Source organism: Flavobacterium sp. DSP2-3-1 (assembly GCF_049896865.1).
GTDB lineage: Bacteria > Bacteroidota > Bacteroidia > Flavobacteriales > Flavobacteriaceae > Flavobacterium.
This window is the reverse complement of sequence record NZ_JAFCVD010000001.1, coordinates 57,672-115,342: the sequence shown is the minus strand read 5'-3', so window position 1 is coordinate 115,342 and position 57,671 is coordinate 57,672. Positions and strand designations below refer to the sequence as shown.

Genomic DNA, 57,671 nt, shown 5'->3' with positions numbered 1-57,671 from the left:
TTCAAAATATGGAGATTACCAATCTGGAAGATCTAATTGCTAAAAATCCACAGGATGAGTTCAATTATATTAGTTTAATATTTTTGTATTCCAAAAACAATGAAGAAACAAAAGCTTTTGAAACCGTCAAAAAACTGGAAAAAGCAATTCCAGATTCGGAATGGGCGCAAGTGAGTTTATTCAAGAATTATTTGGATGCCAATGACGCACCAAAAGCGATAAAAGCGATGAATGTCGTTTTGGCCAGTTCCAAAATAGATTCGAAAATTAAACATAGAATTCTGAATGAGTTTCTGATTTTCACCGATAAGAATCCGCAATATTCGCCTGATTTAGAGAAAGCTGTGAACTATTTTGACAATGATTCTTCGGTAGATGTAGCCAAAGAAATAGGGAAGTTTTTCCACACTAAAAAACAATGGGAAAAAGCTATTATTTATTATGAAAAATCGACAAGCAAGGGAATAGGAGATGCTGTAGAAACGAATTTACTTTTGCTTCAAGCGCATACAGAGATGAAACAATTTGATGCAGTAGCCAAAAAATCGTTGGCGCTAGTAGAGACTTTTCCAACACAACCGCAATTTTATTATTATGCCGGTTTGGCTAACAATCAGCTCCAACAATTTAAAAAAGCGAAAGATTTATTAGAAATGGGCATGGATTATGTAGTGGAGAATAAGGAATTGGAAATAAATTTCAATATCCAGCTTGGAGAAGCGTACAATGGTTTGGGAGATTTCAAGAAAAAAGACTTGTTTTTCTCTAAAGCCAATCAATTATTAAAAGAAAAAAAATAATGAAAAAAATTTCAATACTAGTACTACTTACTGTTTTTATGGTATCGTGCAAATCGAAAGCTATTGCCGTCGCAGCAAGTAATGAGCCTGTCATGGGGGCAGGATACATGACGGCCAAAAAAATAATAGAAAATCACTACAACAATAAAAATGAATTTTCTACATTATACATTAAGTCAAACGCCCGTTATTCTGATGACAAACAAACGCAAAATGTTACCGCTGAAATCAAAATAAAGAAAGACGAACAGATTTTGGTAAGCATCCGTTTCTTGGGAATTACAATGGCAAAAGCATTAATTACTCCCACTACAGTAAGCTATTACGAAAAGATAAACGGGAAATATTTTGATGGTGATTTCAGTACTTTAAGCCAATGGCTAGGAACGGATTTAGATTATAATAAAATCCAGAACATGTTATTAGGCCAGGCAATTGATGATTTGACAAAAGGAAAATATTTAGAGTCATTATTGGAACAAACGTATCGATTGGATGATACATCAAATAAAAATACCAAAAAATCATTCTTTTTGGATGCCGATAAATTCTTGGTTCAAAAACAGGAAATCACGCAAACTGCTGAAGAGCGAATGATCAAAGTAGCATATGCTGACAACAAAGTATACAATCAGGCTACATTGCCAACAAGCGTTTTAATAAATACATTTCAGAAGAAAGGAAATACCGAAATTAATCTCGAATACAACTCAGTAACTTTCAATGAAGAACTTTCTTTTCCTTATAGTGTTCCAAATGGGTACAAAAGAATTATAATTAAGTAAATTAGCAAAAATATTTTTTCGATATGCCAAAATTTCTCCTAAGCCTAATTTTTATCTGTATGACTTCATTACTGTGGAGTCAGGAATCTCAACAAGAAAAATTAGAAGAACGTAAAGCTCAAATTCAAAAAGAAATTCGAGAAAATGAAAAGTTATTACAATCTGTAAAGAAAAAAGAAAAATCTGTTGTTAACGTAATTGTCATTCAAAGCACCAAAATAAAGCTGAAGGAAAAATTAATAAACACTACTGAAAAGCAAACCAAATTGCTGAATAATGACATGTATATTAATCAGGTTCAAATCAATAAATTGAAAAAAGAATTAGCTGAACTTAAGGAAGATTATGCTAAGATGATTGTGAAATCATATAAAAGCCGTTCATCAGAAAGCAGAGCGATGTTCTTGTTATCGTCTGAAAACTTTTTGCAGGCATATAAAAGAGCGCAGTATATGAAACAATATACCAGCTACAGAAAAATGCAGGGAGAAGAAATAAAAACAAAAACAAATAAGCTTACAGATTTTAATCAAAAACTAGATGTACAAAAAACAGCAAAACAAAAACTGATTGCTGAAAACCAAAAAGAACGTTTGTCTTTAGAAAAGGAAAAACAAGAGCAATTGAAGTTAGTAAGCGTTATCAAAAAAGATAAAAATAAGATTGCTAAAGAAATCAAGAAAAAACAACAGGAATACAGAACGATTGACAGACAAATCAATAAACTAATACGCGAAGCTATTGCTGCAGCCAACAGGAAAGCGGCTCTAGAAAAAGCGAAAGCTAATCCGAGTGCTCCAGTTTCTAAAGCTGCGGTATCATCATCTAAAATTGAACTGACCCCTGAATCTAAAATAATAGCGGATAATTTTAGAGCTAACAGAGGAAGATTGCCTTATCCGGTTGAAAAAGGATACGTGTCATTAGGATACGGAAACCAAACACATCCTTTATTCAATACGATAACCGTGCACAATAGCGGTGTAGAAATCACTACAGACAAAGGCGCAAATGCAAGAGCCGTTTTTGGAGGAGAAGTTACCAGCGTTATTGTATTGTCACCTGTAAACAAAGCGGTAATGATACAACACGGGGATTACTTCACGGTTTATCAAAATTTAAGTTCCGTGAATGTTAGCAAAGGAGATAAAGTAAGTATAAAGCAAAGCCTTGGAAAAGTAAGAACCAACGGTGAAACAGGTAAAACGATAATTAAATTCTTAATCCTTCAAAACACAACGTACAACAATCCTGAAGGTTGGTTGTCACCAAGATAAAGACAGTTATTTTAAATAAAAAAAGCACTATTATATTCCTTGGAATACTATAGTGCTTTTTTTATGACCGATATTTTAGTTAAGAAACTCTTTAAAACTAAAGCAAAAAAAGTTGTGCAACGAATCTTTTCAACGGTTATATTGTTAATTTATAAGTCGTACAGTTGCTTTAATTTCCAAAAACAAATGCAAATTTAGAATCGGTTTAAAATGCTATTCAGCTTTAGTAAACGAAGAATTTATAGCCTTCATTGTTCCTTCAATAGACCAAGTTCCCGAAACTATAATACGTCTGATAGTGTACAATGGATCAACAGGATCTCTTTTGGTAGCTAAAATATAAGCCATTTTATAACCACTCTTTTTTATTTCAGGGATCGCCTCGGTATTCCATAACCCAAACGGATAGGCAAAATCGGGTACTGGTTTCCCTACGATTTCCTCCAGTTTTGCTTTTGGTTTAACCAATTGGGTATTCCAGTCGTCTCCGGTATATTTTGTTACCATGTGATGATCCCAAGTATGTGCGCCTACCACATGCCCGTCGTCAGACAAGCTTTTGATTTGCTCTTTGCTCATATATCCGGGACGGTTAATAGAAACTGTCATAATAAAAAACACCCCTTTGAAACCGTATTTTTTCATCTCGGCTGCGCCAATACTGAATTGTTCTTCTCTGGTATCATCAAAGGTAATCATGATTGGTTTTTCAGGTAATGGGCCATCAAAAACTAAATAATTATACAATTGTACCGGCAAGATGGTGTGGTAGCCTGCATCAGCTAACGTTTTCATTTGTTCTGCAAAAGCAGGAGGTTTTACGGTATATACCTTCACGTTTCCACTCGCACTGGCGCTAAAATCCCTTATGTTATGATAACATAAAATGGGTACTTCTTTTTTCGAAAGAATGGTCGCGGCATCTGCAGCTACTTTTTTTGGAGTAACAATTTTTGCAGGAGCAGCGACAAGAGGGACTTCAGGAACTATTTTACGCGTTTCTGATTGACATCCCACCAATAAAAATAATCCAATGAAAACGGAATAAAGAATATTTTTCATAAGTTGAATCGTAATTATTGGTACTGAATGTAAATTGGTTTTGGAGTGAATTTTACTAATTCTTCAGGACTATACATTTTCCAATCATTTTTATTGTCATTTTTATAAAACAATTTAAAACCGGCAAATTGTACAGGTTCTCTATAAATATAACTTACGTAAGAATCTTTTTTTAATACCTTGCTTCCAAAACCATCCATATCCATTACGATTTGTACTTCGGGTACGGTTTTGATTTCTTTGTAGTTTTTCACCATACCTTGTGTAAATCGGTGTATTACCAATACTTTTGGAGTCAGTTTATTTTTACGCACAATGTCTGCCAAAATATCAATGGCGTCATTAATGTCTGAGGCAGTAAAATGCCCGATTTTAGAACCTGGACGTTCTCCGTTTTTCATCGAAAATTCAGGATCAATTCCAAGATGAACATTGGGCATGGCAAGATATTTTTCCAGTTCCGCTACTTCTGATTTAACAGTGCTGTGACCTACCTGAATATCTAAAAACACTAATGCATTAATAGGTTTTGCCCAACTGATAACAGTGTCAATTTGTTTAAAAGGCATTCGCAAGCGGTGCATGTTGTTTTTTCCCGGAGCGCCTTGAGCCGTAACAGCAATGTAGTGCAATGCGGGAATTGTTTTTACACTAGAATCAGCTGCCTGCCATTTAGCGACTTCGCCTTGTAATTTTGCCAACATTTCTTTACGAGGAAGTTCACCTAAGATACCCATTCTCGTGGAATATAAATTTCCGTAATAAGCAATAATTCTATTGTATGGTAATAACGCGCCGGGTAAAGGATAAGGCGCTTTTACAGGCCATCTTCCGGTAGTGTCATTGTTGCTTAAAGCGACCATTCTTTTGTTGAAATCAAGTGTGTCAATGGTAAGAACTTTCTTTTTTTCAATTGAATCCGCTTTTTTAGTCTCTGTTGTCGTTTCTCCGTTCACAGTATCGGCCGCTTTGCCACGATCGCAGGATAAAGTACTTAACAACAATAAAGGAAGTGTGATACATGCAAGTGCTAATTTTTTCATAAGTAAATAATGTTGTTTTTTTATTTAAAAGAAATATCGAAGTTTAAAGGTAATTTAATTCTTGTTTCAACGACAAAGGTATGATTTTTAAAGAACGTCTTTTTATGTAAAGTAGTGTCATAAAGCGGTATTTTTTATATAATTTACGGTTTAACTAAGGCTTTATGTAATTTCACAATTTAATGTCATCAAATATAAAAACAGAATATAATTTCGCTTACATGCAATCGAGAATTTTCTTTAATCGATTCTTGTTTAAAAATGATTTTTAGAAATAAAAATAAATAGCTAACTTTATCAACGTTTTTATTCATTCAAATACTCAAGCAATTGTTCAAAAATTCCTTTTTTTTCCTCCTTTTTTTATGTAGTGCGACTGCTGTTTTTGGACAAATAAAAAAAGATACGATTGCCCTTTCAGAAATTACATTGAAGGGTTCGCCAATCAAAAATGTACTTCAAAATACGGCTTCTTCCGTTTCAGTAATTACTACTGCCGACATCAATAAAAGTGATGGAATTATTCTGACTCCGGTCTTAAACAAAATCCCTGGCGTTACGATGCAGCAAGGTGCTATTAATACCAACAGGATTACGATTCGTGGTATTGGCGCCCGATCTCAATACGGTACCAATAAAATAAAAGCCTATTTTGATGGGATTCCATTGACTTCCGGTGAAGGCGAAACTACGATTGATGATATTGATTTAGCATCGATCGAAAAAATTGAAATTATAAAAGGGCCAAATGCCACTAGTTTTGGTTCCGGTTTGGGCGGTGTAATCCAATTGTTTTCACGAGAAACGCCTTTGTTGGAATCATTCGGGAAATCAACGATTACTTTTGGAAGTTTTGGGTTGTTGCAGCAGCGACTTTCGGCAGGATACAGCGATTCCCAAACAAATGTATTTACAAGCTTTACGGATTTACAAAGTGACGGATTCAGAGCAAACAGCTCTTACAACAGAAAATCATTGAACCTGCATGGTAAACAAAAAATTGGTTCCGCCGGCACTTTGTCATTTGTAGGAACGTTCACCCGACTGAAAGCTTTTATTCCAAGTTCTATCAATGAGACGGATTTAAAAAATAATCCTGAGAAAGCAGCCGCTACTTGGGCAGCCGCTCAAGGTTTTGAGTCGTATGACAAATTTATGTTCGGGTTAGGATATGATCATCAATTTTCTGAGAAATGGTCTATACAAACCAGTGTTTTTTCTAATTTTAAAGATGCGTACGAACCCAGACCTTTTGATATTTTAGATGAAAAAACAAACGCCGCGGGTTTTCGTTCCAATGTAAATTATAAAGACCAATTGTTTTCCTTGCCATTTGAACTGAGTTTTGGCACCGAATTATTAACTGAAAAGTACGAGTATTCTCTTTTTAAAAATTTGTACCAATCGCAACCGGGTCAAGGCAGTATTAAAGGCGACGAATTTAGTGCCATCAAACAAAACCGGAATTACACAAACTACTTTTTACAAATGGAACTTTGGATTTCAGAAAAACTGCATCTGGAAACCGGAGTAGCATTTAACACAACCAAATATTCGTTAGAGGATGTTTTCGAAAATAATTCTGGAGGTCAAAAGATGCCTTTCACTTTTGGAAATGTTTGGTCGCCAAGAGTTGGTTTTTCGTATAAAGTAAGCAAAGAGAAAAACATATTTACGTCGGTTAGCAAAGGATTTTCGGTGCCTTCTGTTGCTGAAACATTGACTCCGGAAGGTCAAATAAACACCGATTTAAAACCAGAAATAGGTTGGAATTACGAACTGGGTTTCAAAGGAAATTGGCTTAAAAATAAAGTGTATACAGAAGTAACGTTTTACACCACACAAATTGAAAATTTATTGGTGGCACGACGCACCGCCAATGATCAATTTGTAGGAATTAATGCGGGCAGCAGTTCCCATACTGGAGTAGAATTCTTAGTAAATTATAAACTTTTAGAGCTGACACAATTTCAAATTACACCTTATTTTTTAGGAGCGGTAAATACTTTTAAATTTAAAGAATTTTTGGATGGCAATGCGAATTATTCGGGAAACCAACTTACAGGAGTTCCCGAAAAACAATTCAATTTTGGAGTGGATCTAAATACAAAAAACGGATTTAGTGTCAACACTTCGTTCCGAACGATAGGTAAAATTCCTTTAAACGATGCCAATACAAAATACAGTGAGCGGTATTCGTTGCTTGACATCAAAACGACGTATGTTTTTACGATTCTTAAAATCTTAAGAACAGAGATGAACGCTGGAGTTAATAATGCATTGGACACTAAATACGCAGCAAACATTCTACCGAATGCTGTAGGTTTTGGGACTGCCTCCCCACGCTATTTTTATCCGGGAAATCCTGCCAATTTTTATGGAGGTTTTTCGGTGTCTTATGTTTTTTAGAGACCAATCCTAAGTCCGAATTTTATTTTTTAATGGCTGCGACTTCTTTCTCGGTAACGATTTTGGTTTGTTTATTACTCCAAGAAGTCATGATGTAATTCATCACATCGGCAACTTCCTGATCCGTAAGTCCCATGGCAGGCATGCTGCCATTATACGTTATTTTATTGACGACAATTTTGCCACTTTGTCCAAATTTTACGGCAGCGATACTTTGATTTCTCTTGGTTTTTAACCAATCAGAACCGGCAAGAGGAGGGAAGTTTTTACCATCTCCTTTGCCATTTGCACCATGGCATTGCATGCAAAAATCAGCATAAATTTCTTTTCCCGGTGACTGAAATTTTGAAACGACTGCGGTTTCAGTATTCAAGTCAATGTAGTTGTTTTGAGAAAATGGGTTTTCTAAAGAAAAGCTTCCCAATACAAATAGTCCAAATCCCAAAAATAATTTCGTTGTAAACATAGTCTAATTAGGTATGATTTTAATAATTCCTTTTCCTTCTACGCCCATATAAATATAGCCATCTGGACCTTGTGCCACATTACGTACACGGCCAATGTCGGTTGCGATTTTTTGTCTGCCGATAACTTCATTGCCTTTCAACTTTAGCAATTCAAGATATTGAAATTTTAAAGAACCAACCAACAAATGCCCTTTCCAGTCCGGATATTTGTCGCTGGTAACAAAAGTCATTCCGCTAGGAGCGATAGACGGCAACCAATAATAAATAGGCTTTTCAATGCCTGGTTTTTCGTTTTCTTTGCTGATGGTTGTTCCGTCATAATCGATGCCGTAAGTAACAACTGGCCATCCGTAATTGACTCCCTTTTTTATGATATTGATTTCATCGCCACCTTGAGGACCGTGTTCATGTGCCCAAATTGCTCCTGTTACAGGGTTTTTTGCCATTCCTTGCGGGTTGCGATTCCCATAAGTGTAAATTGCTTCTTTAGCTCCGGTCTGGCCTACAAAAGGATTGTCTTTAGGAATACTTCCGTCATCGTTTAATCGGTATATTTTTCCGCCATCGCGTTTGATGTCTTGTGGATTTACGAAATGCTCGCCTCGTTCTCCTACAGAGAAATACAAATATCCGTCGTTATCAAATACAATTCGGGAACCAAAATGCTGTCCTTTTGTGGTATTTGGAGTGGCTTTATAAAGCGATTCGATTTGTGTCAGACTTCCGTCAAATAATTTTGCTCGAATGAGTTTTGTGTGACCGCCAGTTCCTTCCCCTTCATCGGAAGCATACGTCATGTAAATCCAGCCATTTTTAGCATAATTAGGATGCAGCACGATATCTAGTAATCCGCCTTGTCCGCGAGTATATACTTTGGGAACATTTTTAATTTCCGTTTTCACACCGTTTTTGACGTGATATAATATACCGCTTTTTTCCGTAACTAACATGCTCCCGTCAGGCAGCCAAGTCATTCCCCACGGAATTGCAATATCAGAAGCTACAGTCTGGAGTGTATAGTTTTTTACTTCGTCTTTAATAGGAATATCATTGGATTTTACTTGCGCATCGCAACTGAAAGAAAGGAATGAAAGAATCGCGAGAGAAACTATTGCTGTTTTTTTCATGAGTATAATTTTTAATCTTTTAAAAAAGAAATCTTTTAAAGGTAGTAAAAGCTGATTTAAAAAGATAAATAAGTTTTTAATTTTGCTTAGAATTAACAAATCTTAATTTTTAAAACCCTGTTTTGCTGTCAGAATTCAATTAGCTTTTTATAGTCTTCCAAATCTGAATATTAAATTCTTTTTTAGGACACATCGAAAATAAGTATATTATTAATTTTGGAACAAGAAGTCGAAACAGAATTAATATTGCTCTTCAAGGCTTAAATTTTACTGCCGATTTAAATTATTTGTTTAGCTTTGCGGCAGAATTATTAAACAAAACAGTTTTTAAATGTCCGTTTTGAAATTTGTAAATATACTTTTGCTTTCAAAAGAATAGTTGTAGATACAGAAAAGTGTTGCATGAATAAACATTTTAAACTGATTTTAAAACTAATAAATGAAACGTTACTCATTAATTACTTGTAATTAATTGGGAAATATAAATTAAAAATAGATGAAAAATAAAAAACCAGATAATGTTGTATACTCTGTTGAAAAAGGTTTTAATGCCAGTGTACTGCCTTACGGCACAAATGTTGGAGCCCCGGTAATCAGGGTTGATGATGTGGTTTCTTGGAAAAGTAGAGGGATTGACAATGTAAATAAAGAGCTTGGAAATAAGTTTAACGAACTCAAACTGCAATATCAAAAGTTGATGCAAGAATACGAGTGGAATGAATTGGTGTATAGTGCTAAATTTTCATTTGAACCCGTTATTGGTGAAATTTATCATTTGTACAGAGATGCCGCAGGCGTAAATTTTCTATCATTGATAGGACCTGATGAATGGAACAAGGAACATATTGGCACCTTTAAACTCAACAGTGATAAAAAATGGATTCTGCTGAACGCACAAGATCCGCATCTCTATTAAATTAAAATAACCGAGATTATTTGAGGTTAAAGCGTTTATTAGTATTTCTAAGAGCAGAATTGATTTACAAAAATTATAGTAAACTAATCGTGTTGCCTTGTTTGCGTTTTCCTTCCGAGTTTTAATTTTTATTTAAGATTAGGAATAGATTTAAACGGTTCTTTTTTTAATCGTATTTTTATCCGGGTTTTAATATAAGAAACTATGGAAGAAATTTTACGAAAACAAATTGAGAAAATTGTACTACTAGAGGATGATGAATTTCAATTCGTACTGTCTTATTTTTTGGTTGGTAACTATAAAAAACATCAATACATTGTGCAGCAGGGGAATCCTGTTCCATACGTTCATTTTGTTGTAAAAGGGCTCATGAAATCTTTTTATATCGACAAATCGGGCAAGAGCCATATCCTTCAATTTGCTAAGGAAGACTGGTGGATTACTGATAATGAAGGTTTTTATAATGAACAGAATGCCACACTCAATATAGATTGCTTAGAAGACGCACAAACCTATTATATCACGCTTGAAAACAGAGAAAAATTGTGTGCCGAATTACCGAAAATGGAATTCTTCTTTTTGCAAAAAATGACTGCCGGAAATATTGCGCTTCAAAACCGAATTCTGTCTTTGATGAGCAAAAACTCAGAGGAACGATACATGCAGTTTATCCAATTATACCCGGATTTGATACACCGCATTCCTAAAACTTTAATAGCATCCTATCTGGGAATTTCAAGAGAAACTTTGAGCCGTTTGTCGCATTAACGTGATATAGGTCACAAATTATCTGTGACGTATGTCCTTTGTAACTTATGGAATATTTTCGAATTTTGTAATTCATAAAATTTTAAAACAGAAACATGGAAAATATAGCGTTAGTAGTTGGGGCGACCGGAATAACGGGTAGCAATCTCGCAGGAAAACTTATTGCTAAAGGCTGGACTACTTTTGGTTTAGCCAGAAACCCGCGAAAAGACATAGAAAACCTTCAGCCTGTTGCTGCAGATCTTTTAGATTTGCAAAATTTAAAAGCAGCGTTAAAAAACATTTCTCCCACGCACATTTACATTACAACTTGGATGCGTCAGGATTCTGAAGCCGAAAACATTCGGGTAAATAGTTTGATGATCAGGAACCTTCTCGAGGCATTATCTCCTAAAAAATCAGTACAACATGTGGCGCTAGTTACAGGACTGAAACATTATCTTGGGCCATTTGAGGCCTACGCCAAAGAAGGATTTCTGCCGGAAACGCCACTGAGGGAAGAGCAACCGCGTCTCAATTTGGATAATTTTTATTACGCACAAGAAGATGAGGTTTATGTTGCTGCAGCGCGAGATGGTTTTACATGGAGCATCCACCGTCCGCATACGATTATAGGAAAAGCGGTAGGAAACTTAATGAATCTTGGCACTACGCTCGCGGTGTTCGCCAGTATTTGCAGAGAAACAGGCAAACCGTTTCAGTGGCCGGGTTCAGAAGCACAATGGAATGGACTGTCAGATGTTACCGATGCCAGAGTTTTGGCGGAACATTTAATATGGGCTTCGACTACTGAATCGGCTCGTAACGAAGCATTCAATGTGGTAAATGGTGATTTTTTTCGCTGGAAATGGCTTTGGAAAAAACTAGCGGAATCGTTTGGAATTGAAGCAGTAGGTTTTGATGGTACAATTCATACTCTTGAAGAACAAATGAAACATGAAGCTCCAGTTTGGAAAAAAATCGCCACACAATATGCTCTTGAAGAGTCTGATTTAACTAAATTGGCTTCTCCGTGGCACACTGATCTTGACTTGGGACGCCCCATAGAAGTAATGACGGATATGTCTAAAAGTCGCAAACTCGGCTTTACCGTTTTTCAACGTACCGAAGATTCCTTTTACGATTTGTTTGCACAGCTTCGTACTGACCGACTGATTCCATAGTTATCGTAAAATAGCATGCATAAAAATAGGGGTCGCAAGATATATTTCTTGAAACCCCTGTTTTATTTGTATTTTTCTTTGAATTGGCCGTAGCCACTTTTTCAATATTTACACATCTATTGCATCATAAACCAAGACCTTTTTCCATAAATGAGAACAATTCTTTACGAAGTCTTGATGAATGGGATGATCCTGGTATATTTTTTGCCCGGCTTCATCATCAAAAAACATAAGTTCTGAAACATCCCAAGAGGTGTCTACAACTTCCCGTTTCTCAGTTGAAGCTAAAACCCCAACATGAATTTGACGAATCGCTGGAATTCCCGATAAGGTTTTCAAACCAGAAATTAATTGCTGTTTATCAGCTTCGGATTGTGGGTTCTTTAACCAAAAAAACACATGGTGCAACAATGATTTTTTCTTTGGACGTATTGCAAAGCCCATAATACCAGCAACTCCAAGTAAAGTTGCGAAACCAATAAATCTTCTACGTATCATCAATTTATTTTTTTAAAAGGTAAATATCGAACTTTAAAAAAGAAAAATAACACTTTTTATCTGTTTGAATAGAGTAGTATTATTTTATAGGAGGCATTCTACCTTGGTCGTTTTGATCTACTTTAAGATCATTAATTTTAATCTTTTTCTTTTTAACGACATTGAAGATCTTAAAATCAAAATTGTAATTGTATGTAACTCCAAAGTATTAATTGGAGATTTTAATCTAATGTTTTGGCGGCAGCCTGTGTACTTGCATTCTATTCAAATTTTAAAATTTTATAAATGACGATGTCAAGTTAATCTCCAATGGTGCCTTTGTGTTCTAAAATTGTTTTTTGATTTTAAAGAATACTAAATTAAAAACGGGACCAGCGCCTTACGGTATTTTTTAGAAGAATTTAGAAACACAAAAACTTCCTAATACGTTTTATTTTTTAATTCAAGTATAGTGGTGACAACGCAGAATATTATTTTTATAAGCCACTTATGAATTGGTTTAAGTTGTGTAATTCAACTGGATTTAAAGTTTGCGATTAAGTTCCATTTTCAAAACAAATTTACTGAATTAAAAAACTCATCAGTAATCTCGGAAAATTATTTAATAAAAAGCCAATAGAAAAAGAGGTTATCAGTAGGGAATTTAGTTATTTTGGAAGCAATCATTGAGATGATGTCAAAAACACTACAAATGAAAATAATTGATAAGCTCGCTTGGATTGAAATTAAAAACAATAAAATTCTATCTACAAAATCTTTTGGCAAAGATAAATATTATATTCCTGGAGGTAAAAGAGAAAATTTTGAGAGTGACGAACAGGCGTTATGTCGTGAAATAAAAGAAGAATTAAGCGTAGTGTTAATCCCAGATACCCTAAAATTTATTGGAGTATTTCAAGCACACGCTCACGGGCATTCTGAAGACACGATTGTCAAAATGACTTGTTATGCTGCAAGTTATAATGGTTTGCTAAAAGTGGATTCGGAAATCGAAGAAATGATATGGTTAACTTATTCTGATAAAGGTAAAATATCAGAAGTTGATAAGTTAATTTTTGATTTTTTGAAAGAAATCAATATGTTAAAATAAACAATTATGTAGAAAATAAATAGGAGTTCGAATATGAAAGCAAACTCTTTAAAACAAAAAAGACCTTACATCACTGTAAAGTCTTTTTAAAAAGCTCCCTCTCTTGGGCTCGAACCAAGGACCCTCTGATTAACAGTCAGATGCTCTAACCAACTGAGCTAAGAAGGAAACTGTATGTTTTTATTCTGATGCGAATGAACGTTTTTAATTGCTTTATTGTGATGTGTGTTTCACTTGTAAAGCGGTGCAAAGATAGGCTATCATTTGGTTTGTGCAAATAAAAATCAAACTTTTTTTATTTTTTTTTACTTCCCTACAATTGCCTTGTATATATCATTTCCGTTAGCAAATAATAACAGTGTTATAAGTAATACGAAACCAACCATTTGCGCATTCTCTAGGAATTTGTCGCTTGGTTTTTTACCGCTGATAATTTCATATAATAAAAACATAACGTGTCCACCATCAAGTGCCGGGATAGGCAATAAGTTCATTACACCAAGCATTATCGATAATAAAGCAGTGATATTCCAGAAAACTTGCCAGCTCCATGTATTAGGAAAAATGTCAAATATTGCTTTAAAACCACCTACTTGTTTGTAAGCACCTGTACTTGGACTGAAAATCATTTTTAATTGTTTTCCGTAACCTACTAATTGATCTTTTCCTCTGGTAATTCCTACCGGGATAGATTCGACTAGGCTAAATTCTTGTTTACTTACTTTGTAATACCCTAATTTCTCTAATGATTCCATACCTAAACGACCCACATTAATTCCTAATTTTCCATCATAAGAAACAATAACTGGGACTTTAATTTCTTTCTCATCTCTTAAAATAGTTGCAGGTATCGTTTTGTTTTTGTTGTTCTCCAAAACTATTTTAGCTTGGTCAAAATATTTTGTGGATTGTCCGTTAAGCGCAACTACAATATCCTTTGGCAGTAATGCGGTATTTTTTGATTCGGCTGTAACTGCTCCCACTACAAATGGCATTCGGATATCCAACAACACACTTTTTTCTTGTTTTGACAATTGGTCTACAAAATCATTTGGCATTTTAATCGCTTGTTCCGCTCCATTTCGTACTATAAGAACCTCTTTTGCCATGATAACTTTCATAGTAAGGTCATTGTCAAATTTGACGATTTTTTCACCATCAACAGAAACAATATGATCTCCAGTCTTAAAACCCACGTTTTGCATGGTTTTGTTTTCTACTAATAAACCATCTTTCAAATCTTCATTAGCAATAAAAGTATCGCCATAAGCGAATGCCATTCCGATATATATGATGAAAGCCAATATAAAATTCACGGTAACTCCTCCCAACATAATAATCAGACGTTGCCAAGCCGGTTTAGAACGAAATTCCCATGGTTGCGGTGGCAAAGCCATTTGTTCCTTGTCCATACTTTCGTCAATCATTCCAGATATTTTGACGTAACCGCCAAGAGGCAACCATCCGATACCGTATTCAGTTTCGCCAATTTTCTTTTTGATAAGGGAATATTTAACATCAAAAAACAAATAAAATTTTTCGACTCTGGTTTTAAACAATTTAGCAGGAATGAAATGTCCTAATTCGTGAAGTATAATCAGTAATGATAAGCTCAATAAAAATTGAGAAAGCTTGATAACTATGTCCATTTTTTAATTTTAGTTCTTTTATAACTCACAAAAGTAAGGTTTTCTATTTGTTTATTTTACAATAATTGTTCCATACCATTTTAAATATTTGTTAATTAATGTAAATTGAATTCTAAGTTTGATTTGGGAATCTTAACTTTACTTTTTTGAAATGAGTATTTCTTGTTTCTTTCACTTTTAAAATAAATTTATGTCGTCAAAATTATTTTCTCCTCTTCAAATAAAAAGCATCACTCTAAAAAACAGAATTACAATTTCACCGATGTGCCAATATTCTGCTGAAGATGGTTTTGCCAATGATTGGCATCTCGTACATCTTGGAAGTCGTGCCATTGGCGGTGCGGGATTAATCATTCAGGAAGCGACTTCTGTTTCTGCTGAAGGCCGAATTTCTCCTGAGGATTTGGGACTTTGGAAAGACGAGCAAATCGAAAAAATGCAGCAAATTAATCAATTTATAATCAGTCATAAATCGGTTCCCGGAATCCAATTGGCGCATGCCGGAAGAAAAGCAAGTGCCGCTTCACCCTGGAACGGAGGCCGAAAACTAGACGCAACACAAGGCGGTTGGGATACCGTGGCACCAAGTGCAGTTGCGTATCATCATACTGAAAAACCGCCTCTTATATTAGATGAAGCAGGAATTCAAAAAGTAGTTTCCGACTTCAAATCAGCCACTAAAAGAGCACTTCAAGCAGGTTTCCAGGTGATGGAAATTCATGCGGCGCACGGGTATTTGTTGCATCAGTTTCTTTCGCCATTATCTAATTTTAGAACCGATGCATATGGCGGAACTTTCGAAAACCGAATCCGTTTGACTCTCGAAGTAGTCGAATCCGTTCAATCCGAATGGCCGGAAAACTTACCTTTATTCGTTAGAATTTCCGCGACAGACTGGGCGGAAGGCGGCTGGAATTTAGAGGAATCAGTACAGCTTTCGAAAATATTAAAAGAAAAAGGAGTCGATTTAATCGATGTTTCCTCAGGAGGATTAGTCTCGCACCAACAAATTCCGTTGGGTCCAAATTACCAAGTTTCTTTTGCGGAAAGCATTAAAAAGGAAACCGAAATCCTAACTGCAGCCGTAGGTTTAATCACTGATGCTGTTCAAGCGGAGGAAATTGTCGCTTCAGGGAAGGCAGATTTAGTGTTATTTGCCAGAGAGTCTCTTAGGAATCCGAATCTGGGATTGACATTCGCCCATGATTTAAAAGCGGATGTCAAATGGCCAGAACAATACGAAAGAGCTAAAATTTAATGAAATCCAATCACGAATTTCACGAATTGCCACTAATTATTGGGAGTGAATTTCAAAGGTAGAATTTCAGAGTTAGCCATTTCACCTAATTCTTAGATGAACCCATATGATTTATTTGTTTAAAAACGCACACCCTCCTAATCTGAAAAATACGATATGCAAAAAATAAAAACAGCATTGCTCTCCTATGGCATGTCCGGAAAAGTATTTCATGCTCCTTTTTTAAATTTTCACGCGGGATTTGAACTTCTTGGTTCTTGGGAACGAAGTAAAAAATTAATCCACCAGGATTTTCCTGCGGTAAAAAGCTACGCGTCAATGGAGGAAGTATTGCAAGATGATGTTGATTTAGTGGTTGTAAATACTCCTGTAGAAACACATTATGAATATGCAAAACAAGTCCTTTTGGCTGGAAAGCATGCCATAGTCGAAAAAGCATTTACCACAACTGTTGCCCAAGCGCAGGAATTAGCGGCTATCGCCAAAGAAAAAGGATTAAAATTGGCCGTTTTCCAAAACAGAAGATGGGACAGCGATTTCAAAACCATACAGAAAATTATTTCAGAAAAAGTATTGGGTGACATTGTGGAAGCCGAATTCCATTTTGACCGTTATAATCCGGTTTTAAGTCCAAAGCAACACAAAGAATCCGCCAATTCTGGCGCAGGCATTTTAAAGGATTTAGGGCCTCATTTAATTGATCAGGCGTTGTGTTTATTTGGTTTACCACAATCGGTTTTTGCCGATATTCGCATCACGAGGGAACATTCGTTAGTAGATGATTACATTGATATTTTACTGTATTATTCCAATTTTCGTGTCCGACTCAAAGCAGGATTTTTTATTCGCGAAGCCATTCCGGCGTATGTTATTCATGGAAAAAAAGGTTCGTTCTTAAAACCGCGTGGTGATGTACAGGAAGACGAATTGAAAGCAGGAAATAAGCCAAATTTAGAAACGTGGGGAACGGAATCCATTGAAAAACGGGGACTTTTGCACACTGAAATTAATGGAGAAATTATTCAGGAAATTATACCCACACTTCAAGGGAATTATTATGATTTTTTTGACGGAATTTATCATTCGATTGTAAATGACTTAACCGAACCTGTGACGGCTCAAGATGGTCTATATGTAATGCAAATTATTGAAGCTGCAATCCAAAGCAGTGCGCAGAAAAAAGTAATTGATCTATAAAATCTGCCGGGAATTCGCTAAATTTTTACAAGGTTAAAAAAATTAGTAAATTCCCGGTAATTACTTTTTATAAACAATAACGTTGTATTTTTCTTCAAATGTGTTGTTTTTACACAATTAATGATTGCTTTTTGTAATTTTGACCCAATAAATGCTAAAATAAATCACTTTGATAGATTTAAACTTTTTAGGAAGGTCAAAAACGAAAGCCAAACTCAAGAAAACATATACAGAAGCGAAGGTTTCTTATTTGAACCGAATTCGTTGGGCGGTTTCCATGTTTTATTTTGGCATGGGTTTGTGTTTTGCCACTTGGGCCAGCCGAATTCCGGATATTAAGACCGATTTACACCTCAGCGAAGGGGATTTAGGAAGTATTTTATTTGCTTTGCCATTAGGTCAATTAGTGATTATGCCTTTTTCGGGAAAATTAGTTACTCGTTTTGGCAGCCACAGAATCTTAATATTTGCTCTTTTATTGTATGTTTTTAGCATGACAAATTTAGGTTTGGCCGCTGCGGCTTGGCAATTGTCATTGGGATTATTCGTATTTGGAATCTTTGGAAATCTATCAAATATTGCAGTAAACACTCAAGGTGTTTATACCGAAGTGTTGTTCAAAAAAACCATTATGTCGTCTTTTCATGGAATGTGGAGTTTTGCAGGATTCACAGGAGCTTTGATAGGTTTAGGAATGCTCGCTTTTAAATTAACACCTTATATTCACTTTGTCATTGTTGCCGGAATCGTGTTTTTGATGATGGTGTTCAACTATAAATTTTTAATAAAAGCCAAAGAAACTATTAAAGCCGAAAAGAAAAAACTTTTTTCAAAACCGGATAGCGCGCTAATTTGGTTGGGAATAATCGGATTTTGTTGTATGGCGAGCGAAGGCGTAATGTTCGACTGGAGCGGTGTTTATTTCAAAGATGTCATCAAAGCGCCCGGACCATTAGTCATTTTGGGATATACTTCTTTTATGATTATGATGGCTGGCGGACGTTTCTTAGGAGATGGTTTAATACGCAAATTTGGACGAAAAACGGTCTTACAAATAAGCGGAATCATGATATCAGCAGGGCTTTTTACAGCCGTATTCTTCCCGTTTGTAATTCCCGCAACCATTGCGTTTATGTTTGTCGGATTAGGAGTTTCCACTATAGTACCCACAGTTTATAGCGTTGCAGGTAAAAATCCAAACGTGTCTCCCAGTGTGGCGTTGACTACAGTTTCAAGCGTCAGTTTCCTAGGTTTTCTTATGGGTCCGCCAATTATCGGGTACATTGCGGAGCTATCAAGCCTGCGATTTTCATTCGCATTCATCGGTATTTTTGGAATTCTTATCTCCTTGATGGTGTCCCGAATCAAAGCAATCGAATAAATAGAAGTATTTAGGAGCACTACATTTCGTTTTTATAAAAACACATCCTCCCGCTGTTCGCAGTATCCACGCGAAAAACCGTGGGATACTTGCTGCCATCGGGGCTATTAAATTCGTTTATATTTTTTAAGAACTTTTCCAAAAAACAGTTTCAAAAACAAATTCACAAAAATAATTACATTGAAAATCAATATGTTAGTATTTTTTTTATACATTTAACATTATAATTCTTTCATAGATTATTTTGATTTGATACTGCCAGCAAAATACCACTTAGTGGGCAGTATCGTATTTAAGGTTTATACCACTTTTTCCAAAATTCAATTTTAATTATTGAACATCATCCCATTTCGGATAATGTTTTCATGTTTGTAGTTCAACCGTTACATGTGATTGTAACGATTGAACTACTTATTGGATTTTCAGCTTTTAAAAAATATAAACCATCATCCGTTGCATCTATGAACAAATTTTACGTTGCATTTTTCTTTATCGTTCATATTGGATGTAGTGTTGCACAAAACAACACAGGATTTTTTGGAAAAGTCGTGGATTCAAAAACCCAAAATCCATTGGGTTTTGTGGTAGTCAGTATTCAAAATACTACTTTAATGCAACTCACTAAAGACGATGGTAATTTCAGTTTTGATTCTGTTTCCGCAGGAAATATTTTGGTTCTGGTGCACAGTCAGGGATTCAAAGATGGCTTGTATCCGGTTGAAATTACCGAAGAACAAATGTTGGATTTAGGAACCATAACTTTAGAAGAAGACCAATCCACGGAACAACAAAACAGCATTATAACCCTTATCGAAAGTGATTTTGGTGAGGATAACAGTAGTTCCGAAAGTACTTCCGGACTTTTACAATCATCCCGCGATGCTTTTTTGCAGGCCGCCGCTTTCAACTGGGGACAAGCTCGTTTTAGAGTGCGCGGATTAGACAGCGAGCATTCCACGATGATGATTAATGGCGTTTCAATGAATAAAATTTATGATGGAAGACCACAATGGGGCGAGTGGGGCGGGCTGAATGACGCGCTCCGCAATCAGGAATTTACGCTTGGAACAGCACCATCGGATTATACGTTTGGCGGAATTTTAGGAACGCAGGAAATCAATACGCGAGCGTCCATTTACAGACCCGGTTCCCGAATTTCTTTTTCATCAGCAAACATTAATTATCGTTGGCGTACGATGGCAACGCATGCTTCCGGAATGAATTCCCGTGGTTGGGCTTTTGTGGTTTCGGCAGGAAAGCGCTGGGCGCAGGAAGGCTATTTTGAAGGAACAAATTATGATGCAAATTCCTTTTTTATCAGTCTCGAAAAAAAGTTAAACGAAAAGCATTCGTTGAATCTGACGGCAATGTACACGCCAAATTCCAGAGCCAAAAATTCTCCAAACACAGCTGAAGTTACGCAATTGACAAGCGTAAAATACAGTTCCTATTGGGGTTTTCAAGACGGTAAAAAGAGAAACGCCCGTATTAAAACCATTGAAGAACCCACGATAATGCTGAATCATTATTTTAAAATCAACGATAAAACAAACCTGAATTCGAGCGTGATGTATCAATTTGGGAAAATTGCCAACAGCAAAATCGATTATCAAAATGCGAATAGCCCTGATCCCACGTATTACAGAAAAATGCCCAGTTATTACAGCTCGCTATATGCACCGGATAACGGAGAATTTTCGGGAGCATTTACTCCAGATTATGAAAATGCGGAGAAAAGTAAAACGGGATTTTTAGCCCATTCGCAAATCGATTGGACGGCTTTGTACCAAGCCAATCAAAATTCAGTTTTGGATACTAATGGAACAATTACGGGATATGAACCTACAAAAAGTAAATATGTATTATACGAAGATCAAGTAGAAGATCAAACAGCGGTGGCGACAACAAATTTGAGTGCCCAACTATCCGAGAATATTTTTTTGAATGCCGGAGCATCTTTCAAAAAACTAAAATCGCATAATTCACAAAAATTGTTGGACTTACTTGGCGGTTCTTATTTTGAAGATATTGATGCTTTTTATAGCGGGAATCAATCCCAGTCTGATTTAAATAATCCAGACCGGCAAGTGGTCGTTGGAGATACGTATGGATACAATTATAATTATTTTGCCAATATTTTAGAAGCGTTTACGCAATTTAAATTCACCTACAGTAAAGTGGATTTTTATCTGGCGCAAAATTTTTCAAGGGCAGATTATCAACGGGAAGGTTTGTACAAAAACGGAATCTATGAAACCAATTCCTTCGGGAAAAGCGAAAAAACAGCGTTTGAAAACTTTGGCTTCAAAGCCGGATTTAATTTGAAAATTTCTGGCAAACAAATGGTGACTTTTAACGCGGCACATTTGACCAAAGCACCCTCATTGAGAAATACTTTTGCTAATTCCCGATTGAACAATGCGATTGTAGACGGAATTGAAAGCGAGAACATCACCAGTTTGGACGCCAGTTATGTTTACCGTTCCCCAAAACTCAAAGCCCGACTAACAGCGTATTATTCTCTAATAAAGAACGCAACTCAAATTTCCTTTTTTTATGCCAAGGGAATTTTTGATGACGGCGCAGGTTATTTAAACACCGATGCTTTTGTGAGCCAAACATTAACGCAACTAAACAAGAAGAATGTGGGTGCCGAATTTAGTTTGGAATACCAATTGACACAAACGTTCAAAACCACTTTTTCAGCGGCTTTTGGGGAATATATTTATGACAGCAATCCAAGAGTGACTTTGACAAACGATGCCGAAGCAACTCCAGAAAATACCAGTCCGATTTTTGATTTTGGAACGGCTTCCCTCAAAAATTACAAGCAAGCGGGGATGCCGCAACGAGCGTATTCCATGGGAATTGAATATCGAGATCCAAAATATTGGTGGATTAGCGCGAATGTAAATTACCTCACCAACAGTTATATTGATATTTCACCCATTTCCAGAACTGAGATATTTTATAAAAATCCCGCAAGTGCTTTTAATTTTCCGGAAGCTACGGAAGAGCGTGCAGCAGAACTATTAAAACAAGAAAAATTTGATCCAACGATGTTGTTCAATCTTGTGGGTGGAAAATCATGGCGCATTTATGGTAAAAATGTTGGAGTTTTTGCCAGCATCAATAATGTGCTTGATGTAACGTATAAAACAGGCGGTTACGAACAAGCCCGAAATGCAAATTTCAGACAAATTAATCAGGATGTTTCCAGCGGAACACCTTCTTTTGGGCCAAAATATTTCTACGGATACGGCAGAACGTATTTTGTAAATTTTTATATCAATTTATAAATTATGGCATATGAAATCAACATTTTATAAATCGTTTTTACTGTTGGCAATAACTTTCAGCAGTTGTGTAACAGATGAGGTTGCGGCTCCAAAACTCATTTGTACGCAACCGGATTTAGTAACTAATACAACCGTTGGCGAAGTTCGCGCTACTGCGAATGCGATTGTAACGCAATATAAATACGATGATATCATTGAGGCGTATGTGGTTTCAAGCGATGAATCGGGGAACTTTTTTAAGTCTATTTCCTTTCAGACTTTGGCAACAGCCACCACGCCAGCCATAGGATTTAGCGTTCCTGTGGATGCTACAAATTTGTATATTGATTATAGATTGGGCAATAAAGTATACATAAAGTTGAAAAACCAATACACGGATATTTCGTTCGGTGGCATGCGCATCGGAAGCATTTTTGTGAATTCCTATAATGAAGGCGGAGTAGGACGGCTTTCGCAAAATGAATATAAAAAAGTGCTGAATGCATCTTGTACAAACGTAAAGGAAGAGGTTCTTGTTCGGTCATTAATCATGTCGGAATTGCTGAACGATGCTAACTTAAATACGTTGGTCGAATTGTCTGACGTTCAATTTTCGCCCGAAGCTGTAGGTCGACACTATTTTGAGGAAGTCAATAACGTGGGCGGCGCGACGAATTGGGGTTTAATAGATAAATTAGGCAATAAAGTGTATTTTAGAACCAGTAGTTTCTCTGATTTTGCGAGTAAAATAGTTCCGCAAGGTAGCGGAAAAGTAAGGGGCATTTTAACGAAATATGGAACGGATTACCAATTAATACCCCGTTCCGAAAAAGATGTTGTGATGACCGAGACTCGACTGGTTCCTTTCTTCATTGAAAATTTTGAAACCGTGGTTGATAAATCAAAATTAAGTCTTCCGGGATGGTCCAATTTGGTGCAGAAAGGAACACTTTTCTGGAAAGGCACCGTTTATTCTGGAAATGGATACGCCGAATTTAATATTTCTGGAACTAAAGTTATTTCAAATGTAGCTTGGCTGATTTCGCCGAAAATAGATATGGAGGTTCACACGAAAGAAGTTTTATCTTTTAGATCGGCTCAACATCATTTAGACGTTGATTCCCAATTAAATTCTTTGGAAGTATATGTTTCCGGTAATTTTGATGGGTTGAATTTTGCTACAGCAACTTGGGTTCCGTTAGCCGTTAATTTGCCCAAGCAAGCCACACCTTGGTATCAATTTGTAGGAAGTGGCGCAGTAGATTTATCTTCGTACAAAGGTAAAATCAACATTGCTTTTAAATATACCGGTTCTGGGAAAAATCTAGCTTTGGATGGTGCTTTTCAAGTAGATGACGTTCAGGTTTTTGGTATTAAATGATTTTTATAAAAGGCTTTGCTTGAATTACTATATTTGCAGCCTTAACATTTAAATTAAATTATGAAATCTACTTTATTAGCATTAGTTTCTTTATTATTTGTTTCTTGTTTATCGGATAATGAAGCATCTAAACCTGTTGATTACACCGTTCAAAATGAAAAAGAAATCGTGGATTATATTGCCAAAAATAAATTGACTGCCACAAAAACCGATTCAGGTTTGTATTATGTGGTTAATGAAGCGGGAACTGGTGTTCAACCAACAGCTTCATCTAACGTAACGGTAGCGTACAAAGGGTATTTTACTAATGGAAATGTTTTTGATGAGAGTAAAGCCGAAGGTATTTCTTTCGGATTAAATCAAGTTATAAAAGGCTGGACAGAAGGCATTCCCTTTTTTAAAGAAGGTGGAAACGGAGTTCTATTAATTCCTTCTCATCTGGGTTATGGAAGCAACGGTAGCGGACCCATTCCAGGAGGTTCTGTTCTTGTTTTCAATGTTAAACTGATTAAAGTAAATTAGTTCAAGAGAAAGATAAAACTAAAAAAGGCTGTCTAGATTTTCTAGGCAGCCTTTTCTGTTTTATGAATTTATGTGGTAGAATGAATTACTATACACGGATTATTATTATGAACTCGTTGGGTGTAATTAATAAAAATTTCAATTAATCTTTAATAAAAAATTTGAACCGCATAGAAACATAGAAAAAAAGAGTAAGATAGCCTAATTCTTGGGTTCACATAGCTATGGTTTTCTCTAAAAAAGTGAAACGCCATACGGAACTTTAAAATCTATATTTCTAGCAGGTTAAAAAATTAAACAAATTGAATTACACCCAACGGGTTATTATTATTTGATTTCAACGATGCTTATCGCATAACCTCCACCTGGTGCACTTAACTGCGATAGTTTTGATTTGTTGGTTACGGTCATTTTACGAATCGTATACGCTTGCGGATTGGTTTTGTAATGAGCATCTTTTGCATCAGCATAAATCGTAGCCGTATATTTTTTTCCTTTTTCCAAGAAATCAAATTTGATGGTTGAGGTTCGAGACGTATCGCCATTTACATTACCAATGAACCAATTGTTAGTCACTTTTGCTTTACGAGCCACAGTAACGTATTGTCCTGGTTCTGCTTCAAGGTATTTGCTGTCCGTCCAATCTACTGCTACATCTTTGATAAACTGAAAAGCATCAGGAAAGCGATCATAATTTTCCGGTGTATCGGCTGCCATTTGCAACGGGCTGTACATCGTTACATACAATGCCAATTGATTTGCAATCGTACTGTTGACATGAGAATTATTATCCGGATTCAATTTGCTTAAATCCATTTCAAAAATTCCCGGCGTATAATCCATCGGTCCTCCCACTAAACGGGTAAAAGGCAATACCGTTACGTGATTTGGTTTAGATCCGCCAAAAGATTGATATTCTGTTCCTCTTGCGGCTTCGTTACCAATTAAATTGGGATACGTTCTGGAAATACCAGTTGGACGAACCGCCTCGTGCGCATTCACCATAATTTTATAATCGGCTGCTTTTTCTATTGCGTATTGATAGTGGTTGTTCATAAATTGGTTATAATGATTTCCACCGTTCTCAATGATAGAACCAACATAACCACTTTTTACGGCATCATACCCATTGTCTTTCATAAACTGATACGCTTTATCCATGTGGCGTTCGTAATTACGCACAGAACCTGAAGTTTCGTGGTGCATAATCATTTTAATGCCTTTTGATTTGGCGTAATCATGTAAGCCTTTGACATCAAAATCCGGATACGGCGTCAGGAAATCAAAAACATAATCTTTGGAGTGTCCAAACCAGTCTTCCCAACCTTCATTCCAGCCTTCGACTAAAACCGCATCAAAACCGTGTTTAGCTGCAAAATCAATGTATTTTTTGACATTGCTGTTGTTTGCGCCATGCTTTCCATTTGGTTTTGCTTTTGAAAAATCAGTAACGCCAAGTTGTACCGTTGGAAACTCATCCGTGTATGCCCAAGAACTTTTTCCGGTAATCATTTCCCACCAGACACCCACATATTTTAACGGTTTTATCCATGAAGTATCTTCAATTTTAGAGGGTTCATGCAAGTTCAAAGTTATTTTTGAAGCTAGAATTTCTTTTGCGTCATCACTAACAATTATGGTGCGCCAAGGCGAATGATTTGGGGCTTGCATGTATCCTTTATCGCCTTTGGCATCTGGTGTCAACCAGGATTCAAAAACCATATTTTTATCATCGAGATTCAAATGCATGCAAGAATAATTAATTAATGCCGCTTCATGTAAATTGATATACAAATTATCCGCTGTTTTTAACATTAGCGAAGTCTGAACTCCTGTTGTAGAAAACGACTTTTGCGAAACATTTGCGGTAGTTGCTTTTTCTGATAAACCTCTAATTTCTGATAATTTTGAGGTTGTATAATCGTATTCTTGAGTGTCATAATCGCCTGGAATCCAAAAAGCAGTATGATCGCCTGTCATGGCAAATTGAGTTCTTTCTTCTTTGATTACAAAATAAGTAAGGTTTTTTTGCGAAGGAAATTCATAACGAAATCCTAAACCATCGTCAAACAAACGAAAGCGAATAACAATTTGTCTCTCGGTTTCTTTTTGATTTAAGGTTACTGACAATTCGTTATAATGATTGCGAATTGAGGCTACTTCACCCCAAACTGGTTTCCAGCTTTCATCAAAAGTTGCTGTTTTCGTGTCAATAACAGTAAAATCATTTAATAATGATTTTTTGTCGTTTTTTAATTCAAGACCCAATTTACTGGATTTGACAACTGCTTTGCTTTTGTAATTTAAACTGTAACTTGGAGTTCCGTCATTTAGTAATGTAAACTCCATTACAAATTTCCCATTTGGGGATTTTAACTGCTGCGATTTTGCAGGGCTAAAAAACGCTAGCCATAGTAAGGCTGTGAAAAGAAATTGCTTCATTTTTTAAAATATAAATTAATAATTAATCCAAGTTTGGAAATAGCAGTCGGATATTTTTTTAGGAAATCGAATTATTGAAAAACGCAACTGTTTTAATTTAAATTCCGATAGTGCGAAAGCAAAAGTAACCTCTTTATTGTTTATTTCACTCTCTTTGCAGTCAAATAAAATTTGAAATAATGTGCTGTTTTGTTCAATTTATCTGGTAGTAAGTTAAAAGTATTGCCGAAACTGTTTTCAAATGACGTAATTTATTAAAACAGAACGAGTATTTAATGTAAGCAAGTCAAAAACAATAATTTTAAAAATAAACGCAAATTCGCCAAATTTTTTAGCTACTAATTACCCAAATTTTTACTATTTTTTTATCAAATGTTGATTCGTGGCAAAATATTTTTTTGGAAATAATCACTATGGCCCGCTGATAAAACAGTTGTGGCAGATACTCACAGATTATTTAACGCCAAGAGAAAAATCCGTTTAATCTGTGCTAATCTGTGGCAAATCTTTTCTCGTTTTAAAGTAAAATCGTAGCTTCATCTGTAGAAATCTGTATCTGAATTTATTTGATTCGCGGCAAAACATTTCATTAGTCTAATTTTTGGTTCGACCGAAAACTATCATTATTTACGGCTTCTAATTTTTTATAAACCCATAACTTCATAAGTACAAAGCAAATCATTAAATTTGTAGCTTATTCAAAGACATGTTAGAAAAAGAAGTAATAAATTTCGAAAAAACGGCTATAGTTGGTATCGTAACTCAAAACCAAAGTGAAGAAAAACTCCGTGAATATCTTGACGAATTGGAGTTTTTGACTTTTACAGCAGGAGGTGAAGTGGTGAAACGTTTTTCGCAAAAAATGGAACGCCCAAATCCCAAGACTTTTGTTGGAACTGGAAAAATTGAAGAAATACATCAATTCGTTAAAGAAAACGATATCTCGACTTTGGTATTTGATGATGAATTATCGCCTTCACAGCAAAAAAATATATCTAAAATCATTACAGAATGTAAAATTTTAGACAGAACACACCTTATTCTTGATATTTTTGCGCAACGTGCCGAAACTTCGTACGCCAGAACACAAGTAGAATTAGCGCAATGCCAATATTTATTACCTCGACTTTCCGGCATGTGGACACACCTTGAGCGTCAAAAAGGGGGAATTGGAATGCGTGGACCCGGCGAAACGGAGATTGAAACCGACAGACGTATTGTGCGTGATAGAATTGCGTTATTGAAAGAAAAAATAAAAAGTATCGACAAGCAAATGGGAACACAACGCGGCAATCGTGGCGCAATGGTTCGTGTGGCTTTGGTGGGATATACTAATGTTGGCAAATCAACCTTGATGAATGCCGTAGGGAAAAGTGATGTTTTTGTAGAAAACAAACTTTTTGCTACTTTGGATACCACTGTTCGAAAAGTAGTCATCAAAAACTTGCCTTTCTTGCTTTCGGATACTGTCGGATTTATCAGGAAATTGCCGACACAATTAGTTGATTCTTTCAAAAGTACGCTGGATGAAGTTCGCGAAGCCGATTTGTTATTACACGTAGTTGATATTTCTCATCCTGAATTTGAAGATCATATCGCATCGGTAAACCAAACGTTATTGGACATCAAAGCCAATGACAAACCGGTAATTATGATTTTCAACAAAATCGATGCTTACAAGCATTTGACCATTGATGAGGATGATTTAATGACCGAAAAAACGCCAAGACATTACACGCTGGAAGAATGGAAATCGACCTGGATGAGCAGAGTAGGCGAGCAAAATGCATTATTTATTTCGGCTACCAACAAAGAGAATTTCGAGGAATTCAGAGAACGCGTTTACGAAGCGGTCCGACACATTCACATTACCCGTTTTCCGTACAATAAGTTTTTGTATCCGGATTATAAAGATGCAGTGGAAAAAGAAGAAAAAGACGAGGAAGAAATCGAATAATTTTCTCTAAAAAATAAATACAGCAATCCCTTTTGAAATTTCAAGAGGGATTTTTTTTTGGGCATGCCCCAGCTTTCTCTGCGTTACAGCTGCGTCAGGCTTTACGCTATAATCTCCCGAAGAAAAATCGGGAGGATTTCCGCTTCCATCCTTCATGCTGGCTCTCGTGAATATAAATGCTTGTACATTGTTCAAAATCAATTTGTAAAAAAAAAACCAGTATATTTGAGAATAAAAAAATATTTATGAAATCGCAAAATAAAATCACAAGATTTTTATTAACTATTGGCGTAATTCTTTTACTAATGGGATTGTTGTCATTAGATTTAAATGATTTTTCTTATAATTTCAATAAAAAATCATATTTTAAAATTATCTCAGGTATTTTGTTGCTTTTGAGTTGTTTTATTAGATTACACTTTGAAAAAAAGAAAACAGTTTCAAACAACTAAAATAATGTTGCTGCCACTTGTTTGTTCACGTTAACTAATTTGTGACAAGTACTTACTTAAATTAATAAACAAAATATAACGTTTGTAATGCCAATCGTTGAAATAGAATATTTTCGATATGTCAAATAAACTTTAAAACTATAAATTATGAATGTTTTAGAATCGCAAATGAAAGAGTTGATACAAAAATCTAAAGATTATCTTGCAAAGGGAAAGCATAAAATAGAATTTAAAATTTTGGGCGTTTCACTAAGTATTTTCGCAATATATGAAGCAGGTAAAAGTTTTGGTGAATTAATATATTTTATCAAAAATTAAATATCGATTAACGCGTTAATGTTCACGTTTTCTGATACGGAACTCACTGGCTCTCGTCCGTCCTCATTCATGGAGATCGTTTGCAACAAGTATCTACTTAAATTTAAAGACAATCTATAACGTTTGCATCGCGGCTGGCTAAAACCAGAGTGAACAAAAAGCCTTTCAAAAATTGAAAGGCTTTTCTAAGAAAATAAATTTAAAATTACCTGCCAGATGATTTATAAAGTGGAACGGCAGAGCAAGCTTCACCATACATAATGCTTCGCGCAAAAGGCTGTAAATATTTGGCAGCTAAAACATAAGCCCTCATCGGAACCGGTTTTCTGGAGCATCCTTTTATGATAATAGACTTGTTTTTATAAACTGAATAGTCAATTTCAGACAGTAATTGTTCATAAAGAGAAGCGTCTAAATCTTCCAAAGTTCCATTGATGATTTTCTTGGCAAAAGGTGCTAATTGAATCGCAACCAAAATGGAAGCCCAAGCCGGAACGATAGCATCGGTACTGCAATTTATTGCCACATATTGATTTTGATATTGTGTCCAATCGTGATTTTTTAATTCCGCTCTAAAGTCTTTTTCTTTTAATAAAAATCCATCAAAAAGCCATTGCGAAATATCTATTTGTGTGCGAATCCCTGTTGGATAATAATCTTCAAGATCAAAAACTACCAAAATACTATTGGCAACTTTATTTATAATTTCATCTTCCATACCATTTTTTTATAGATAGCCTTCAGCCTGCAGTGTGAACAGTTGGGCATATAATTTATTGTTTTCCATTAACTCATTATGCGATCCTGATTCTAAGATCTTACCTTCTTGTAAGACTAAAATGCGGTCTGCCTGTCTTACCGTACTAAACCTATGAGAGATGATCACACTGGTTTTATCTTTTATTAATCCTATAAACCGTTCAAAAACTTCGCTTTCGGCTTTGGCGTCCAGCGCCGATGTGGGCTCGTCCAGAATCATAACTTCAGCATTTTTCATGTAAGCCCGCGCCAATGCGATTTTTTGCCATTGTCCTCCGGATAGTTCCTGACCTTTGGCAAATCGTTTTCCCAGTTGTTGTTCGTAGCCATACTTTAATTCAGAAACAACTTCGTCAGCCAAACTTAATTCAGCCGCTTTTTGTATTCGTTCGGAATCATTAATTTCATCAATTTTTCCGATGGCAATATTTTCTTTCACTGAAAATTCATACTTGAAAAAATCCTGAAAAAGGACTCCAAAATATTCCTGATAATTGGCCTTATTATATCGATTTATATTAATGCCGTCAAGCAAAATTTCACCCGATGTTGGCTCGTAAAACCGAAGCAGTAATTTGGTCAATGTTGTTTTTCCGGCACCATTCTGCCCAACAAATGCTATTTTTTCTCCTGCTTTTATAATAAAACTAATATCTTTTACTATTTGATTATCAGATTCCGGATAAGCAAAATAGACGTTTTTAAATTCAAATCCGGTTTTAATTTTTTCTGGCAACGGAACTTCCTTTTCATTTTTATATTCGGATGGAATGTCAAGAAAATCAAAATAATCTTTCAGATATAAAGAGCTTTCGGATATCCGAGTAAATTTCGAAAAAAAATCTCGCAGACTACTCATTAAACGATTGAAACTCCCGGATAAAAAAGTTAATTCACCAAGTGTAATTCCACCTGAAAGTACCCTGTAAATTATAAAAACATACGCTGCGTAATAACTAATTGATCCCAAAACATTGAATAAAAACCCATAACTGGAACGTTTTACAACGAGCGATTTGTTTAATTTAAAATAGCGTGTCGCAAGGGTTTCAAATCTTTCGACCAGAAAGCTAGTTAATCCAAAAAGCTTTATTTCCTTTGCTGTTTTATCATTGGCGCCAATAAATCTAAGGTAATCCAATTCCCTTCTTTCGGAAGTCCAGCTTCTAGCCAGCGAATATTGTTGTTGACTGAAACGTACTTCATTAATAAAAGACGGAAAAATGCTTAAAACTAATAAGACAATTAAATAAGGTTCAAAATAAATCAATCCTATCACAAGCGAAAAGATAGAAATAGTAGTTTGCGCCTGACCTAAAACATTCGACATTAAATCGACACGACCTGCCGTTTGCGTTCTTGCTCGGTCAAGCTTGTCGTAAAATTCAGAATTTTCCAGCAGACTAATGTCGATTTCATTAGTCTTTTTGATGATTTTAATCGAACTATTGATATTGTACTGATCTCCAAGAATTCCATCGGTAAGTGAAATTGCCCGACCTACCAAATCAGATAACAGTACAAGTATAAACTCTATTGCGACAGAATGCCAAAGCGTAGAATAATCCTTTTCGCCGTGTGTTGTAATTTGGATGATGGCATCAAAAATGAGTTTTCCAACCCATAAAATCGCAACAGGCAACAAAGCCGCAACGAGTCTGCAAAAAGCTGATGTCAAGAATAACGTTTTGTTAGTACGCCAAATTTCTTTGAAAAAACGGGGTATAAAAAAAAGCGAATCAAAAGAAGATTTTAATCCAATTTTTTGATCGTTTAAAGATTTGGGTTGAGTCCGCGCCATTTTAAAGCATTCCCAATTCTAATTTTGCTTCTTCACTCATTAAATCTTTGCTCCAAGGCGGATCAAAAGTGATCTCTACTTCGGCATCTATTACATTCTCTAATGATTTTACTTTTTCCTCCACTTCTCTTGGTAAACTTTCTGCAACCGGACAGTTTGGGGAGGTAAGCGTCATAAGAATTTTTACTTCAAAATCCGTATTGACCATCACGTCGTAAATTAATCCTAATTCGTAAATATCGACAGGAATCTCCGGATCGTAAATAGTCTTTAATATTTTTACGATCGATTCTCCTAATTCAGTTGTGTCTATTTCTTGTGTCATTATTTTTATTTTAAATTTTACGGTTTATAGTTGCAGAATGCACTTCAAAACTCGTTGATTATTAACAATATTCTATTTTCGTAAATTACTCATGTGGTTTAAAAACCATGATTAGTTCTGCGTGCTGAATGCCAAAGCATACATTTTTATATTTTTTATCATCGATACTAAACCGTTGGCGCGTGTTGGCGACAAGTGTTCTTTCAAACCTATTTCATCGATGAAATTCAGATCGGCTGCCAGAATATCAGATGCTTTTTGATTGGAAAAAGTACGAATTAATATTGCAATAATTCCTTTTGTCAAAATTGCATCGCTATCGGCGGTGAAAATAATTTTATCATCCGTTTGCTCTCCTTGCAACCACACTTTGGACTGGCAACCTTTGATAATGTTGTTTTCAGTTTTATATTCTTCTTTGATTAAAGGGAGTTTTTTTCCTAATTCGATGATGTATTCGTACCGCTCCATCCAGTCGTCAAACATGGAGAACTCATCAACAATTTCATCTTGTATTTCTTTAATTTTCATACTCTGCTGAATTTATTTCAGTTTTATTTTTTAGCTAATGAAGTTATCGTATTTACGAATTTCTTTATTTCTTTTGGTGGAAAACCGTGATCAAAACTAGTGCTTTCATAGGCTTTCTCTTTAATGGTAATTTTCAGTTTGGCGATAGCGGCACCATCATGAAAACGTTTTTCGCTGGGTGCTTTGAGCTTAGACAAGCTAGCCAATTTCACTGTTGTAAAACAAGTCACTAATTCTTTCCACTCGGCATCCGATAATTTTTTTGGTACCGGTTTATCCTTTCCGTCTCTATCTTTCGAAACCGTCAACATCTGGTTTTTTACCGTTATCTTCTGATAAAAACCTCTGGTGTTAGCCGTGTATTCAATAACTGCGGTTTCAATTTCTTGCGCTTTGGCACTATCGCAACCGTTTCCCAGAAAAATAGTCAGAAATAATAATGATAAAATTTTCATGTATTGATGATTTTAATTTTTTTAAGATAACATGAGTTGCGCTTTTTTAATAGCTGCAACCATTATGTCAATTTCTTCTTTGGTATTGTAAAAAGCAAACGATGCTCTTATTGTTCCCGGAATTTTAAAGAAATCCATGATGGGTTGCGCGCAATGGTGGCCGGTTCTTACAGCTATTCCTAATTTGTCAATTATGGTGCCAATATCATACGGGTGAATGCCTTCAATATTAAACGAAATTACCGAAGTTTTTTCTTTGGCGGTGCCAAAAATTTTCAAACCCTCAATTTCCAATAATCGTGTAGTTCCGTATTCTAATAATTCCTTTTCTTGCTGTTGAATGTTGTCAAATCCAACTTCATTCATATAGTCAACAGCAGTTCCGAGAACAATTCCTCCTGCAATATTTGGTGTTCCAGCTTCAAATTTATGAGGCAACTCAGCATAAGTAGTGTTCTCGAAAGTCACTTCCTTAATCATTTCGCCTCCACCTTGATACGGCGGTAATTTATTCAACCAAGCTTCTTTTCCGTATAAAATTCCAGTTCCTGTTGGACCGCATATTTTGTGTCCTGAAAAAACATAAAAATCACAATCCAATTCTTGAACATCTGGTTTTAAATGAGGAACGGCTTGCGCTCCGTCTATCAAAATTGCCGCGCCAACTTCATGCGCTTTATCAATCATATATTTAATTGGATTGACAGTTCCAAGAGCATTCGAAATATGATTTACGGTTACAATCTTCGTTTTATCTGAAAGTAATATATCATATTCGGACATAATTAATTCGCCATTCTCATCCATTGGAATTACGCGTAAAGTCGCTCCAGTTTTCTCGCACAACATTTGCCAAGGCACAATATTGCTGTGGTGTTCCAATGCTGACACTAAAACTTCATCGCCTGGTTTCAAAATCGAAGCAAATCCATTGGCAACTAAATTAATTCCATGTGTTGTTCCCGAAGTAAAAAGAACTTCGTGGGCAAATTTTGCATTGATGTGATTTTGAATTTTACCGCGTGAAATCTCGTATGCATCAGTTGCTAGTTGACTTAACGTGTGTACGCCACGATGAATATTAGCGTTGATTTCCTGATAATATTTTGAAATGGCATCAATCACAACCTGTGGTTTTTGCGAAGTGGCTCCGTTGTCGAAATAAACCAACGGTTTTCCGTTTACTTTTTGCGAAAGAATTGGAAAGTCGGCTCTTATTTTATTAATGTCTAACATGTGTCTGCTTTTTTTAATGTTTTATTGGTTTGAAAGAACGCCAATACTAAACATTTTTTTAGAGATACTAATTTGAAATTAGCCTTTCATTATTTAGAATTTTTCTAAATACAAAAGTAGTGAAATTGGAATTAATTTTTGGCAAACACTTGTTAATAAATGTTATTACTAGTTACGATTTAGAAAAATATAATACGACTTCAAACCTTACTTTTTGGTAAATCGGAAGATTTTATGAAATAATTTCTCTTTATAAATTTAACCATTGATAAATTAAGAAAAATTAAGTGGTAAATCTTAATGAAACTTAATTTCTTAATGGTTTAAATAAAAAATATTTGTTCATAAAAAAATCATTTTTCAGTATTCCTAAGTGTTTCAAAAATGTGATTCTTTTTTATTAAATTGCTTCAAATTAATTCTCTATGAAAAAATTCTTCAAGCTCATTGGTTTTGTTTCTTTTATCGGAATCTTTTATTTGGGGTTCACTACTTATCCAAAACTGGATTTAATTTCTGGCTTTTCAGCCAAAAGCATCGCTTCGGGACATTTTATTGATAACCGATCGCAGGAAATGATTGAGAAAGGCGACAATGATATCGACATGATTGATTTGGCCAAAAACAAAATGGATGATGCCGAAAAGTTTGCCGTTGCTTCGGTTTACGGTTTGAAAGAACGAAAAGCAATTTACCGCAAAGGTTTGGGTGTGACTTTAATAAACGATAATTTTGATGTTTCAAAACCGTATTTGGTTCCCAAAAGAACAAAATTGAACAACAACTTACCTTTTCCGTATGGAAATGAGGAACCTAAAGACACCATTTTTAGTAACGTTGATTATACTAAATTGAATGCCGCTGTAGCCAATGCTTTTGACACAAAAGGGCAAATCAAAAAAAGAACGCGTTCCCTTTTAGTAATTTATAAAGACAAAATCATTGCTGAAAAGTACGATACTGGTTTTGATAAAAATAGTAAATTATTAGGTTGGTCCATGACCAAAAGTATTACTAGTACCATGTTTGGAATTTTGGAGAAACAAAGAAAATTTGACATTGATGACCCTGCGCCAATTCCAGAATGGGCGAATGACAACCGAAAATTGATTACAACAAGCGATTTGCTGCACATGAATTCCGGTTTACAATGGGTGGAAGATTACGCGACTATTTCTGATGCCACCAAAATGCTTTTTCAGTCTGAAGATATGACTCGCGCGCAATTAGAAAAACCGGCGGAATATAAACCCAATATGCAGTGGAATTATTCTTCAGGTACGACGAATTTGCTTTCCGGGATTTTGCGAAAGCAGTTCAAAACCCATCAGGAATATTTAGATTTTTGGTATTCCGCTTTAATTGATAAAATAGGAATGAATTCTATGGTGATCGAAACAGATATGACGGGGAATTATGTAGGTTCGTCTTACGGTTGGGCTTCAACACGCGATTGGTCAAAATTTGGCTTGTTGTATTTGCACAAAGGTAATTGGAACGGAGAACAAATTTTCAACGAAAATTGGGTAAAATATACCGCAACTCCTACTAATACTTCCAACGGAAGATATGGCGGACACTTTTGGCTAAATGCTGGCGGACATTTTCCTGATGTGCCAAGAGATATGTACTACTGCAGCGGTTTTCAAGGTCAGATGGTGGCGATTATTCCGTCACTTGATTTAGTTATTGTACGAATGGGTTTAACCGAAGAACCTGAATTTGATTTTAATGGAATGTTGAAAGGTATTGTTGGGAGTTTGAAGAAATAATTGAATAAAAAACCCTTTCAAAGTTTTAAACTCTGAAAGGGTTGCTTGAAAACTTGTACTTAGTATTTATTATAAATCAAATCCCAATTTCACGCCTAATTTTGTGGCGATAATTTTGGTGATGCGTTGTTTTAATTCCGGTATTTTGATGTTTTCAATAACGGCATTCGAGAACGCGTACATTAATAACGCTTTGGCTTCTTTTTTAGGAATTCCGCGCTGTTGCATGTAGAACATTGCCGTTTCGTCTAATTGTCCAACGGTACAACCGTGAGAGCATTTTACGTCATCTGCAAAAATCTCTAATTGTGGTTTAGCATTTATTGTTGCTTTGTCACTCAAAAGAATGTTGTTGCTTTTTTGGAATGCATTTGTTTTTTGAGCGTCTTTCTCCACGTATACTTTTCCGTTGAATACGCCTGTAGAACGATCAGAATAGATTCCTTTGTAATCTTGGAAACTTTCGCAATTTGGAGTGGAATGTTTTACTAAAGTATAATGATCTACGTGTTGCTTTTCGCCGATAATAGTAATTCCGTTTAACGTACTGGTCAATCGTTCCCCAAAGTGATAGAAATTCAAATTATTTCTTGTCAAGTTTCCTCCAAAAGAGAAGGTGTGTACCGAAACGTGACTTTCTTTTTGTTGCGAAACAAACGTATTGTCAATTAAATTTGCTTCAAGAGTGTCGTTTTGGATTTTGTAATAATCAACGATAGCGCGTTTTTGAGCAAAAATTTCGGTAACGGAATTCGTTAATACCGGGTTTTCGGTTAAACTTTGATGCCGCTCAATAATTTGGACATGAGAATTCTCTCCAACAATCACCAAGTTTCTCGGCTGAACCAAAAGCGCGGCTTCATTCCCTGTTGAGAAATACATAATCTCGATAGGTTTGTCAGTCACTTTCATTTTTGGAATGTGGATATAAGCTCCTTCATTGGCGAAAGCTGTATTCAATGAAGTTAAACTTTCGTCTTTGCTGGCAATTTGATTAAAGTAAGTGTCAATAATCATTTTGTATTTTGGTTTGTTCAATGCCGATGACATCAAACAAACATCAACTCCGTCATGTGTTGTTGACGATAAATGCGAACTGAAAACACCATCAATAAACACTACTTTATAAGTGTCTACTTCGTGTAAAAAGTATTTTTTTACATGGTTGAATTCAACTGCATTATCTTCCTTCGGAAAAACGGTAAAGTCATTTTTTAGGATCGCGTTTAGCGAAGTGTATTTCCAAGCTTCGTCTTTTTTTGTTGGGAAACCTTTATTTTCAAAGTTTTTTATGGCTACAATCCTTACGTCATGAAGTTCGGAGTGAACATCAATACGCTCTTCAAAAGCCATAAAAGACGATAGTAATTTTTCTTTCAATTCCATTTTTATTTAAGTCTTAAAGTCGAAAGTAAAATGTCTTAAAGTCGGTATAAGAATAAAATAGCTGATTCAACTATTCTAGACTTTCGACTTTCGACTTTTAAACTTTACGACTAGATTCTAAGTATTTAATAAAACCACTTAACAATTTTGATATTTCTGTTACTGATTCTAAAAGTTTTTCAAATTCTTCTTTAGTAATATAATCTAAATCAAATGCTAAATATAATTGAGAACGAACTTCTCCAGCGGAAGCTTTTGCAACATATAAAAAGTAAATAAACTCTTTGTCTGTATTTCTCTCAAAGCCTTCAGCTATATTTGATGAAATAGAAATTGATGCTCACCTAATTTGTCTAATGAAATCAAAGTCTTTCTTGAAATTTGTATTTTCAGTAATTTGGTAAATTCTCGTATTAAAAACTCTTGCTTTTGCCAAGAATTAATTTCTTCGAAAGAATTAAATTTCCCCATTACTTTTTTCTTTTGACTTTACGACCTTCGACTTTAGACTATTTTAATTTTAAGCTTCTTGTTCTTGTTTAATCCAGTCGTATCCTTTTTCTTCCAATTCATGTGCTAATTCTTTTCCACCGGATTTTACAATTTTTCCGTTGTATAACACGTGAACAAAATCAGGAACGATATAGTCTAATAAACGTTGGTAATGCGTAATAACTACAATTGCATTTTTGTCGCTTTTTAGTTTGTTAACTCCATTAGCCACAATTCGTAAGGCATCAATATCAAGTCCCGAATCGGTTTCATCAAGAATAGCCAATTTTGGTTCTAGCATTGCCATTTGAAAAATCTCGTTACGTTTTTTTTCTCCGCCAGAAAAACCTTCGTTTAGAGAACGAGACAAAAATTTACGGTCGATTTCTAATAATTCTGATTTCTCACGAATCACTTTAAGCATTTCGTTTGCCGGCATTTCTTCCTGACCGTTTGCTTTACGGGTTTCATTAATGGCAGTTCTGATGAAGTTCGTTACTGAAACACCTGGAATCTCTACTGGATATTGAAACGAAAGAAAAACTCCCTTGTGCGCTCTTTCTTCTGGTGCCAATTCCGAAAGGTCTTCTCCGTCTAAAGAGATTTTACCTTCAGTTACTTCGTAGTTTTCGTTTCCTGCAATGATGGAAGCTAACGTACTTTTTCCGGCACCGTTTGGTCCCATTATCGCGTGAATTTCTCCTGCTTTTACTTCAAGGTTAATCCCCTTTAATATTTCTTTATCCCCAATTGAGGCGTGTAAATTTTTTATTGATAACATTTGTTTCTTTGTTTATTCGTAATGACCTTTTAGTGATAAAATGTCTAATATTTCAATTGTATTTTCTTCGGTAACTTTATATATAATGCGATGTTCTTGATTTATTCTTCTTGACCATTTTCCAGAAAGCTGGTATTTCAATTGTTCCGGCTTTCCAATTCCTTCAAAAGGATGTAATTGAATGTCTTGGATTAAAGCAGAAATTTTATTCATAATTGCTTTGTTTCCAGATTTTCTCCAATATTCTCTGTCTTTTTGAGCTTTTTCAGAATAAATTACTTCCACAAATCTTCTAATTTAATTTTAATCCCTTTACCGTCTTTAATACTTTGTTCTGCTTCCAAAATTTCTTTTACAAACTCAGGGTTATATGGATTTTCTTCTTTTATAATTTCAAATCCAAGTGATTTTGCCAACGATTTTAAGACTGGAAAATCTTTTTTCTTTACATTTTTTAAAATAATGTCCATAGCAATTTAAATTTAAAAGATTAACCTACCGAACCTTCTAACGAAATTTCTAATAATTTTTGTGCTTCTACAGCAAATTCCATCGGTAATTTATTCAAGACGTCTTTACTAAAACCGTTTACAATCAAAGCAATTGCTTTTTCGGTTGGAATTCCACGTTGGTTGCAATAGAAAACTTGGTCTTCGCCAATTTTACTTGTCGTAGCCTCATGTTCTATTTTTGCTGATGGATTTTTGCTTTCGATGTATGGAAACGTATGCGCGCCGCAATTATTTCCCATTAATAAGGAATCGCATTGCGAAAAGTTTCTAGCGTTGTCTGCGTTTGGTGAAATCCGGACCAAACCACGGTAACTATTTTGTGATTTTCCTGCAGAAATTCCTTTAGAAATAATGGTCGATTTAGTATTTTTACCTAAATGGATCATTTTTGTTCCAGTATCCGCTTGTTGGAAATTGTTGGTTACAGCAATCGAATAAAATTCTCCCGTTGAATTATCTCCTTTTAAAATAACGGAAGGATATTTCCAAGTTATCGCTGAACCGGTCTCTACTTGTGTCCATGAAATTTTTGCGTTTTTCTCGCAAATTCCTCTTTTGGTTACAAAATTGAAAACTCCGCCTTTTCCTTCTTTATTTCCCGGATACCAGTTTTGTACAGTTGAATATTTTATTTCAGCATCGTCCAAAGCGATTAATTCTACTACTGCGGCGTGCAATTGATTTTCATCACGACTTGGAGCGGTGCAGCCTTCTAAGTAAGAAACATAACTACCTTCATCGGCAACTAATAAAGTTCTTTCGAATTGCCCTGTACCTGCTTGATTGATTCTAAAATAAGTAGAAAGTTCCATTGGACAACGAACGCCTTTTGGAATATAACAGAAAGATCCGTCAGAGAAAACTGCCGAATTCAAAGCTGCGTAAAAGTTGTCTTTTTGCGGTACAACTGTCCCTAAATATTTACGAACTAATTCTGGATGCTCTTTGATGGCTTCAGAAATACTCATAAAGATTATTCCTTTTTCACCTAATGTTTTCTTGAATGTTGTTGCTACTGAAACAGAATCCACAACAATATCCATTGCTACATTGTTCATCATTTTTTGTTCATCGACGGAGATGCCTAACTTTTTGTACATTTCTAAAAGTTCAGGATCTACATCGTCCAATGTTTTATTTGGATCAACGGCTTTTGGAGCTGAATAATAGGAAATGGCCTGAAAATCAGGTTTAGTATAATGCACATTTGCCCATTCCGGCTCAGTCATTTGCTCCCAGGCACGATAAGCTTCAAGACGCCAATCGGTCATCCATTGAGGTTCTCCTTTTTTGTGCGAAATAGCGCGAACGATATCTTCATTTAAACCTATAGGAAACGTTTCTGATTCCAATTCGGTGTAAAATCCGTATTCATATTCTTTAGTTTCGAGTTCGATTTTTAAGTCGTCTTCCGTATATTTTGACATAATTTTATTTTTTAAAACCATTAAGAAATTAAGCTTTGTTAAGGCTTAATTAACTTAATTTCTTAATGGTTTAAATCTGTTGTTATTTGGTTATAAAGAAAATGATTCTCCGCAACCACAGGTTCTATTGGCGTTTGGGTTATTGAAAATAAACCCTTTACCATTTATTCCTCCTGAGAATTCTAAAATTGTTCCGGCTAAGTACAAAAAAGATTTTTTTTCTACAGCGATAGTGATATCATTGTCAACAAAAATTTTATCGTCGTCGCTTTTTGTTTTATCAAATTTTAAATCATAAGACAATCCAGAACATCCTCCGCTTTTTACGCCCACTCTTACATAGTCGTTTGTAGCGTCAAAACCATCATCTTTCATTAAATCGATGATTTTTTTTCTTGCTGTGTCAGAAACTTTTATCATAGCTTATATTGATTTTGTCTAAATTAATGACAAAGATAGTGTATAAAATGCTTTTTCCATAGCTGATAACATTTTTATAACCAATGTTAAAATAGAAAAAAGCTATTTGAAACATCAAAAAGCATTTGAATTTCCTAACTTTGAAACCGATCAAAACCTACAAAAAAATGAAACTATATCCTATAGAAACAGGCAATTTTAAATTGGATGGCGGCGCAATGTTCGGCGTGGTACCAAAAACGATTTGGAACAAAACCAATCCGGCTGATGAAAACAATTTAATTGATATTGCGGCACGCTGTTTATTAATTGAAGATGGCAACCAATTGATTCTGATTGATACAGGAATGGGAAACAAGCAGTCCGAGAAATTTTTTGGTTATTATTCGCTTTGGGGAACCCATTCGATGGACAAATCGTTGGCCAAATATGGTTTTCATCGGGATGATGTAACTGATGTTTTTATGACGCATTTGCATTTTGACCATTGCGGTGGTAGCGTGCAATGGAACGCTGACAAAACAGGATACGAACTTGCTTTTAAAAATGCTAAATTCTGGTCTAACGAAAATCATTGGGAATGGGCTACAAAACCAAATCCTCGGGAAAAAGCATCTTTCTTGTCTGAAAATATTTTGCCGATACAGGAAAGCGGCCAGTTGCATTTTATCCAGAAACCGGAAGGAGATTTTTTAGAAAAATCGGAATTGGGTTTTGGCATCTTCTTTGCTGATGGACATACTGAAAAGCAAATGATTCCGCACATTAAATATCAGGATAAAACGATTGTTTTTTGCGCTGATTTATTGGCAACAGCCGGACACGTTCCCATTCCTTACGTGATGGGTTATGACACCAGACCTTTATTGACTATGCCCGAAAAAGCGAAGTTTCTAAATGCCGCCGCGGATAATAATTATTATTTGTTTTTGGAACACGATGCGGACAATGAAATCATAACTGTAGAGAAAACAGAAAAAGGCGTACGGTTGAAAGAAGTTTATAAATGCGATGAAGTCTTAACATAGTGTTAAGGACAGTTTCATTTGTAACAAAAAAAAATTATTTTAGACAAATATTTCAAAAACTAAATAAAAAATTCGAAATGAATACCATTAAACCCATTTACATTTCTGCTTTTGCTTTTTTAGCACTAGTAGGATGTGGCGCTTCAAAACAAGTTTCAAATACTAGTAATTCTGATTTAGTTGCCATAAGCGGTCCTTTAAACATTACAAAAAAGGCAGCCATAACTGAAAACGACCTAAAACGTTGGAGTCATTTAGATATTGTAACTGACACCATTCCTGGAATGAGTGTTGATAGGGCTTACGCCGAATTATTAAAAGGTAAAAAAGGCGTGCCAGTAATTGTTGGAATTGTAGATTCTGGTGTGGATATTGAACATGAAGATTTGAAATCTGTACTTTGGACCAATACAAAAGAAATTGCCGGAAACGGAATTGACGATGACAAAAACGGATACATTGATGATATCCATGGATGGAATTTTCTTGGAAATAGTACCAAAGAGAATTTGGAATACGAAAGAATTATCAAAGACAAAACTTTAGTTGATGATGCTACTTTTCAAGCGGCAAAAGCATTAAATGATAAAAAAGTGGCTGATGCTGCTGCTGGAAAAACACGTTCACAGCAAATGTTGGAGACTATTGCTGCTGGTGATGCTGTTTTAGTCAAACATTTTGGCAAACCAGTTTATACAATTGAAGAGGTAAATGCAATTGTTTCACAAGAACCGGCAACACAAAAAAGTAAAGCGGCCATGCAACAAATGCTTTCTTATGGATTGCCAATATCAGAGTTGAAAATTGCTGTTCAAAAACAATTAGACGATCAGGTTGCACTTATTAACGGCGATCATCTTAAAACCGATTACCGTAAAATTGTAGGAGATAATCCAAACGATATTACCGATACCAAGTATGGAAACAATAATGTGATGGGACCAGACAAAAATGAAATTCTTCATGGAACTCACGTTGCCGGAATTGTTGCACAAACCAGAAACAATGTTTTAGGTGGCGATGGTGTTGCTAATAATGTTCAAATCCTAACTGTTCGTGCAGTGCCCGACGGTGATGAGTATGATAAAGATATTGCATTAGGAATTCGTTATGCAGTTGATAATGGTGCGAAAGTCATTAACGGAAGTTTTGGAAAAAGTTTTTCGCCACACAAAAAATGGGTTTATGATGCGATAAAATATGCTGAGAAAAAAGATGTATTGATTGTTCACGCAGCCGGTAACGATGCAAAAGATATTGACTTTGCTGAAAATTTCCCTAATGATTCAGAAGATAAAGTAACAGAGTTTGCAGATAATTTAATCACAATTGGTGCTTTGAATTTTGAGTATGGAAATAAAGTTGTGGCTCGTTTTTCTAATATCGGAAAAATAAATGTAGACGTTTTTGCTCCCGGAGTGAAAATCTATGCTACAACTCCAAATAATACGTATAAATATTTGCAAGGAACTTCAATGGCCTCGCCAAACGTTGCCGGAGTTGCCGCATTAATTCGTTCGTACTATCCAAAATTATCTGCTCAACAGGTAAAACATATCTTGATGGATTCAGGGGTTGCTATTTCAACTGATGTCATCGTAGGTGGAAAAGCTACTGACGTACGTTCTTTTACTGCACTGTCTAAATCAGGAAAAATAGTAAATGCATACAACGCTTTACTGATGGCTGAAAAAATATCTAAAAAATAACAATTCAAATATTCATCAATGGAAGAGCATTTTGTTCTTCCATTTTTATTTTTATCCTATATGAAAAAACTACTTTTATTATCTTTTTTTACTTTAAGTTTTGCAAATCTGTTTGCTCAAAGCTCTTCTTATTGGCAGCAGCATGTTGACTACAAAATGGATGTTACCATGGATGTTAAGACTTATGAGTACAAAGGAAAGCAGGAATTGGTTTATACCAATAATTCTCCTGATACTTTGAGAAAAGTATATTATCACCTTTATAATAATGCTTTCCAGCCAGGAAGCGAAATGGATGCCAGAATTCAAAGTATTAAGGACCCTGATGCCAGAATGGTTAACAAAATAAATGCGGGGATTAATGAGGTGAAACAAAGTCGAATCAAAACCTTGAAACCTAATGAAACGGGGTATTTGAATATCACTAATTTCACACAAGACGGAGTTAATGCTGCTTTTAAAGCTGTTGGAACAATTCTCGAAGTTACTTTGGTTAAGCCAATACTTCCCAATTCTAAAACCACTTTTAAATTAGATTTTGATGGACAGGTTCCAATTCAAATTCGTCGTTCCGGAAGAAATAATGCTGAAGGAGTAGAATTGTCAATGGCACAATGGTACCCAAAAATTGCCGAATTCGATTTTGAAGGTTGGCATGCAGATCCATATATCGCCAGAGAATTTCATGGTGTGTGGGGAAATTTTGACGTGAATATTACTATCGATGCCGCATACGTTTTAGGTGGTACGGGTTATTTGCAAAACAAAAATACAATTGGACATGGATATCAAGATCCGGGCGTTGTTGTGACCCTTCCAAAGGGAATTAAAACGTTGACATGGCACTTTAATGCACCAATGGTTCATGATTTTACTTGGGCAGCTGACAAAGAGTATATTCACGACGTAGTGAAAGGTCCGAACAATGTCGACTTGCATTTCTTGTATAAAAACAATCCAAAATATATCCAAAACTGGAAAAATTTACAGCCAAAAACAGTGCAGTTAATGGCGTTTTACAACAAAACAATTGGAGATTATCCGTACAAACAATATTCTGTCATTCAAGGTGGCGATGGCGGAATGGAATATGCGATGTGTACGCTAATTTTAGGACAAGGAAGTTTTGAAGGATTATTAGGAGTAACCGCTCACGAAATGGCACACTCTTGGTTCCAGCATGTATTGGCTTCCAATGAATCAAAACACGGATGGATGGACGAAGGTTTTACTTCATTTCTGGAAGATTTAGGAATGAATGAAATTGCAGATAAAAAAGTAGAAAACCCATTCACAGGAGCGTATGCTGGATATTTTTCAATGGTAAATTCTGGGAAAGAATTGCCACAAACTACACATGCAGATCGTTTTGACGAAAACAGAGTGTATAGCATCACTTCGTATAGCAAAGGAGAACTTTTCTTGACACAATTAATGTATTTGATAGGGAAAGAGAATCTGATGAAAACCTTAAAAAAGTATTACAGCGATTTTAAATTCAAACATCCTACGCCAAACGATATCAAAAGATCTGCCGAAAGAATTACAGGAGCAAATCTGGATTGGTACTTGACGGATTGGACACAAACCACCAATACTATTGATTACGGTATCAGAGAACCGAGAGACATTGGTGAAAAAACGATTGTTACATTAGAAAGAATAGGCAGAATGCCAATGCCAATTGATTTGTTAGTGGAATATACAGATGGAACAATGGAGAGTTTTTACATTCCGTTGCGTATGATGAGTTTTGAAAAAGAAAATCCAAATCCTGCTATAAAAAGAACGGTTTTGGGTGATTGGGCTTGGGCGTATCCTACAATGGAATTCATGATTGCGAAACCTAAAAGCACCATCAAGAAAATTACCATCGACCCAAGCAGCTTAATGGCTGACATCAAGAAAGAAAACAATACCTACGAATTAAAGTAATATTTAAAAGCCCTGAAAAGGGCTTTTTTTATGCAATCTAGTCAAGTGTTACTATTGAAAATGACCTTCTGAATTTAAAATATTCTGCTAATGGATGTTTCTTGTTTTTCAACATTTTAGAAACGAGCTCCATTCCAATTACAGAAAATGTGATGCCATTTCCGCCAAAGCCCAAAACAAAATAAGCACTTTTGAAATTAGGATGCTTGCAAATATAAGGTAAGCCGTATTTAGTCTCGCCAAAAGTACTCGCCCAAACAAAATTCATTCTAAAATCGTAATCGAGTAAAATTTTCTTCAGATATTTAGTCAACTTAACTGACTTGTCGTTGAGTAAGGAATCTCTTTTTTCAGCATTTACAAAATCTTCATCCTCTCCGCCAATAAGTAATCGGTTGTCATCTGTGGTTCGCATATACATGTAAGGTTCTGCCGTATTCCAAAATAGAGTGCCGTTAAGATGTGATTGTTCGTCTTCAAACCGTTCTCCCACTATTGCGTAAGTAAAAAGTAATTTTACAAACTTGTTTTTAATGATTTCGGTACTTTCAAAACCGTTGCAGTAAATTATTTTTTTACCGGTAATAGTAGTGCCATGTTCTGTTAGAACGCTCACGCCATTTTGTTTGTAAGTGACTATTTTGATATCCGTTTTATCAAAGATTTTCAATCCTTTTTCATGATTGTACGCCAGAATATCGTGGGCTAATTTGAATGCATCTATACTGCCGCCTTGTTCCGACAAGATTCCACCATACGAATGTTTGTTGTGAAACTTTTTATAAATTTCATCGGCTTCGAGCCATTTTACGGGCATTCCAATTTTTTTTTGCGCCTCGAATTCTTTTTTTAACCAGCCAACGTCTTTCTTTAAAGTGGCAAAATAGAGCGATTCTTTTTTCTTGAATCCACAATCAGATTTTACCTGTTGCACGATTTTCTTCAAATCATCAATCGATTTATAACACGCCCGATAACTGTCAACGGCAGCTTTTTCCCCAACCAAATCAATAAGTTGTTGCAAAGGAACGTCAATCTCATATTGTAACATGGATGTCGTAGCCGATGTACTTCCATGACCAATTTCTCTTCGGTCGATCAGTACGGTTTTGTAACCTTCTTCCATACATTGATGGGCGATAAGGCTGCCCGTTATTCCACCGCCTACGATTAAAATTTCTGTGTCCAAATTTTCTCTTATTGACGGATAGGAGTTGACGATTCCGTTTTTTACCAACCAAAAAGGTTCACTTGATTTTAGTTTCATGGCGCTGAGGTTTTTATCAAATTTAACGAAAACATTTTTTTAAATGATGCTAAATAAAAAACACAAAACACAATTAAAAAAAATTGGGTTTCAAAAAACTAGATTTCCACCTTAATTTTTTAAAACCCGAACTCTTTATAAATAAAAGTATTATGCTTTTTCCGAACTCAAATTTTTCAACATATCTGTAGTCATCGTTTCCAAATCAAATTCATGTTTCCATCCCCAGTCTTTTCTGGCTTCAGCATCATCAATACTTGCTGGACAGCTGTCGGCTATTTTTTACACCTTTTTTAAAACATAGAAATCATGTAATTGTACTTTTGTTTCTCAAAAGCTTATAGGATTCACAAATAAAAATCATATCGCGGTAATAGAAATCCCTTTTTTAGTTCACAGATTGTAAAGGGTTTTTTTTAAATATCACTAAAAGTGGGTATAGTAAACTGTAAATTATTACTTATTTTTATGAAATATAAACGAACCAATTATTTTATGAAAACAAACAAACAAACAAACAAACAAACAAACAAACAAACAAACAAACGAAATAAAGCATAAAGTCCTCTTACTTTTTATGAGTTTTTCCCTGTGTTTTATGCAGTCTTGTAGTATGGAAGATCTTGTAATGGAACAACAATCGAATATTGAAACCGTATCCAAAAACGAGGCAGTTTCTTTGGTTAAAAATCTCCATGATGCGCAAAGGACCACAGCTAAAAGTATTGATTTGCAAGATGATTTTGACTTTGATAAAATTACCCAAGAAAAACTAACCAATACATCAGAGTTAATAACTATTATCCCTATAAAGTCCCGGATTCAAAATCAGCGACGTCGTGCTCTTTTTTTGCGGGTAGGAGCACAAATTGAGTCTATGATTTATAATGAATTTGCTGAAGTTTCATCTACACAAAATTCTTTCGATGGTATTATACTAATGACGCGATTAAATGGCGACTTTATTAGAGCATATCGTTTAAAAAACAATAAGTATGTAGTTGATTTGGTACCAAATAAAAAAAATCAATCGGGACAAAAAGGAACCCAAAATACGAGTAGGACTATTGATGGTGGCGACTTACATGAAGTAATAGTAATCAATAGCTATAAAGACCCTAGTACTTTTGTTTCGCTAAATGAGATGGGGAAAGAAGTACCAATAACGATTAGTTGGAACTCATTGGGTAGTGGCGGTACAACAGGTGATGAGGAGGAGAAGGCTATCGTATTTATAGGTCCTGATCCTGAAAAAGTAATCAAGAAAATTAATGATTATTTAAAATGCTTTGACTTAAGTAAACCTGCGGAAGTTGTGATTTATGTAGATCAGCCTATTGCTAATAACGCAAAAGCTTGGTCCGGCACAGATGTTGGTCATACGTTTATTGCCATTCAGCAAGGCAATACCAGAAGCGTTTTTGGTTATTGGCCTTCTTCAAGTGTGTATCCAGCAACAGGATATTCAACGGATGTCATGGCGTTCGGAAATGACGAAAATCACCATTTTGATGTAAGTATAGCTGTCGTAGTAGATACAAGTAAGCTACTTAATATTATTGCCTATGCAAATAATGCTCCAACACAATACGATTTAGATAATTATAATTGTACTGATTTTGCACTAGAAGTAGGTAAATTAGCAGGTTTACCATTATCAGATTCTTCTGGGATTTGGCCAGGAGGAGAGGGAAGTAACCCGGGCCAATTAGGCCAAGATATCAGAAATATGTCTTTACCAGCAAATTCTAGAAGACAAACTATAGGAGCGAATGCGGCTAGTAATAATGGAACTTGCAATTAATAGGATATGAAAAAAATACGGATCATTTTATTACTAATTTTAACACTATTGATAATCATTTATTTTTGCAGTCAGAGTGATAAAGATAAAGTAGAGGATTTTGCAATTGAGTTAGTAGATGATTCAATACCATTAGAAAATGTTTTAAGAAAAAGAATTAAATACTCTGAAAAACAAAAGAATTTGTCTTTAATTCATTTAAAAAATATTAGAGATGAATACCAAGAAAATCCACAACGAATAGTGGTTAAGTCGTTACGTGAATATACAACAGCTGCACAAGAAGATAGAATTAAGCTTTACGAGGGAGAACATTTATTTTATATTGAGTTTAATAAAAACGTAACATTACCGTTTGTAATTAATAAAAAATCACAAATAATTATACTTTTTCACCTTACAAAAGGAGGAGAAGGGTATTTAATGAACTCAAGATCTGATGACAATGCTCTGTAATGAAATTCATTTGCTATGAATTTTCATATAAATCACAAATGCAAATCAAGGTTTTAAAAAATGACTTAACTTTAAAATGAGACATTTTTTCGAATAATTTGGGAGTATTTATAAAAGTAAAAAAGCCGCAAAACATCCATTTTGCGGCTTTTTTTTCAATAAATTATTTCAAATGCTCCAGCATATCTTTAGTCATGCTTTCAAGATTAAATTCATGTTTCCAACCCCAGTCCTTTCTTGCTTCAGCATCATCAATACTTGCTGGCCAGCTGTCGGCTATTTTTTGACGGAAATCTGGCTCATAAGTGATGGTAAATTCAGGAATGTGTTTCTTGATTTCGGCGACAATCTCCGTTGGCGTAAAGCTCATTGCAGCCAAATTATATGAAGAATGAATTTTTATTTGTTCTACCGGCGCTTGCATAATTTGGATGGTCGCCGCAATCGCATCGTCCATATACATCATCGGCATTTTTGTTTTTGAGGATAAAAAACATTCATAAGTTTTATCCGAAAGTGCTTTGTGAAAAATATCCACTGCATAATCCGTAGTTCCGCCACCAGGAGGCGATGACCAGCTAATTAGACCCGGATAGCGGATGCTTCTTACATCTACACCAAAGATATTATGGTAATATTCACACCATCTTTCTCCGGCTTGTTTGCTGATTCCATATACCGTTGAAGGTTCCATTATCGTGTATTGTGGCGTATTTTCTTTCGGAGTTGTTGGTCCAAAAACCGCAATACTCGAAGGCCAGAATATTTTTTTTATTTTTCCGGCTTTCGCCAAATTCAAAACATGAAACAATGAATTCATATTTAAGTCCCAAGCAAAAGCTGGGTTTTTCTCTGCTGTTGCAGATAATAATGCGGCCATCAAATACACCTCATCAATTTGGTGCAATTCCACTAAATGTTCAATTTGATTGAAATCTAAGGCGTTCACGACTTCAAATGGACCGGAATTCACGACATCAATATTTAGCTTTCGGATATCCGAAGCAATTACATTTTCTGTTCCATATATTTTTCGTAGTTTTTGGGTAAGCTCCGTTCCTATTTGGCCACAAGCGCCAATAATCAATATTTTTGTACTCATTTTTGTCTGTTTTAAAAAACAAAGATAACGTTTTCGCAAATAATATGACTTTGATGAAAATCATTATAAAAATCTTAAAATAGTGTTTAAAAAAACACTTAATTTCCTAATTTTTGATGTTTTTAAACATAAAAATCAGTGTTGCAATATTAGATTGTTATTCCAATACAGGAATTCATTATTGTAAATTTACTTTGTAACTTTGTGCTTTAATGAAATTAAAAATGAAATACAATTTTGCTGTTTTCTTTTCGCTGATTTTTCTTTTATTGTCCTGTAAAAATGACAATGAAAAACGCTTGGTAGAAAATAAGAAAGAAATTAAAAAAAAAGAAGTTATATTTAAAAACATACAGAAAGGTTGGGTTTTGTATGACACGCCAGTAACGGAGGCTGCTGAAAAAAGCATCGCATCGTGGAACGAATGGCGTATATTTTTGGCTGAATTAGCGCAAAAGCCTAAAAAAACTATTGGAGCTTTTCAACAAAAATCGAAAGCGCTTTCTAAAAAAGCGATGGCTTTAAACGATAATATTCCTTATGAATACAACAAACCTCAAATAAAAAGCAGAATCTCGACTTTGATTACTAAAGTTAGATTATTGGATTTATTCATTCATTTGGATAACATTCCGGATAAAAAAGTCACCTTATTAGTTTCAGAAATCAACTTGGAATTGGTTTCACTTCAAAGACAAATGGACAAAATTGTGGAAAAAAGTAAAATCCCTATTGAGGAAGGTGAATCTGAATTAAGGAGAATGATGGACACGGCAAGAGCCATTCCCAACACACCAGTTATAGATCCAAATATCCCACGCGTTGAGTAAAAAAGTCTTATATAACACCTATGATAATGCGCCAAAAACACAGCAAATAGTTGCTCGTTTATTGGAAAATAATCAAGTAAAAATGCAGCTGTCGGGACTTTTGGGTTCTGCAGTTTCGTTTGTCATTCGTTCTGTTTTTAAACAATCGGAGCTTCCTTTTTTAATTGTTTTAAATAACAAAGAAGAAGCCGCATACTATTTGAACGATTTGGAACAAATGATTGGCGAACAAGATGTGCTCTTTTATCCCGGTTCGTATCGTCGTCCATACCAAATTGAAGAAACCGATAATGCAAATGTTTTGCTTCGCGCCGAAGTTCTTAACCGAATCAATTCCCGCAAAAAACCGGCCGTTATTGTCACCTATCCCGAAGCACTTTTCGAGAAAGTAGTGACCCGAAAAGAATTGGATAAAAACACGTTGAAAGTTGCCGTTGGTGACAAAATTTCAATTGATTTTATCAACGAAGTTTTGTTCGAATACGAATTCAAAAGAGTTGATTTCATTACGGAACCCGGAGAATTTTCGGTTCGTGGGGGAATTGTCGATGTGTTTTCTTTTTCGAATGATAATCCGTACCGAATTGAGTTTTTTGGAGACGAAGTGGAGAGCATTCGTACCTTCGATGTTGCGACGCAATTGTCAATCGTAACACAAAAAAAGATTACTATAATCCCAAATGTGGAAAACAAAGTTTTTCAGGAAAACAGAGAAAGTTTCTTGGATTATATTTCGGAGAAGACGGTAATTTTCATTCAGAATACCGAAGATTTTTTATCACAATTAGACAAACAATTTGGCAAAGCCGAAGAAGCTTTTGCAAAATTGTCGCAGGAAATAAAACGATCTTCACCGGAACAACTATTTTTAAATCAAGCGGAATTTATAAAAAGAGCGTTGGATTTCTCGATTGTGGAATTGAGTTCGAAGGCTATTTTTAGAACCACCAAAAAATTTGAATTTCACATTCAGCCGCAACCGTCATTCAACAAGCAGTTTGATTTGTTGCTGAATAATCTGAATGAGAATCATTTTAACGGTTACAAAAATTATTTGTTTTGTTCTAATGAAGCTCAGGCGAAAAGATTTCATGATATTTTCGAAACTTTGGATGAAGCCAACTCTGAGAATATTCGCAAGCAATACAACACGATTGTTTTGCCTTTGTACCAAGGATTTATTGACGAAGAAAACCAAATAACCTGTTACACCGACCACCAAATTTTTGAACGCTACCATAAATTCAGCATCAAAAATGGATATTCGAAAAAACAGAATATTACTTTAAAAGAACTTACGACACTTTCGGTTGGTGATTATGTGACGCACATCGATCACGGAATTGGGCGTTTTGGAGGTTTGCAAAAAATACAGGTTGAAAGCAAAACTCAAGAAGCCATCAAGCTCGTATATGCCGATAATGATATTGTGTATGTGAGTATTCATTCGCTGCACAAAATTTCCAAATACAACGGAAAAGACGGAACGCCACCCAAAATTTATAAATTGGGTTCGAATGCTTGGAAGATTTTAAAACAAAAAACCAAAGCAAGAGTCAAACATATTGCCTTCAATTTGATTCAATTATATGCCAAAAGAAGGCTCGAAAAAGGATTTCAGTTTGCACCAGACAGTTATTTGCAAAACGAACTGGAAAGCTCGTTTATCTATGAAGATACACCGGACCAAACCAAATCTACGGCAGAAGTTAAAGCCGATATGGAAAGCGACCGTCCGATGGATCGCTTGGTTTGTGGTGATGTAGGTTTTGGAAAAACCGAAGTTGCCATTCGTGCGGCTTTCAAAGCAGTCGATAATAGCAAACAAGTCGCGATATTGGTTCCTACAACAATTTTAGCGTACCAGCATTATAGAACTTTTACAGAACGATTGAAAGATATGCCAGTTTCCGTTGGCTATTTAAACCGTTTTAGAACGGCCAAACAAAAAGCGGAAACTTTAAAGCAATTGGCCGAAGGAAAACTCGATATTGTCATTGGAACACACCAATTGGTCAACAAAAATGTAATTTTCAAAGACCTTGGATTGTTGATTGTGGATGAGGAACAAAAATTTGGGGTCAATGTAAAAGACAAGCTCAAAACCATAGCTGCAAATGTCGACACGCTGACTTTGACCGCAACGCCAATACCACGAACGTTACAGTTTTCGTTGATGGCAGCTCGTGATTTGTCGGTAATTACAACTCCTCCACCTAATCGTTATCCTATAGAAACGAATGTGGTCGGTTTCAGTGAAGAGTTGATTCGAGATGCGATTTCGTATGAAATTCAACGCAACGGACAGGTATTTTTCATCAATAACAGAATAGAAAATATCAAGGAAGTGGCCGGAATGATTCAGCGTTTGGTACCAAATGCCAGAGTTGGAATTGGTCACGGCCAGATGGAAGGGAGAAAACTCGAGGAATTGATGTTGGCTTTTATGAATGGCGAATTTGATGTTTTGGTCGCAACCACGATCATCGAAAGTGGATTAGACGTTCCCAATGCCAACACGATTTTCATAAATAATGCGAATAATTTCGGATTGTCAGATTTGCATCAAATGCGCGGTCGGGTAGGACGTAGTAATAAGAAAGCGTTTTGTTATTTTATTTGTCCGCCATACTCTGCGATGACGGATGATGCCAGAAAACGAATTCAGGCTTTGGAACAATTCAGTGAATTGGGAAGTGGATTTAATATTGCGATGAAGGATTTAGAGATTCGTGGTGCCGGAGATTTATTGGGAGGAGAGCAAAGTGGTTTCATTAACGAAATCGGTTTTGATACGTACCAAAAAATCATGAACGAAGCCATCGATGAATTGAAAGAAAATGAATTCAAGGATTTGTATCCAGAGGAAAACAATTTGGAAACCAAAGAATATGTAAAAGACCTGCAAATCGACACTGATTTTGAGTTGTTGTTTTCGGATGAATATATCAACAATGTATCGGAACGATTGAGTTTGTATAATGAATTAGGCGCAGTAAAAAATGAAGAGGAATTGATCATTTTCCAAAATAAATTAATAGACCGTTTTGGTCCAATGCCGCCGCGTGCCAAAGCGTTAATGAATAGTATACGCATCAAATGGATTGCAACCCGCATTGGAATCGAAAAATTAGTAATGAAACAAGGCAAAATGATTGGTTATTTTATTTCAGATCAACAATCCGATTATTATCAATCTAAACGTTTTCAGGATGTGTTACAGTTTGTGCAAAAACACAGTGCTATTTGTAAAATGAAAGAGAAGCAAACGCCAGCTGGATTAAGACTTTTGTTGACTTTTGACAATGTGAAAAATACTAGAACAGCATTGGAATTGATGGAGATGTTGGGTGGGGAATAAGACATTTTTAAATTGGATTCTGATTTACATTTAATTCAATTTTTTTTATCAAAACGAAATAGATTTAAGATTAATTTATTTTTTAATATCTGAAAATAAAACAGTTAGTCAAATTTTAGGATTTGTTTTTTTTACACAATCAAAAGAGATAACTTTGTTAAACTAAAATTTTAAGTTATGAATTTAGCCATTAGAAAATATAATTTTATTCAGGAGTTGACTATGATAGACGAAAGTTTATTGGAAAAACTTGAAATTATTTTAAAAACTAGTAAAAAAGATTGGTTCACTGATTTAAATTCAGAAGAAAAACAGGAAATTGAAATCGGTTTAAAACAAGCAGAAAACGACGAATTTATTAGTCATGAAACCGTAATGAATAGATTTTCTAAATGGCGTTAAAGATCAAATGGACGCCACAAGCCGATAAAGGTTTGGCGGTGGTTATTGAATATTTGGCGGCACAATGGACTTTTAGAGAAATTTTGCAATTGTAAGAAAACATCAACCAAGTTACCAATCAGATTAGTCTTTTCCCTGACTTATATCCAAAATCTGAAACCTGTAAAAATCTTCACAAAGCAACAGTAGATAAAAATAACTACTTGGTATATCGAGTAGATTATAAAAAATCAAGCATTGAAATAATTAATTTTAGAGGAACTAAACAAAAACCGAAATATTAGAAAACCAATCTAATTCTTCAAGTCCTTAATTACTTTGAAAGCCACGTCTACTTGCGCTTCGCTTACTAAAATCGTGAACTCGTTTGAAGTCGAAATTACTTCATTAATAATAATTCCCTCCCAAGCCAAACGTTGAAAAATAAAATAGTAAATTCCAGGAACGACAATATTTTCTTTCGGTAATTTTACGGTAATCGAAGCCAAATTATCTAGTTTTTGAATCAATTTTTCATTGGCAAAATGCTTATCAACCAGATTATTGATGCTGTTACTAACCACAATGTTGGTTTCATTTACGCCTCTGGATGAAGTGTAAAAAATATCTGGAAGTGAATTAATATCCGTAATTAAATCGGCTTGTTTATTCAAAACAGTGTCGGACGCAGCAAAGGTGTAATCAGTCAGGGCCGAACGAACGGTGATTTCCCCAATATTTTTGATGACTTTATTTATCTTGTGATTTAACCTGAAATCCAGTTCTTCTGTTAGTCTTTTTAAAGCCATAACAACCGCACCTTGTTTTACTTCCTTGCCAAATTCACTTTCCAGTTCGGTCATTATGTTTCTGGATAATGAGGTCAGATTGATGATGCCTAATGATAACGCATTCAGCAAAAAAGGCTTTGTTTTGATGTAATTTTCTACAATGGAAGAAACAGTTTTCATGATGTAATTTTTTAGTGTGTTGTTATTTTACGCGTAGTTAGTGTGAAAATAATGTGCAAATATAAATAAAAAACATTTTGTTACAAATATAACAACAAGAAAAAACAACTAAAAGTAATAAAAAGCATCGATAAGGTGCTCAATTACAAAAGATTTCCCTTCTTTATGGACAGCGATAATGTCAAAACGGACTTCAATATCTAAATTTCTTTCATTTACAAATGCGTCTACTGCTTTGACAAGAAGCTGAATTTTTTTTGGTTTTACAAAATCTTGTGGCGATCCAAATTCTAATGAGGAACGTGTTTTGACTTCAACAACAGCAAGTGTGTTTCCTTTTTGGGCGAGAATATCTATTTCAGCTTTTTGGAAGGTCCAATTGGTTTGCAAAATAATGTAGCCGTCTTTCCGTAGAAATTCGACTGCCAGTTCTTCTCCAATTTTGCCGAGTTCGTTGTGTTCCGCCATAAAAAAAGTGTTCAGTGTTCAGTTGCAGTATTCAGTTTGTAAACTTATGCAATCAATCTCGACGCTTCGGGACGTTAATATGCAATCAAAAATCCAAAACGATTTTCAGTGTAACAACAATTATTCTCAGTCTGCTTCTTTTTGGTTTCTTCCACTTTTAGAGTGAGAAGGAGTCAGGATTTTTTTATTCAAAAATCAGCGTACTGCATTTTTCATTGACATTAATCGTTACATTATTTCCTAAAATTAAGGCTCTATTATCTTGAATATGGCCGGCAGGAAAATTATATAAGATAGGAATATTATATTTTTTGGTAACATCCTCGATAATTTCTATGGCATTTTTCCCCCATGGAATGTCATTATCTTTCATTTTTGTCATGGAACCTACAACAATTCCTTTGATGCTTTCCAGACATCCATTTCGTTTTAAATTCATCATCATGCGGTCAATGTGGTATAAATATTCATCTAAATCTTCTATAAACAAGATTTTATCAGCACAATCAATCGCGGAGGGTGAACCAAACAAACTGTATAAAATCGATAAATTTCCACCCACTAATTCTCCGGTAGCTTTTCCGGGTCTATTCATCAGGAAAGGATCAATTTCGTATGAGAGTTTTTCGCCAAACAACGCAGTTCTCATGGTTTCTATGGCTTCTGGAGTTGCTCTAGGAACGGTTATTGGCATGATTCCATGAATGGATTTGTAACCCATTGTATTCAAATGATTGTGTAAAACAGTCACATCACTGAAACCAACAATCCATTTTGGATTTTTTTTGAACGCAGTAAAATCCAGTAAATCGATCATTCGTACGGTTCCATATCCACCCTTAACGCACCAAATGGCTTTGATGTTTGGATTGTCCAGTTGTTGCTGAAAATCGGCGGCACGCTGCTCATCAGTGCCGGCTAATTGGTCTTTATCTAAACCTATTGTGCTGCCTATAACCACTTCCAGGCCCCAACTTTTCAATAAATTAATAGCGGGTTTCAAGTTGTCATCTGTATTTTTTCTGGCTGTTGCCAAAATAGCTACGGTATCTCCTTTTTTTAAACTAGGTGGTGTAATCATGTTGTATTGGGCTTGACTGTGGAAAGATTGTAAAACAAAAATAAGCAATAGAAATTGATATAAAACAGGATGCTGTTTTTTAAAAGGGAATCGGTTTTTGTTCATGCGGAATTACTGTTCTAAAAAAATTAACTAGGAAGT

General features: G+C 35.3%; 51 protein-coding genes and 1 tRNA gene (1 of these 52 only partly in view). 25 read left to right on the top strand and 27 right to left on the bottom strand.

Features of this window, described 5'->3' with window-relative positions; translation table 11 throughout:
* The 3 genes in view from ACP7AT_RS00540 to ACP7AT_RS00530 are tightly spaced (at most 59 nt apart) and all read left to right on the top strand, a layout consistent with a single transcriptional unit that may run on beyond the window.
* Positions 1 to 800, top strand: partial view of a tetratricopeptide repeat protein gene (locus ACP7AT_RS00540; protein WP_426062423.1) — the 3' portion only. 550 nt of this gene lie to the left of the window's left edge; 800 of the gene's 1,350 nt are visible here — the last part of the coding sequence; its start codon lies beyond the left edge, outside the window; the stop codon is at positions 798 to 800.
* A complete protein-coding gene (locus ACP7AT_RS00535; RefSeq protein WP_426062422.1) occupies positions 800 to 1,585 on the top strand; it encodes a DUF4292 domain-containing protein in 786 nt (261 codons plus the stop codon). Before ACP7AT_RS00540 ends, ACP7AT_RS00535 begins: the two co-directional genes overlap by 1 nt.
* 59 nt (positions 1,586 to 1,644) lie before the next feature.
* Positions 1,645 to 2,862 carry a murein hydrolase activator EnvC family protein gene (locus ACP7AT_RS00530; RefSeq protein WP_426062421.1) on the top strand — a complete coding sequence of 406 codons (1,218 nt, stop codon included), beginning with the start codon at positions 1,645 to 1,647 and terminating at the stop codon, positions 2,860 to 2,862.
* 213 nt (positions 2,863 to 3,075) lie between these two features.
* Here the strand turns inward: ACP7AT_RS00530 and ACP7AT_RS00525 are convergent, their stop codons facing one another.
* Positions 3,076 to 3,924 (bottom strand): polysaccharide deacetylase family protein, encoded by an 849-nt coding sequence (locus ACP7AT_RS00525; protein WP_426062420.1) that lies wholly within the window; start codon positions 3,922 to 3,924, stop codon positions 3,076 to 3,078.
* Positions 3,925 to 3,938: 14 nt separating this feature from the next.
* On the bottom strand, positions 3,939 to 4,967 hold the full coding sequence (locus tag ACP7AT_RS00520; protein WP_426062419.1) for a hypothetical protein: 1,029 nt from the start codon (positions 4,965 to 4,967) through the stop codon (positions 3,939 to 3,941).
* 330 nt (positions 4,968 to 5,297) lie between these two features.
* Between ACP7AT_RS00520 and ACP7AT_RS00515 the strand changes: the two genes are divergently transcribed.
* A complete protein-coding gene (locus tag ACP7AT_RS00515) occupies positions 5,298 to 7,376 on the top strand; it encodes a TonB-dependent receptor family protein (RefSeq protein WP_426062418.1) in 2,079 nt (692 codons plus the stop codon).
* A 22-nt stretch (positions 7,377 to 7,398) separates the two neighbouring features.
* On the opposite strand, the gene ACP7AT_RS00510 is transcribed toward ACP7AT_RS00515, so the two are convergent.
* Together ACP7AT_RS00510 and ACP7AT_RS00505 are read right to left on the bottom strand one after the other, a co-directional pair.
* Positions 7,399 to 7,842, bottom strand: coding sequence for a c-type cytochrome (locus tag ACP7AT_RS00510; RefSeq protein WP_426062417.1), 444 nt, complete (start codon positions 7,840 to 7,842; stop codon positions 7,399 to 7,401).
* 3 nt (positions 7,843 to 7,845) lie between these two features.
* Positions 7,846 to 8,970 (bottom strand): PQQ-dependent sugar dehydrogenase, encoded by a 1,125-nt coding sequence (locus tag ACP7AT_RS00505; RefSeq protein WP_426062416.1) that lies wholly within the window; start codon positions 8,968 to 8,970, stop codon positions 7,846 to 7,848.
* Between the two features lie 496 nt (positions 8,971 to 9,466).
* Between ACP7AT_RS00505 and ACP7AT_RS00500 the strand changes: the two genes are divergently transcribed.
* The 3 genes from ACP7AT_RS00500 (at position 9,467) to ACP7AT_RS00490 (ending at position 11,817) form a co-directional block, all read left to right on the top strand.
* Complete coding sequence (locus ACP7AT_RS00500; protein ID WP_426062415.1) at positions 9,467 to 9,886, top strand: DUF2452 domain-containing protein; 420 nt, start codon at positions 9,467 to 9,469, stop codon at positions 9,884 to 9,886.
* 204 nt (positions 9,887 to 10,090) lie between these two features.
* Positions 10,091 to 10,654, top strand: coding sequence for a Crp/Fnr family transcriptional regulator (locus ACP7AT_RS00495; protein WP_426062414.1), 564 nt, complete (start codon positions 10,091 to 10,093; stop codon positions 10,652 to 10,654).
* Between the two features lie 95 nt (positions 10,655 to 10,749).
* Positions 10,750 to 11,817 carry an SDR family oxidoreductase gene (locus ACP7AT_RS00490; RefSeq protein WP_426062413.1) on the top strand — a complete coding sequence of 356 codons (1,068 nt, stop codon included), beginning with the start codon at positions 10,750 to 10,752 and terminating at the stop codon, positions 11,815 to 11,817.
* A gap of 108 nt (positions 11,818 to 11,925) precedes the next feature.
* On the opposite strand, the gene ACP7AT_RS00485 is transcribed toward ACP7AT_RS00490, so the two are convergent.
* A complete protein-coding gene (locus ACP7AT_RS00485) occupies positions 11,926 to 12,315 on the bottom strand; it encodes a Dabb family protein (protein ID WP_426062412.1) in 390 nt (129 codons plus the stop codon).
* Positions 12,316 to 13,006: 691 nt separating this feature from the next.
* Here ACP7AT_RS00485 and ACP7AT_RS00480 point away from each other — a divergent pair.
* Positions 13,007 to 13,405: an NUDIX hydrolase gene (locus tag ACP7AT_RS00480; protein ID WP_426062411.1), complete on the top strand. Its 399-nt coding sequence runs from the start codon at positions 13,007 to 13,009 to the stop codon at positions 13,403 to 13,405.
* A 94-nt stretch (positions 13,406 to 13,499) separates the two neighbouring features.
* Here the strand turns inward: ACP7AT_RS00480 and ACP7AT_RS00475 are convergent.
* A tRNA-Asn gene (locus tag ACP7AT_RS00475) sits at positions 13,500 to 13,573 on the bottom strand.
* Between the two features lie 137 nt (positions 13,574 to 13,710).
* The gene (rseP, locus tag ACP7AT_RS00470) at positions 13,711 to 15,054 is read right to left on the bottom strand and encodes an RIP metalloprotease RseP (protein WP_426062410.1); all 1,344 of its coding nucleotides are present in this window, start codon (positions 15,052 to 15,054) and stop codon (positions 13,711 to 13,713) included.
* 190 nt (positions 15,055 to 15,244) lie between these two features.
* Between rseP and ACP7AT_RS00465 the strand changes: the two genes are divergently transcribed.
* The 6 genes from ACP7AT_RS00465 to ACP7AT_RS00440 all read left to right on the top strand — a co-directional run bounded on the left by ACP7AT_RS00465 (position 15,245) and on the right by ACP7AT_RS00440 (position 24,071).
* The gene (locus ACP7AT_RS00465; protein ID WP_426062409.1) at positions 15,245 to 16,312 is read left to right on the top strand and encodes an NADH:flavin oxidoreductase/NADH oxidase; all 1,068 of its coding nucleotides are present in this window, start codon (positions 15,245 to 15,247) and stop codon (positions 16,310 to 16,312) included.
* 156 nt (positions 16,313 to 16,468) lie between these two features.
* Positions 16,469 to 17,509, top strand: coding sequence for a Gfo/Idh/MocA family oxidoreductase (locus ACP7AT_RS00460; protein WP_426062408.1), 1,041 nt, complete (start codon positions 16,469 to 16,471; stop codon positions 17,507 to 17,509).
* 169 nt (positions 17,510 to 17,678) lie between these two features.
* Complete coding sequence (locus ACP7AT_RS00455) at positions 17,679 to 18,890, top strand: MFS transporter (RefSeq protein ID WP_426062407.1); 1,212 nt, start codon at positions 17,679 to 17,681, stop codon at positions 18,888 to 18,890.
* A gap of 365 nt (positions 18,891 to 19,255) precedes the next feature.
* Positions 19,256 to 22,189, top strand: a complete 2,934-nt coding sequence (locus ACP7AT_RS00450; protein WP_426062406.1) for a carboxypeptidase-like regulatory domain-containing protein — start codon at positions 19,256 to 19,258, stop codon at positions 22,187 to 22,189.
* Between the two features lie 10 nt (positions 22,190 to 22,199).
* Positions 22,200 to 23,549, top strand: coding sequence for a DUF5689 domain-containing protein (locus tag ACP7AT_RS00445; protein WP_426062405.1), 1,350 nt, complete (start codon positions 22,200 to 22,202; stop codon positions 23,547 to 23,549).
* Positions 23,550 to 23,609: 60 nt separating this feature from the next.
* Entirely contained in the window at positions 23,610 to 24,071 is a 462-nt protein-coding gene (locus ACP7AT_RS00440; protein WP_426062404.1) for an FKBP-type peptidyl-prolyl cis-trans isomerase, read from the top strand.
* Positions 24,072 to 24,398: 327 nt separating this feature from the next.
* Here the strand turns inward: ACP7AT_RS00440 and ACP7AT_RS00435 are convergent, their stop codons facing one another.
* Positions 24,399 to 26,513, bottom strand: a complete 2,115-nt coding sequence (locus ACP7AT_RS00435; protein WP_426062403.1) for a glycoside hydrolase family 97 protein — start codon at positions 26,511 to 26,513, stop codon at positions 24,399 to 24,401.
* Positions 26,514 to 27,219: 706 nt separating this feature from the next.
* Between ACP7AT_RS00435 and hflX the strand changes: the two genes are divergently transcribed.
* Positions 27,220 to 28,470 (top strand): GTPase HflX, encoded by a 1,251-nt coding sequence (gene hflX, locus ACP7AT_RS00430; protein ID WP_426062402.1) that lies wholly within the window; start codon positions 27,220 to 27,222, stop codon positions 28,468 to 28,470.
* Positions 28,471 to 28,476: 6 nt separating this feature from the next.
* Here hflX and ACP7AT_RS00425 read toward each other — a convergent pair whose 3' ends face one another.
* Complete coding sequence (locus ACP7AT_RS00425; protein WP_426062401.1) at positions 28,477 to 28,665, bottom strand: hypothetical protein; 189 nt, start codon at positions 28,663 to 28,665, stop codon at positions 28,477 to 28,479.
* 404 nt (positions 28,666 to 29,069) lie between these two features.
* On the opposite strand from ACP7AT_RS00425, the gene ACP7AT_RS00420 reads away from it, so the two are divergent.
* Positions 29,070 to 29,240: a hypothetical protein gene (locus ACP7AT_RS00420; RefSeq protein WP_426062400.1), complete on the top strand. Its 171-nt coding sequence runs from the start codon at positions 29,070 to 29,072 to the stop codon at positions 29,238 to 29,240.
* 205 nt (positions 29,241 to 29,445) lie between these two features.
* Here the strand turns inward: ACP7AT_RS00420 and ACP7AT_RS00415 are convergent, their stop codons facing one another.
* The 6 genes from ACP7AT_RS00415 to ACP7AT_RS00390 form a co-directional block, all read right to left on the bottom strand.
* Positions 29,446 to 29,958 (bottom strand): DUF2480 family protein, encoded by a 513-nt coding sequence (locus ACP7AT_RS00415; protein WP_426062399.1) that lies wholly within the window; start codon positions 29,956 to 29,958, stop codon positions 29,446 to 29,448.
* Between the two features lie 9 nt (positions 29,959 to 29,967).
* On the bottom strand, positions 29,968 to 31,800 hold the full coding sequence (locus tag ACP7AT_RS00410; RefSeq protein ID WP_426062398.1) for an ABC transporter ATP-binding protein: 1,833 nt from the start codon (positions 31,798 to 31,800) through the stop codon (positions 29,968 to 29,970).
* Between the two features lies 1 nt (position 31,801).
* Positions 31,802 to 32,125: a DUF59 domain-containing protein gene (locus ACP7AT_RS00405; RefSeq protein ID WP_426062397.1), complete on the bottom strand. Its 324-nt coding sequence runs from the start codon at positions 32,123 to 32,125 to the stop codon at positions 31,802 to 31,804.
* Positions 32,126 to 32,236: 111 nt separating this feature from the next.
* Complete coding sequence (locus ACP7AT_RS00400) at positions 32,237 to 32,656, bottom strand: SufE family protein (protein ID WP_426062396.1); 420 nt, start codon at positions 32,654 to 32,656, stop codon at positions 32,237 to 32,239.
* Positions 32,657 to 32,679: 23 nt separating this feature from the next.
* Positions 32,680 to 33,111, bottom strand: coding sequence for a hypothetical protein (locus ACP7AT_RS00395; RefSeq protein WP_426062395.1), 432 nt, complete (start codon positions 33,109 to 33,111; stop codon positions 32,680 to 32,682).
* 21 nt (positions 33,112 to 33,132) lie between these two features.
* Positions 33,133 to 34,347, bottom strand: coding sequence for an aminotransferase class V-fold PLP-dependent enzyme (locus ACP7AT_RS00390; RefSeq protein WP_426062394.1), 1,215 nt, complete (start codon positions 34,345 to 34,347; stop codon positions 33,133 to 33,135).
* A gap of 425 nt (positions 34,348 to 34,772) precedes the next feature.
* Between ACP7AT_RS00390 and ACP7AT_RS00385 the strand changes: the two genes are divergently transcribed.
* Positions 34,773 to 36,119 (top strand): serine hydrolase domain-containing protein, encoded by a 1,347-nt coding sequence (locus ACP7AT_RS00385; RefSeq protein ID WP_426062393.1) that lies wholly within the window; start codon positions 34,773 to 34,775, stop codon positions 36,117 to 36,119.
* A gap of 69 nt (positions 36,120 to 36,188) precedes the next feature.
* Here the strand turns inward: ACP7AT_RS00385 and sufD are convergent, their stop codons facing one another.
* The 7 genes from sufD to ACP7AT_RS00350 form a co-directional block, all read right to left on the bottom strand.
* Positions 36,189 to 37,505, bottom strand: a complete 1,317-nt coding sequence (gene sufD / locus ACP7AT_RS00380; RefSeq protein WP_426062392.1) for a Fe-S cluster assembly protein SufD — start codon at positions 37,503 to 37,505, stop codon at positions 36,189 to 36,191.
* Positions 37,506 to 37,602: 97 nt separating this feature from the next.
* On the bottom strand, positions 37,603 to 37,821 hold the full coding sequence (locus ACP7AT_RS00375) for a four helix bundle protein (RefSeq protein WP_426062740.1): 219 nt from the start codon (positions 37,819 to 37,821) through the stop codon (positions 37,603 to 37,605).
* Between the two features lie 204 nt (positions 37,822 to 38,025).
* A complete protein-coding gene (gene sufC, locus ACP7AT_RS00370; protein WP_426062391.1) occupies positions 38,026 to 38,778 on the bottom strand; it encodes a Fe-S cluster assembly ATPase SufC in 753 nt (250 codons plus the stop codon).
* Between the two features lie 12 nt (positions 38,779 to 38,790).
* Positions 38,791 to 39,063, bottom strand: a complete 273-nt coding sequence (locus ACP7AT_RS00365) for a Txe/YoeB family addiction module toxin (protein ID WP_426062390.1) — start codon at positions 39,061 to 39,063, stop codon at positions 38,791 to 38,793.
* Positions 39,054 to 39,248 (bottom strand): DUF2683 family protein, encoded by a 195-nt coding sequence (locus ACP7AT_RS00360; RefSeq protein ID WP_426062389.1) that lies wholly within the window; start codon positions 39,246 to 39,248, stop codon positions 39,054 to 39,056. Before ACP7AT_RS00360 ends, ACP7AT_RS00365 begins: the two co-directional genes overlap by 10 nt.
* 20 nt (positions 39,249 to 39,268) lie before the next feature.
* Positions 39,269 to 40,717, bottom strand: a complete 1,449-nt coding sequence (sufB, locus tag ACP7AT_RS00355; RefSeq protein ID WP_426062388.1) for a Fe-S cluster assembly protein SufB — start codon at positions 40,715 to 40,717, stop codon at positions 39,269 to 39,271.
* A 90-nt stretch (positions 40,718 to 40,807) separates the two neighbouring features.
* Complete coding sequence (locus tag ACP7AT_RS00350) at positions 40,808 to 41,137, bottom strand: HesB/IscA family protein (RefSeq protein WP_426062387.1); 330 nt, start codon at positions 41,135 to 41,137, stop codon at positions 40,808 to 40,810.
* A gap of 167 nt (positions 41,138 to 41,304) precedes the next feature.
* Between ACP7AT_RS00350 and ACP7AT_RS00345 the strand changes: the two genes are divergently transcribed.
* The 3 genes from ACP7AT_RS00345 (at position 41,305) to ACP7AT_RS00335 (ending at position 45,809) form a co-directional block, all read left to right on the top strand.
* Positions 41,305 to 42,165 carry an MBL fold metallo-hydrolase gene (locus tag ACP7AT_RS00345; protein ID WP_426062386.1) on the top strand — a complete coding sequence of 287 codons (861 nt, stop codon included), beginning with the start codon at positions 41,305 to 41,307 and terminating at the stop codon, positions 42,163 to 42,165.
* A 77-nt stretch (positions 42,166 to 42,242) separates the two neighbouring features.
* Positions 42,243 to 43,874, top strand: coding sequence for a S8 family peptidase (locus ACP7AT_RS00340; protein ID WP_426062385.1), 1,632 nt, complete (start codon positions 42,243 to 42,245; stop codon positions 43,872 to 43,874).
* Between the two features lie 60 nt (positions 43,875 to 43,934).
* A complete protein-coding gene (locus ACP7AT_RS00335; RefSeq protein ID WP_426062384.1) occupies positions 43,935 to 45,809 on the top strand; it encodes a M1 family metallopeptidase in 1,875 nt (624 codons plus the stop codon).
* A gap of 37 nt (positions 45,810 to 45,846) precedes the next feature.
* On the opposite strand, the gene ACP7AT_RS00330 is transcribed toward ACP7AT_RS00335, so the two are convergent.
* Positions 45,847 to 47,076, bottom strand: a complete 1,230-nt coding sequence (locus tag ACP7AT_RS00330) for an NAD(P)/FAD-dependent oxidoreductase (RefSeq protein ID WP_426062383.1) — start codon at positions 47,074 to 47,076, stop codon at positions 45,847 to 45,849.
* Between the two features lie 613 nt (positions 47,077 to 47,689).
* Here ACP7AT_RS00330 and ACP7AT_RS00325 point away from each other — a divergent pair.
* Both ACP7AT_RS00325 and ACP7AT_RS00320 read left to right on the top strand, forming a co-directional pair.
* On the top strand, positions 47,690 to 48,880 hold the full coding sequence (locus tag ACP7AT_RS00325) for a hypothetical protein (RefSeq protein WP_426062382.1): 1,191 nt from the start codon (positions 47,690 to 47,692) through the stop codon (positions 48,878 to 48,880).
* A 6-nt stretch (positions 48,881 to 48,886) separates the two neighbouring features.
* Positions 48,887 to 49,336: a hypothetical protein gene (locus ACP7AT_RS00320; RefSeq protein ID WP_426062381.1), complete on the top strand. Its 450-nt coding sequence runs from the start codon at positions 48,887 to 48,889 to the stop codon at positions 49,334 to 49,336.
* Positions 49,337 to 49,499: 163 nt separating this feature from the next.
* Here the strand turns inward: ACP7AT_RS00320 and ACP7AT_RS00315 are convergent, their stop codons facing one another.
* Positions 49,500 to 50,438, bottom strand: coding sequence for an L-threonine 3-dehydrogenase (locus ACP7AT_RS00315; protein ID WP_426062380.1), 939 nt, complete (start codon positions 50,436 to 50,438; stop codon positions 49,500 to 49,502).
* 224 nt (positions 50,439 to 50,662) lie between these two features.
* Here ACP7AT_RS00315 and ACP7AT_RS00310 point away from each other — a divergent pair, with 224 nt between their 5' ends.
* The 3 genes from ACP7AT_RS00310 to ACP7AT_RS00300 all read left to right on the top strand — a co-directional run bounded on the left by ACP7AT_RS00310 (position 50,663) and on the right by ACP7AT_RS00300 (position 55,031).
* On the top strand, positions 50,663 to 51,268 hold the full coding sequence (locus ACP7AT_RS00310; RefSeq protein WP_426062379.1) for a hypothetical protein: 606 nt from the start codon (positions 50,663 to 50,665) through the stop codon (positions 51,266 to 51,268).
* Entirely contained in the window at positions 51,261 to 54,629 is a 3,369-nt protein-coding gene (gene mfd / locus ACP7AT_RS00305) for a transcription-repair coupling factor (protein ID WP_426062378.1), read from the top strand. The genes ACP7AT_RS00310 and mfd overlap by 8 nt, the downstream gene beginning before the upstream one ends.
* 177 nt (positions 54,630 to 54,806) lie before the next feature.
* Entirely contained in the window at positions 54,807 to 55,031 is a 225-nt protein-coding gene (locus ACP7AT_RS00300; protein ID WP_426062377.1) for a hypothetical protein, read from the top strand.
* Between the two features lie 293 nt (positions 55,032 to 55,324).
* Here ACP7AT_RS00300 and ACP7AT_RS00295 read toward each other — a convergent pair whose 3' ends face one another.
* The 3 genes from ACP7AT_RS00295 to ACP7AT_RS00285 form a co-directional block, all read right to left on the bottom strand.
* Complete coding sequence (locus ACP7AT_RS00295) at positions 55,325 to 55,981, bottom strand: aspartate kinase (RefSeq protein WP_426062376.1); 657 nt, start codon at positions 55,979 to 55,981, stop codon at positions 55,325 to 55,327.
* A 108-nt stretch (positions 55,982 to 56,089) separates the two neighbouring features.
* Positions 56,090 to 56,449 (bottom strand): YraN family protein, encoded by a 360-nt coding sequence (locus ACP7AT_RS00290; RefSeq protein ID WP_426062375.1) that lies wholly within the window; start codon positions 56,447 to 56,449, stop codon positions 56,090 to 56,092.
* Positions 56,450 to 56,633: 184 nt separating this feature from the next.
* Complete coding sequence (locus ACP7AT_RS00285; protein WP_426062739.1) at positions 56,634 to 57,530, bottom strand: S66 peptidase family protein; 897 nt, start codon at positions 57,528 to 57,530, stop codon at positions 56,634 to 56,636.
* Positions 57,531 to 57,671 lie beyond the last annotated feature (141 nt).

Excerpts from the sequence above, each read along its gene's own strand:
- ACP7AT_RS00405 (WP_426062397.1), bottom strand. The coding sequence starts at position 32,125 with ATGACACAAGAAATAGACACAACTGAATTAGGAGAATCGATCGTAAAA.
- ACP7AT_RS00285 (WP_426062739.1), bottom strand. The coding sequence starts at position 57,530 with ATGATTACACCACCTAGTTTAAAAAAAGGAGATACCGTAGCTATTTTG.
- ACP7AT_RS00400 (WP_426062396.1), bottom strand. The coding sequence starts at position 32,656 with ATGAAAATTAAAGAAATACAAGATGAAATTGTTGATGAGTTCTCCATG.
- ACP7AT_RS00445 (WP_426062405.1), top strand. The coding sequence starts at position 22,200 with ATGAAATCAACATTTTATAAATCGTTTTTACTGTTGGCAATAACTTTC.
- ACP7AT_RS00385 (WP_426062393.1), top strand. The coding sequence starts at position 34,773 with ATGAAAAAATTCTTCAAGCTCATTGGTTTTGTTTCTTTTATCGGAATC.
- rseP (WP_426062410.1), bottom strand. The coding sequence starts at position 15,054 with ATGGACATAGTTATCAAGCTTTCTCAATTTTTATTGAGCTTATCATTA.
- ACP7AT_RS00310 (WP_426062379.1), top strand. The coding sequence starts at position 50,663 with ATGAAATACAATTTTGCTGTTTTCTTTTCGCTGATTTTTCTTTTATTG.
- ACP7AT_RS00440 (WP_426062404.1), top strand. The coding sequence starts at position 23,610 with ATGAAATCTACTTTATTAGCATTAGTTTCTTTATTATTTGTTTCTTGT.
- ACP7AT_RS00480 (WP_426062411.1), top strand. The coding sequence starts at position 13,007 with ATGAAAATAATTGATAAGCTCGCTTGGATTGAAATTAAAAACAATAAA.
- ACP7AT_RS00485 (WP_426062412.1), bottom strand. The coding sequence starts at position 12,315 with ATGATACGTAGAAGATTTATTGGTTTCGCAACTTTACTTGGAGTTGCT.
- ACP7AT_RS00500 (WP_426062415.1), top strand. The coding sequence starts at position 9,467 with ATGAAAAATAAAAAACCAGATAATGTTGTATACTCTGTTGAAAAAGGT.
- ACP7AT_RS00535 (WP_426062422.1), top strand. The coding sequence starts at position 800 with ATGAAAAAAATTTCAATACTAGTACTACTTACTGTTTTTATGGTATCG.
- ACP7AT_RS00460 (WP_426062408.1), top strand. The coding sequence starts at position 16,469 with ATGCAAAAAATAAAAACAGCATTGCTCTCCTATGGCATGTCCGGAAAA.
- ACP7AT_RS00330 (WP_426062383.1), bottom strand. The coding sequence starts at position 47,076 with ATGAAACTAAAATCAAGTGAACCTTTTTGGTTGGTAAAAAACGGAATC.
- ACP7AT_RS00350 (WP_426062387.1), bottom strand. The coding sequence starts at position 41,137 with ATGATAAAAGTTTCTGACACAGCAAGAAAAAAAATCATCGATTTAATG.
- ACP7AT_RS00420 (WP_426062400.1), top strand. The coding sequence starts at position 29,070 with ATGAATGTTTTAGAATCGCAAATGAAAGAGTTGATACAAAAATCTAAA.
- ACP7AT_RS00520 (WP_426062419.1), bottom strand. The coding sequence starts at position 4,967 with ATGAAAAAATTAGCACTTGCATGTATCACACTTCCTTTATTGTTGTTA.
- ACP7AT_RS00295 (WP_426062376.1), bottom strand. The coding sequence starts at position 55,981 with ATGAAAACTGTTTCTTCCATTGTAGAAAATTACATCAAAACAAAGCCT.
- ACP7AT_RS00360 (WP_426062389.1), bottom strand. The coding sequence starts at position 39,248 with ATGGACATTATTTTAAAAAATGTAAAGAAAAAAGATTTTCCAGTCTTA.
- ACP7AT_RS00290 (WP_426062375.1), bottom strand. The coding sequence starts at position 56,449 with ATGGCGGAACACAACGAACTCGGCAAAATTGGAGAAGAACTGGCAGTC.
- ACP7AT_RS00410 (WP_426062398.1), bottom strand. The coding sequence starts at position 31,800 with ATGGCGCGGACTCAACCCAAATCTTTAAACGATCAAAAAATTGGATTA.
- sufD (WP_426062392.1), bottom strand. The coding sequence starts at position 37,505 with ATGGAATTGAAAGAAAAATTACTATCGTCTTTTATGGCTTTTGAAGAG.
- ACP7AT_RS00320 (WP_426062381.1), top strand. The coding sequence starts at position 48,887 with ATGAAAAAAATACGGATCATTTTATTACTAATTTTAACACTATTGATA.
- ACP7AT_RS00315 (WP_426062380.1), bottom strand. The coding sequence starts at position 50,438 with ATGAGTACAAAAATATTGATTATTGGCGCTTGTGGCCAAATAGGAACG.
- ACP7AT_RS00505 (WP_426062416.1), bottom strand. The coding sequence starts at position 8,970 with ATGAAAAAAACAGCAATAGTTTCTCTCGCGATTCTTTCATTCCTTTCT.
- ACP7AT_RS00300 (WP_426062377.1), top strand. The coding sequence starts at position 54,807 with ATGAATTTAGCCATTAGAAAATATAATTTTATTCAGGAGTTGACTATG.
- ACP7AT_RS00525 (WP_426062420.1), bottom strand. The coding sequence starts at position 3,924 with ATGAAAAATATTCTTTATTCCGTTTTCATTGGATTATTTTTATTGGTG.
- ACP7AT_RS00395 (WP_426062395.1), bottom strand. The coding sequence starts at position 33,111 with ATGAAAATTTTATCATTATTATTTCTGACTATTTTTCTGGGAAACGGT.
- sufC (WP_426062391.1), bottom strand. The coding sequence starts at position 38,778 with ATGTTATCAATAAAAAATTTACACGCCTCAATTGGGGATAAAGAAATA.
- ACP7AT_RS00465 (WP_426062409.1), top strand. The coding sequence starts at position 15,245 with ATGTCGTCAAAATTATTTTCTCCTCTTCAAATAAAAAGCATCACTCTA.
- ACP7AT_RS00340 (WP_426062385.1), top strand. The coding sequence starts at position 42,243 with ATGAATACCATTAAACCCATTTACATTTCTGCTTTTGCTTTTTTAGCA.
- ACP7AT_RS00435 (WP_426062403.1), bottom strand. The coding sequence starts at position 26,513 with ATGAAGCAATTTCTTTTCACAGCCTTACTATGGCTAGCGTTTTTTAGC.
- sufB (WP_426062388.1), bottom strand. The coding sequence starts at position 40,717 with ATGTCAAAATATACGGAAGACGACTTAAAAATCGAACTCGAAACTAAA.
- ACP7AT_RS00510 (WP_426062417.1), bottom strand. The coding sequence starts at position 7,842 with ATGTTTACAACGAAATTATTTTTGGGATTTGGACTATTTGTATTGGGA.
- ACP7AT_RS00345 (WP_426062386.1), top strand. The coding sequence starts at position 41,305 with ATGAAACTATATCCTATAGAAACAGGCAATTTTAAATTGGATGGCGGC.
- ACP7AT_RS00325 (WP_426062382.1), top strand. The coding sequence starts at position 47,690 with ATGGAAGATCTTGTAATGGAACAACAATCGAATATTGAAACCGTATCC.
- ACP7AT_RS00450 (WP_426062406.1), top strand. The coding sequence starts at position 19,256 with ATGTTTGTAGTTCAACCGTTACATGTGATTGTAACGATTGAACTACTT.
- ACP7AT_RS00415 (WP_426062399.1), bottom strand. The coding sequence starts at position 29,958 with ATGGAAGATGAAATTATAAATAAAGTTGCCAATAGTATTTTGGTAGTT.
- ACP7AT_RS00335 (WP_426062384.1), top strand. The coding sequence starts at position 43,935 with ATGAAAAAACTACTTTTATTATCTTTTTTTACTTTAAGTTTTGCAAAT.
- ACP7AT_RS00390 (WP_426062394.1), bottom strand. The coding sequence starts at position 34,347 with ATGTTAGACATTAATAAAATAAGAGCCGACTTTCCAATTCTTTCGCAA.
- ACP7AT_RS00490 (WP_426062413.1), top strand. The coding sequence starts at position 10,750 with ATGGAAAATATAGCGTTAGTAGTTGGGGCGACCGGAATAACGGGTAGC.
- hflX (WP_426062402.1), top strand. The coding sequence starts at position 27,220 with ATGTTAGAAAAAGAAGTAATAAATTTCGAAAAAACGGCTATAGTTGGT.
- ACP7AT_RS00495 (WP_426062414.1), top strand. The coding sequence starts at position 10,091 with ATGGAAGAAATTTTACGAAAACAAATTGAGAAAATTGTACTACTAGAG.
- ACP7AT_RS00530 (WP_426062421.1), top strand. The coding sequence starts at position 1,645 with ATGACTTCATTACTGTGGAGTCAGGAATCTCAACAAGAAAAATTAGAA.